Raw genomic sequence first — 53,707 nt, forward strand, 5'->3', positions numbered from 1 at the left:
GAGCTGCTTGTTCACCGCCAGGGTGGCCGGGTGCAGGCGCGTGCCGGCGCCGCCCGCCAGGATGATGCCCTTCATGCCGCGTCCCCTTCCCCTTCGGCCGACGCCAGGAGCCGGTCCGTCACTTCGTCCGCCGTTTCCGTCCAGGGCCGCGGCGCCCGTCCGAATGTGCGGGTGAAGGCCGTCGTGTCCAGTCGGGAGTTGGCCGGCCGCCGAACCGGGGTCGGCCAGTCCGCCGAGGCGATGGGGGTCAGGGCCGGCGACCTGCGTCCCGCCGCAGCCGCCCTCTCGAACACCCTTGAGGCCAGTCCGAACCAGGTGGTTTCGCCGGCGCCGGCGAAGTGGAAGACGCCCGACGGCGCCCCGTCTCCGGAAAGCCGGGCGCAGACCGCGCCCACCCCGGCCGCGATGTCCTGGGCGGAGGTTGGGCAGCCATGCTGGTCGGCGACCACCGACAGCGCGTCCCGGGCCTGGCCCAGGCGCAGCATGGTGCGCACGAAGTTCGCGCCCCAGGGGCTGAAGACCCAGGCGGTGCGCAGGATGACATGGCGCGGATTCAGGGCGGTGACGGCCAATTCGCCGGCGGCCTTGGAGGCGCCGTAGACACTGGTCGGTCCGACCGGGTCGTCCTCGCGGTAGGGCCGGTCAAGCCCGCCGTCGAAGACATAGTCCGTGGACAGGTGGACCAGGGGAATCCCCGCCTCGCCGCTGGCCCGGGCGAGGGCGGCGGGGCCCAGGGCGTTTGCGGCCCAGGCTTCGGCGGCATGGCTCTCGGCGGCGTCGACGGCGGTCCAGGCGCCCGCGTTGATGATGGCCGCCCAGGGCCGTGCACCCACCCACCGGCGCACGGAGGCGGGGTCGGCGAGATCAAGCTCGGCCCGGGGCGGGGCGACCACCTCGAAGCCTTCGGGCGGCGCCTCACGCAGGGCGCAGCCCACCTGGCCGGAGCCTCCGGTCAGGAGCAGGGCGGGAAGGCCGGAACCTGTCATGGCGCGCCGTCGGGCGGCCCGGCCTGGCGCGGCGGCCAGGCCGGAAGCCCGATCAGCCTTCGGCGCCGTCGTCGGAGGCGCTGGCGCTGGCGCGATCCGCAGCGGCCTGGGCGCGCTCGCCAGCGGTCATCTGGCGCTCGGCGATGCGGGCGGACTTGCCGCGGCGATCGCGCAGGTAATAGAGCTTGGCCCGGCGCACGACGCCGCGGCGCTTGACCTCGATGCTCTCGATATTGGGCGAATGGATCGGGAAGATCCGCTCGACGCCCTCGCCGAACGAAATCTTGCGGACCGTGAAGCTCTCGTTGATCCCGTGACCCTGGCGGGCGATGCAGACGCCCTCATAGGCCTGGACGCGCTCACGCTCCCCTTCCTTGATGCGCACGTTGACGCGGAGGGTGTCGCCGGGGCGGAAGGCCGGGATGGCGCGGGTCGCGGCCAGACGGTCGGCTTCTTCCTTTTCCAGTTCCTGGATCAGGTTCATGGGTCAGTCCTTTCGTACCGGGCTTTAATCGCCCTTTGCCTGTTGATTGGCGAGCCAGGCGGCCCAGAGGTCCGGACGCCGTTCCCGCGTAGCGCGTTCCCGCTCGGCCCGGCGCCAGTCCGCCACCAGTGCATGGTGGCCGCTGAGCAGGACCTGCGGAATCTCCAGACCCTCGAACGTCCGCGGTCGCGTGTACTGCGGATGCTCCAGGAGCCCGTCCTCGAAACTCTCTTCACTGAGGCTCTCCGCCTGGCCGAGGACGCCGGGCACGAGCCTTACGCAGGCCTCTATGGTCACAAGGGCCGCCGCCTCGCCGCCGGCGAGGACCGCGTCTCCGACCGAGACCTCTTCGAACCCCCGGGCGTCGAGCACCCGCTGGTCCACCCCCTCGAACCGACCCGCCAGGACGATCAGTCCCGGCCCATCGGCCCATTCCTTCACGCGCGCCTGGGTCAGGGGCCGGCCCCGAGCGCTCATGTAAAGAAGCGGCCGCTCCCGCCTTTCGACGCTGTCGAGCGCCGAGGCGATCACGTCCGCCCGCATTACCTGCCCCGGCCCGCCCCCTGCGGGGGTGTCGTCGAGGAAGCCGCGCTTATCCTTGGAAAACCCCCGGATGTCCAGCGTTTCCAGGGACCAGAGGCCGGCCTCCCGCCAGGCCGTCCCGATCAGGGAAACGCCCAGCGGGCCGGGAAAGGCCTCGGGGAACATGGTCAGGACGGTGACCTCGAAGGGCGCGGCGCGGGACATTCGGGGCTTGTGGACGAAGACCGGGGATTTTTCGAGTCCCCGCAGCGGCCCGCCTCGCCTTGCCCGACAGGCCTGCTGGCTCTATGCCCTGCCCTTTCGCATCTGCAGCATTGATCCCCAAGCCATGTCCCAGCCTGAAAACCTCGTCGACACCCTGGCGCTCGAACGCCTCGAGGTGAACCTGTTCCGCGGCGTCTCGCCGAACGAGGGGCCGGGGCGCATCTTCGGCGGACAGGTCATCGCCCAGTCCCTGCTGGCCGCCTACGGCACGGTCGAGGACCGGGTCTGCCATTCCCTGCACTGCTACTTCATCCGACCGGGCGACCCCTCCACGCCCATCATCTTCGAGGTGGACCGTTCCCGCGACGGGGGCAGCTTCACGACCCGGCGCGTCATCGCCGTGCAGAACGGCAAGCAGATCTTCAACCTCGCCGCCTCCTTCCAGGCGCCGGAGGAGGGCTTCGAGCACCAGGCCGCCATGCCCGCCGTGGCCGGACCCGACGACCTGCCCAGCGAGTCCGAGGCCCTGAAGGCGGCCCTGGAGAAGATGCCGGAGGAGGCGCGCAAGTGGGCGACCCGCCCCCGACCGATCGAGATGCGTCCGGTGGACGGCTCCAGCCTCTTCGACCGCGACCGTCCCGAGGCGCGGGATCCCAAGAGCGAGGTCTGGTTCCGCGCCCGGGCGCCGATCGGCGAGGATCCCGTCCTGCACCAGGTGCTCCTGTCCTACGCCTCGGACATGAACCTCTTGTCCACCGCCATGCGGCCGCACCGGGTCCACTGGCAGACCCGCAATTTCCAGTCCGCCAGCCTCGACCACGCCATGTGGTTCCACAAGCCGGTGAACTTCAACGACTGGCACCTCTACGCCCAGGACAGCCCCAGCGCCGCCGGCGGCCGGGGCTTCATCCGGGGCTCTATCTACTCTGCGGACGGCGTGCTGGTGGCGAGCGTGGCCCAGGAGGGCCTCCTTCGCCTGCGCAAGGACTGAAGCGCCTATTCGGTCTCGGCCGGAGGGACGGCGACAATCCGGCCTCCGGCGACGTCGACCTCGGGGACGGCCTCCCGGGTGAAGGGCAGCCAGAAGGAAGGGGCGCCCTCGGGCTTGATCTCCAGGAGGTCGCCCGCGCCGAAGTCCTGCACTCCGCGAACGGCCCCAAGGACCTGCCCGTCCGGCGTCTCGACGCGCATCCCGACCAGGTCGGCGAGGTAGAACTCGTCCTCCTCCTCAGCCGGCAGGGCGGAGCGGGGGACGTGAAGCTTGAGGCCCCTCAGGGCCTCGGCCTGCTCGCGGGTTTCGACACCTGAGGCCCGGGCGACCAGGCCGCCCTTGACGGGCCGGGCGCCGGACAGGGCCGGGGCCGGCGAGCCATCCGCTCGCTTCAGGTCGCGGAATCCGGCGAGTGTCATGGGGTCGGCGGTGAAGCTGGTCACGCGCACATCGCCCCGGACGCCGAAGGCGCCGGCGATGCGTCCCACCAGGATGAGCCGGTCCGACATCAAGCTGCCCAAGGAGGCGAAGGCCCGGCGCGAGGCGCCGGGCCGGAGGATCAGCCTTCCTTGGCGGCGTCTTCGGCCGGGGCCTCGGCGGCCGGAGCTTCCTCAGCCGGGGCCTCTTCAGCCGGAGCTTCGGCAGCCGGGGCCTCTTCAGCCGGGGCTTCCGCAGCCGGGGCTTCTTCCGCCGGAGCCTCAGGCTCGGGGGCGGGCGGCGCAGCCGCGGCGGCCTCGGCGGCGGCGGCGAGGTCAGCGGCCTTCTGGGCCTTCTCCTCGGCGCGTTCCTTGGCCTTGCGGCCCGGCTCGCCCTTCTGCGGGTTGGAGCCGGCCTTCCAGGCGACGAGGCCCTCGGCGGCCAGGAAGCGGGCGACACGGTCCGAGGGCTGGGCGCCCTTGGTCAGCCACTCGCGGATCCGCTCGACCTTCAGGGTCACGCGGGTCGGGTCGTCCTTCTTCAGGAGGGGGTTGTAGGCGCCCACCTTCTCGATGAAGCGGCCGTCTCGGGGCGAGTGGCTGTCGGCCACGACGATGGAATAGTAGGGGCGCTTCTTGGCGCCGCCGCGGGCGAGACGAATCCTGAGCATGGGGAGTCCTTGTCTTTCTAGGATTTCTTGAAGGGATTGAAGCCCGGCGGCAGTCCGCCGCCGAGGCCAGGAAGCTTCATGCCCCCGGGAAGACCTCCGGGGAGGCCTCCGGGGAGGCCGCCGCCAGGGAGCTTCTCGGCCAGCTTGGCCAGCTCTTCCAGCTGAGCGGCGTCAGCGGTTGGAACCTTGCCGCCGCCGAGGGCCTTGAGCCGGTCCATGCCGCCTCCGCCGCCGAGCATGCCGGCCATGCGGGCAAAGCCCTTGCCGCCGTCGCGGCTCATCATCTTGAAGGCGTCGGCCATCTGCCGGTGCTGCTTGAGCAGGCGGTTGATCTCGGCCACCTCCACCCCGGCGCCGGCGGCGATGCGCCGCTTGCGCGAGGCCTGGAGGATGTCCGGCTTGCGCCGCTCGGCCTTGGTCATGGACGAGATGATCGCCGCCTGGCGGTCCAGGGCCTTGTCCGAGATGTTGGCTTCGGCGATCTGCTTCTTGACCTTCTGGACCCCGGGCAGCAGGCCCATCAGGCCCTCCATGCCGCCCATCCGCTTCATCTGGGCCAGCTGGTCGGCCATCATGTCGAGGTCGAACTGGCCCTTGGCGAGGCGCCGGGCCATGGCCTCGGCCTTGGCCGTATCGAGGTCCTGGGCGGCCTTTTCCACCAGGGCGACGATGTCCCCCTGGCCCAGGATCCGTCCGGCCACCCGCGCGGCGTCGAAGACGTCCAGGCCGTCGATCTTCTCGGAGACGCCCAGGAACTTGATGGGCAGGCCAGTCACCGCCCGCATGGACAGGGCCGCGCCGCCGCGCCCGTCGCCGTCGGCCCGGGTCAGGACCAGGCCAGTCAGGGGCAGGCGCTCGTGGAAGGCCCGGGCCGTGCGCACGGCGTCCTGGCCGGTGAGGCTGTCGGCCACCAGCAGGGTCTCGTGTGGTTGGCCGATGGCGGCGATCTCGGCCGCCTCGGCCATCATGGCCTCGTCCAGGGTGGTGCGGCCGGCGGTGTCCAGGATGACCACGTCGAAGCCCTGCAGCCGGGCTGAAGACAGGGCCCTGCGGGCGATGTCGGGGGCCGACTGCCCGGCGACGATGGGCAGGCTGTCCACCCCGGCCTGGACCGCCAGGGTCGCCAGCTGCTCCATGGCGGCAGGGCGGCGGGTGTCGAGGGAGGCCAGCAGGACCTTCTTGCGCTCGCGCGACAGGCGCAGGGCCAGCTTGGCTGCGGTGGTCGTCTTGCCCGAACCCTGGAGGCCGGCCATCAGGATGACCGTGGGCGGGTTGAGGCTGAGGTTCAGGCCCTCGGCGCCTTCGCCGCCCAGCATCTCCACCAGGCCGTCGTAGGTGATCTTGACCACCTGGTCGGCGGGTCGGACCGAGCGGATGACCGCCTCGCCCGACGCCTGCTCGCGCGCCCTGGCGATGAAGTCGCGCACCACGGGCAGGGCGACATCGGCGTCCAGAAGGGCGGTGCGGACCTCCTTCAGCGCCTCGTCGATGTCCTTTTCGGACAGGACGCCGCGCCCGGAGAGCCGGTCGAAAACGGAAGAGAGACGGTCTGTCAGCGCGTCGAACATGTCGATCTTCGCAGGAGCGCTCCACGGGTCAAAACGGACCGGCCCAAACGCGATTGACCCCCGTGGACGATCACGTCGACGGGGGGCCTCTCCGCCCTCGTCCCGTCCGGAGGCGGGGGTCGTGGCGGTGGAGGGCGCAATCGCAGTGCGCCGGAGGAGGCGGCGAAATGCGCCCCGGGGCCCGGAAAGTCAAGCTTTTCGGGGTCCGGGGCGCACGCCGGGTCAGGTTGTCGGGAAGCCCTTGTCCCGCAGGTAGGCCTTCACGTCCGGGTCCCGGCCGCGGAAGTTGCGGTACTGTTGGGCCGGGTCGAGGGTGTTGCCGACGCTCATGACGCTGTCATGCAGCCGCTTGGCCACCGCCTTGTCGTAGGGGCCGCCCGCCTCGGTGAAGGCCTCGAAGGCGTCCAGGGCGATGACCTCGCTCCACAGGTAGCTGTAATAGCCGGCCGAGTAGCCGTCGCCGGCGAAGACGTGCTGGAACTGGGGGGTGCGGTGCCGCATCGGCAGCTCGCGGGGCATGCCCAGCCTGGCCAGCTCGTCCTTCTCGAAGGCGCGTGGGTCGATGTCGGCGCCGCCGGCCAGGTGCAGCTTCATGTCGATGAGGGCCGAGGACAGATACTCGGTGACGTCGAAGCCCTGGCGGAAGGTCGAGGCCTTCTCGATCCGGGCGGCCAGCGCGGCCGGCATGGGCTTGCCGGTCTTGTGGTGCAGGGCGAAGCGGTTGAGCACCTCCGGCGTCGGCAGCCAGTGCTCGTTCACCTGAGAGGGGAACTCCACATAGTCGCGCGAGACCGCCGTACCGGACAGGGTCGGGTAGGTCACCGCGGAGTTGAGGCCGTGCAGGGCGTGGCCAAACTCGTGGAACAGGGTCTCGGCGTCATCCCAGGAGATCAGGACCGGCTCGCCGGGGGCCCCCTTCACGAAGTTGGAGTTGTTGGAGACGATGGTGGTGACCCTGCCGCCGAAGTTCCTCTGGTCCCGGTAGGCGTTCATCCAGGCGCCGGAACGCTTGCCCGGACGGGCGTAGGGATCGAAGTACCAGAGGCCCACGTGCTGGCCCTCGCGGCCCTTGACCTCCCAGATGCGGATGTCGGGGTGGGCGACCGGCAGGCCCTTCACCTCCTCGAACCCGAAGCCGAAGAGCTGGCCGGCGGCCCAGAACATCCCCTCGCGCAGGTTGTCGAGCTGCAGGTAGCCCTTCACCTCGTTCATATCGAGGTCGTACTTCGCCGTCCGGACCTTCTCGGCATAGTAGCGGTAGTCCCAGGGCTCGATCTTCACGCCCAGCTTCTCGGTGTCGGCAAGGGCCTGCATCTCGGCCACTTCCTCGCGGACCCGGGCGGTGGCCGCCGGCCAGACCCGCATCATCAGCTCCATCGCCTTCTCGGGCGTACCCGCCATGGTGTCGGACAGGCGCCAGTGGGCGTGGGTGGCGTAGCCCAGCAGCTTCGCCCGCTCGGCCCGCAGCTTCAGGATCTGGCGGATCAGTCCGTTGTTGTCCTTGGCGTCGCCGTTGTCGCCCCGGCTGTAATAGGTGCGCCAGACCTTCTCGCGCAGGTCACGCCGCGCCGAATAGGTCAGGAAGGGGTCCATGGACGAGCGGGTGTTGAGGATGGCCCATTCGCCCTTGCGTCCCCGCGCTTCCGCCGCGCCGGCGGCGGCGGCGCGCACGTCGTCGGGCAGGCCGGTCAGCTCGGCCTCGGACTTCAGGTAGAGGACATAGTCGGTCTCGTCGGCCAGCAGGTTCTGGCTGAACCGGGTGTAGAGGCCCGCCAGCTCCTGGTTGATCGCCGCCACCCGGGTCTTCTGCGGCCCGGTCAGCCGGGCGCCGGCGCGGACGAAGCGGGTGTGGTGGACCCACATCAGCCGGTGCTGCTCGGGGGTCAGCCCGGCCTGGGCGCCCTTGGTGTAGACCGCGTCGATGCGACGGAAGAGGGCGGCGTTCTGGAGGATGGCGTCCTGGTGGGCCGCCAGCAGGGGCTCCACGGCTTCCTCGACCTTCTGGACATCCGACGAGGCCAGGGTGTTGGTCCAGATGAAGTAGTAGGTCAGGACCCGGGCCGTCATCTGGCCCGTCAGCTCCAGGGCCTCGATGGTGTTGGCGAAGGTCGGCGGCGCCCTGTTGCCCGCGATGGCGTCGATCTCCGCCCGCTCGGCCGCGAGGGCCTGTTCGATCGCGCCGCGGAAGTCCTGGACCCGCACCTTGTCGAAGGCCGGGACCCCGCCGTAGGGGCCGGTCCAGGGCTGGGTCAGCGGATTGGCCGCCGCCGCCAGTGCGTTCAGGGGCAGGGCCTGGGCGGCGGCGAGGGCGCCGGAGGCGGCGAGGAAGGTGCGGCGCTTCATGGGAACTCCGTCTGGCGAGGTGTCTGGCTGGCGAGCCGTTCCGCCTGAGATAGGCGCGTCCGGGCGCGGCGTCACCTGACAGGTCCGTCATGTGTCGAGGGGCTCTGGCGCGGCGCCCCCGGGCGGGCTAGTCGGAGGCATGGCGATCGGCGTCTTTGATTCCGGGATTGGCGGCCTCAGCGTGCACCGCAGGCTGGTGGAGCGGTTCCCCCGCGCCGACTTCGTCTACCTGGCCGACCAGGCCAACACCCCCTACGGGGGCCGTTCGGGCGAGGAGATCGTCGACCTGACCCGGGCCGGCTGCGAGCGCCTGTTCGCACAGGGCTGCGACCTGGTGATCCTGGCCTGCAACACCGCCTCGGCCATCGCCCTGCGCCGGCTGCAGCAGACCTGGCTGCCCGGGGTGCGGGCGGCGCGCGGGCGGCCGACCAATGTGCTGGGCATCATCGTCCCCACCATCGAGGCCGCCACCGGCCTGCCCTGGGAGCACGAGGCCGAGCGCCGGGGCGACAAGGTCGAGAAACTGGACGTCCTGGCGGTCTTCGCGACCCCGGCCACGGCCGCCTCCCGCGTGTACGAGATCGAGATCGACAAGCGCCGCCAGGACGTGGCGGTCTTTGTCGAGCCCTGCCCCGAGCTCGCTGGCCAGATCGAGTCCGGGGCGGCCCGGCCGTTGCTGGAGGCCAGTGTGGCGGCCCATGTCGAGGCCGTGACCCGGCGGATCGGGCGGGCGCCCGACCGGGCGATCCTGGGCTGCACCCACTACGAGATCATCTCCGACGTCTTCCGGGCGGCGCTGAAGCCCGGCACGCCCCTGGTCCACCAGCCGGACGCCACCGCTGCGGCCCTCGCCGCCTACCTGGAGCGGCGGCCGGAATACGCGGTCGGCGACGACGGGCGGCGGGTCTTCCTGACCACCGGCGCCCCCGGCCTCCAGCACGACCTGGCCGAGGCCTTCTGGGGCGCGCCCCTGAGGTTCGGTCCCGCCTGACCCGGCGCGATTGGCGCTACCCTTGGGCCGCCGGGCGCGGCAAGATGGGTCCCATGAAGCTGCTCCTGTCCCCCGCCTCGCCCTATGCCCGCAAGGTCTGGCTGGCCGCCGCCGAACTGGGCCTTGCCGACCGGATCGAGACGCTGAACGCCTCGGCCTCGCCGGTGGCTGACAACCCTGAGCTCTCGGCCCTGAATCCCCTGGGCAAGATCCCGGTCCTGGTGACCGACGATGGCCAGGCCCTCTACGACAGCCGGGTGATCGCCGACTATCTCGACAGCCTGACCCCGCGACGGCTCTGCCCGGCCGACGGCCCGGCGCGGTGGACCGTCCAGACCCTGCACGCCGCCGCCGACGGCCTCCTGGATGCGGCCCTCCTCGCCCGCTACGAGGAGGCGCTCCGACCCGAGCCCCTCCGCTGGGCCGACTGGCGCCAGGGGCAGGGCGAGAAGATCCGCCGGGTCCTTGACCTCCTCGAGGCCGCCGACCTCAAGGCCGGGGACGACGCCCGGATCTGCGACATCGCGGCGGCCTGCGCCCTCGGCTACCTGGACTTTCGTTTCGCCGCCGAGCCCTGGCGGGACAGCCGGCCGCGCCTGGCCGCCTTCTTCGAGGCCTTCACCCGGCGCCCGGCCTGGGCGCTGAGCGATCCGGCGCGCGCCGCGTGAGCGACCCCGCCTACCCGTCCGGGGCCCGCGAGACCTTCGCCGCCCGCTACCTGACCGCCGAGGGCAGGCTGGATCGCCGGGGATTCCTGGTCTCGGGCCTCATCCTCCTGGGCGTCGCCGTGCTCTACGATGCGGTGTCGGCCGGGCCCCTGCAGTGGATCACGGGCTGGCTGGCCTGGCCCCTCCTGGTCTGGATCGGGGCCTGCCTGCTGGCCCGCCGGCTGCACGACCGGGGCCGGAACGGCTGGATCGCGGCGGTCATCCTGGCGGCCCTGGTGGCGGTCTGGCCGCAGCCCTCGGGCTTCCTGGACTTCCCCTTCGTGCTGATCCTGGTCTGGGCGGGGGTGGAGCTGGGCGTCATGACCGGCGAGCCGGGGGTGAACCGCTATGGACCCCCGCCGCGCGGCTGAGCGGCGATTCAGCCGGGTGGATCGGCGGGTGCAAGGGCGCCAAACACCTCCCGGAAGGCCTGGCGCAGGGCCTCGTCGGCGTCGTCCATCGTGCAGGTCAGCCCCAGGTCGGCCAGGCTGGTCACCCCATGTTCGGTCTGGCCGCAGGGGACGATGCCGGAGAAGTGCGACAGGTCCGGCTCCACGTTCATCGAGATTCCGTGGAAGGAGACCCAGCGGCGGATCTTGACCCCGATGGCGGCGATCTTGTCCTCCCGCGCGGGAAGGCCGGGGCTTCGCCGCTCGACCCACACCCCTACCCGGCCCTCGCGGACGGCGCCCTCGACGGCCAGCCGGGACAGGGCGTCGATGATCCAGGCCTCGAGGGCGGCCACGAAGGCGCGGACGTCCTTCCGCCGGGCCGAGAGGTCCAACATGACGTAGGCCACCCTCTGGCCGGGCCCATGATAGGTGAACTGGCCGCCGCGGCCGGTCTTGAAGACGGGGAAGCGGTCCGGATCCAGAAGGTCGGCGGCCTTGGCCGACACGCCCGCCGTGTAGAGGGGCGGGTGCTCCAGGAGCCAGACCAGCTCGCCCGCCTCGCCCCGGGCGATGGCCTCGGCCCGGGCCTCCATGGCCGCCAGCGCCTCCGCATACCCGACCCGTCCCCGCGAGACGGCCCAGCCGCAGGGGGCGCCGTCCGCCCGCCCGAAGACGGGCGCGGCGGCGACAGGATTTAACGTCCGGTCAATCATGTTGGCGCCAGTCTGTGTCTGCTTGAGTCGCCGTGCAAGCCGGCTGCTGCGCCGGGGGTGCGGCCCTGTAACTTCGCCTTGCGTCTCTGAGGGGGTCCCGCCTTGGGCCAGATCAACGCCGTCAACGTCGACATCGCCGTGGTGCTGGGCCGTTCCAACCTGCCCATGGCCCAGCTGCTCCGGATGGGCCGCGGCGCGGTGATCCCGCTGGATGCAGGGGTCCATGACGAGGTGTGGATCCTGGCCAACAACCACCCGGTGGCCCGTGGGGAAATCCAGATCAACGACGACCGCATCGCCATCACCGTGACCCGGGCGGCGGACGTCTATGACTTCATGGCCGGCGGCAATTCCTGATCGGGCGGCTTCACAAAGCCTTCCGGCTTTGGTAGGCCCGCCGCTCACCACGAGCGGTCGTGGCGGAATTGGTAGACGCGCAGCGTTGAGGTCGCTGTGGGGCAACCCGTGGAAGTTCGAGTCTTCTCGACCGCACCAGTGAGCCAAAGGGTCCAGGGACAAGGTCCGATCAGTCACGCATAGAGCCAGGAGGGCAGGTCCGCATGAGCCGCGACGCCGAACACCCCCTGCGCGATGACGCGGCCCTGGTCCCGGCGCCTGCCGAGGACCTCGAGGACCTCGCCCTTGGCGATGACTACGCTCTAAATCCGGACTTCGTCGCCCTGGTGGTGGACGCCGCCGACCGTGGCGACGCCGAGCGCCTGCGCGAGCTTCTGGCCGCCCTGCATCCCGCCGACGTCGCCGACCTGATGGGCTTCCTCTCAGCCGCCGACCGGGAGGAGGTGATGGCCCACCTCGACCCCGAGGCCCTGGCCGAGATCCTGGCGGAGATCGAGCCCGAGATCCGCGAGGACCTGCTCGAGCGCATGCCCTCGGCCACCCTGGTCCGGGCCCTGGGCGAGATGGACTCCGACGACGCCGTCGACCTGGTCGAGGACCTCGAGGCCGACAAGCGGGCCCAGGTGCTGGCCGCCCTGCCGGACGTCGACCGCGCGGCCATCGAGACCTCCCTGGCCTACGAGGACGAGACGGCCGGCCGCCTCATGCAGCGAGAGGTGGCCTCCGCCCCCCAGTTCTGGACGGTCGGCCAGGCCCTGGACCACTTCCTCGCGTCGGGCGAGGAGATGCCCGAGCTGTTCTTCGACGTCTATGTCGTCGACCCCTCGCACCGCCCCCTGGGCGGGGTGCCCGTCAGCCGCCTGCTGCGCCACGACCGCGACACGCCCCTGGCGCGGATCATGGAGCCCCTCACCGAGATTCCGGTCGGCATGGACCAGGAAGAGGCGGCCTACATCTTCAACAAGTACCACCTGATCTCCGCCCCCGTGGTGGAGCCGGGCGGTCGCCTTGTGGGCCAGCTCACCGTCGACGACATCGTCGGGGTCATCCGCGAGGAGGGCGAGGAGGACATCCTGGCCCTGGCCGGCGTGTCAGACGTCGGCCGCGACGCCAGCCTTGCGGGCGCCGTCCGCTCGCGCCTGCCCTGGCTGGTCCTCAACCTGGGCACTGCGGCCCTGGCCTCCAGCGTGATCGGCGCCTTCCAGGGGGCCATCGCCCAGGTCATCACCCTTGCCATCCTCATGCCCATCGTCTCGTCCCTGGGAGGCAACGCCGGCACCCAGACCCTGGCCGTGGCGGTGCGGGCCCTGTCCAGCCGCGAGCTGAACGCCGCCAACTCCGCCCGGATCATCGGCCGCGAGGTCCTGACGGGGCTCCTGAACGGAACGGTCCTGGCCCTGCTGATGGCCGGCGCCGTCCTGGTCCTCTTCCAGGACACACGGCTCGCCCTGACCGTGGCGCTGGCCATCGTCGCCAACTTCCTGGTCGCCGCCCTGGCGGGCATCTCCGCCCCCATCATCCTGGATCGCCTGGGCCGCGACCCGGCGGTCTCCTCCTCGGTGCTGGTGACCTTCGCCACCGACTTCATGGGCTTTCTGGCCCTCCTGGGGATCGCCAGCCTGATCCTGCTGTAGGTTTCGCCCGCCTCGCCCCTCCGGCGGGTGCGTGGTATGGCCTCCGGCCATGAGCCAGCCGAACTTCGACTTCGCCCTCGGCGAGACCGCCGACGCCCTGAGGGCCTCGGTCGCCCGCTTCGCCGCCGAGCGCATCGCCCCGCGCGCCGCCGCCATTGACCGGGACAACGCCTTTCCCCGCGACCTCTGGCCGCAGATGGGCGCCCTGGGCCTCCTGGGGATCACGGTCGAGGCCGAGGACGGCGGGGCGGGCCTGGGCTATCTCGAGCACGTGGTGGCCATGGAGGAAATCTCCCGGGCCTCGGCCTCGGTAGGCCTGTCCTACGGCGCCCACTCCAACCTCTGCGTGAACCAGATCCGCCGCTGGGGAACCCCGGCCCAGAAGGCCCGCCATCTGCCCCGCCTGATCTCGGGCGAGCATGTCGGCGCCCTGGCCATGAGCGAGGCCGGTTCTGGCTCCGATGTCGTCTCCATGCGCCTGCGGGCCGAGAAACGCGGCGACCGCTACGTCCTCAACGGGACCAAGTTCTGGATCACCAACGGCCCCCACGCAGACGTCCTGGTGGTCTATGCCCGCACCGAGCCGGACGCCGGCCCCCGGGGCATCACCGCCTTCCTGGTGGAGCGCGGCATGGCCGGCTTCTCCACAAGCCCCAAGCTGGACAAGATGGGCATGCGCGGCTCCGACACGGCTGAACTGGTCTTCCAGGACTGCGAGGTGCCGGAAGAGAATGTCATGGGCCCCGTCAACGGCGGCGTCGGCGTCCTGATGAGCGGCCTGGACTACGAGCGGGCCGTTCTGGCGGCGGGACCCCTCGGCATCATGCAGGCCTGCCTGGACCTGGTCCTGCCCTATGTGCGGGAGCGGAAACAGTTCGGCCAGGCCATCGGCGCCTTCCAGCTCATGCAGGCCAAGGTGGCGGACATGTACGTGGCCCTGAACTCGGCCCGGGCCTATGTCTACGCCGTGGCGCGGGCCTGCGACGCGGGCCTGGCCACCCGCCACGACGCCGCCGGCGCCATCCTCCTGGCCTCGGAGAACGCCGTGAAGGTGGCGCTGGAGGCCATCCAGGCCCTGGGCGGCGCCGGCTACACCCGCGACTTCCCCGCCGAGCGCCTGATGCGCGACGCAAAGCTCTATGACATCGGCGCCGGCACCAACGAGATCCGCCGCTACCTGATCGGCCGCGAGCTGATCGGCGCCTAAGTCCCGCCGGAACGGATGAGGGGCCGCCCCGTCGCCGGAACGGCCCCTCCATTGTCGGACCGCCCTGCGGTCCCGCAACCCGTCGCCTAGGCGCGCGCCTCTCCGACGGAGGTCCAGGTCACGGTTTCCGCATGCGGATGAAGACAATGAGACACTGGATCACCTCCTTTCAATGGTTGGCCAAGGTGGCCAGCCTGCGCCTGCTTCGCCCGTCCTGACAAGTCGGGCCGCGTCACGTCAGGGGAATGCGGGGCGCGCCGGCGGGCGGTGGCGCAGGTCCTCCAGGGGGCCGGCGATCCGGTCCAGCGAGGCGAGGGCGGCCGTGTAGCCGGCGGCGACGGCGGGGTCGTAGGCGCTCCAGTCGCGGATCTCCACCCCGGCCAGCTCGGGCAGGATCAGGACGTCGGCCCCCTCCCGTGCGGCGGCCAGGTCGCGGCCCGAGGAGACGGTGGCGGCGCGGATCAGCAGGGAGACGATGGGCGGGCCCTTGCGCCACTGGCCCGACAGGACCCAGCGCAGGAGGGATCGCGGTCGGACGATGTCGGCGGCGGTGATGGACAGGCCCCGGCTGACGTCGACCCCGATGATGGGGCCGGACAGGCCGCCGCGCATGACGTCCACGGGCAGGTTCTTGAGGACGGCGCCGTCCACCAGCACGTTCTGGCCCTGGAGGGCGGGCGGCAGGAGGCCGGGGAGGGAGATGGAGGCCCGCAGGGCGGCGCGGACGCTTCCCCGCCGATGCACCTGGTGGGCGCCCGTGGTGAGGTTGGAGGAGACGCAGAAGAAGGGGCGCCAGAGGTCGGAGAACTGGACGTCGCCAAAGTGCTCCTCGAGCCGCCGGGCGACCTTCTCGCCCCGGGTCATGGCCAGCATGGGGAAGGCGATGTCATCGAGGGGGCTGGAGGCGACGAAGGCCCGCCGTATGCGCTGGTCCATCTCGTCCAGGTCCCAACCCAGGGCGAGGCCTGCAGCGATCACCGCCCCCATGGAGGCGCCCCCCACATGGTCGATGGGCACGCCGCGCTCGGACAGGGCGCGGATGACGCCGATATGGGCGTAGGCCCGGGCGCCGCCGCCGGAGAGGACCAGGCCCACGGCCCGCCCGGTCAGCCTGCGGACCAGGCGCGCCAGGTCGCCGGGATCGCCCTGCCGAAGGTGTGTCAGGCCCACCGCCCCGGTCGCCGTCATCCAGGCCTCGCCACCGCGCGGGCGGCGGATGCCCGCCGGCTGCACCAGCACAAGCTCTGCCCCCACGGCCAGGGCGGGCGGGGTGTGGGCCGCGGCGCCGGGCGGCGGCGGGAAGTCCCCCCGGCCCACCCGGAAGAGCCGGTCCACCTGGCGGGCGATCTTGCCGGCCCAGGCCGCCTCCCCGTGGCCGGCGACATAGAGGGCGTAGTCGACGGAGTGCTCAAGATTGGAGAACCAGGAGGTCTCGGCCTCCTGCGCCTCGGAGCCCGCGACGGCGGCCGTGAAGCCGGCGGCCCGGATGCCCTCGGCCAGGGACTCGACCAGGTCCCTCACGCCCTCGATGGGGCCCTGGGCGACGAAGCCGAAGACCGTGGGCTCCACCAGGGCGGCCGTGCGGCCGGCGTCCCGGGCCCGGCCCACCATCAGGCGGGCGAGGTCGGTCATGATGTCCGGGTCCGTCTCGCATGCGGCGAAGAAGACCTCGCGGTCCAGGGACAGGATCTCGGAGTCCCGCAGGGCGGTCAGGCGACCGGAATGAACGGCGCCCGTGATCAGGCTCATCTCTCCCGCGGGCTCGCCGGGGCGGACGACGCCCAGGAAGCGGGGCTCATCGCCCCCGTCGACCCGGAAGGCGCCCAGCCGCCCGGCCCTCAGCAGGTGAAGCTCATCGGCCGGCTCGCCGGGCCGGAACAGGTCCAGCCCTCCCGGCAGGCACCACCAGCGCGCCGACCCGGACTGGCGGGCGGTCTCGAAAAGCCGGGCGAGGGCGGTTTCGGTCGGGATTTGCACGCCCCATGATAACCCTGCTTGCAGGGCGGATGGAAACCCGCTCGGGGGCTGGGGTCCGCACGGACTAGCCGCCGGCCCGGCCCCCGGCTATGCCTTGTCCATGCCCGTCCTGAAGAGCGCCCTCGATCCGGCTTCGGCGGCCTTCCGCGCCAATGCGGAGGTCAACCGCGCCCTCGCCGCCCAGCTGGCCGGGCGCACGGCCCAGGCCGTCCTCGGCGGGCCCGAGGACAGCCGCCGCCGGCACGAGGCCCGGGGCAAGCTCCTGCCCCGGGACCGGGTGGAGGGCCTGCTGGACCCGGGCGCGCCCTTCCTCGAGATCGGCGCCCTTGCGGCCTTTGGCCTCTACGACGACGAGGCCCCGGCCTCGGGCCTGATCGCCGGCATCGGCCGGGTCAGCGGCCGGGAGGTGATGATCCTGGCCAACGACGCCACGGTGAAGGGCGGCGCCTACTTCCCCCTCACCGTGAAGAAGCACCTGCGGGCCCAGGAGATCGCCGAGCAGAACGCCCTGCCCTGCGTCTACCTGGTGGACTCCGGCGGGGCCAACCTGCCCCACCAGGCGGAGGTCTTCCCCGACCGCGACCACTTCGGCCGCATCTTCTTCAACCAGGCCCGGATGAGCGCCCGGGGGATCGCCCAGATCGCCTGCGTCATGGGCTCGTGCACGGCGGGGGGCGCCTATGTCCCGGCCATGTCCGATGAGACCGTGATCGTGCGGGGGACCGGGGCGGAGAGCCAGGGCACCATCTTCCTGGGCGGCCCGCCCCTGGTGAAGGCCGCCACGGGCGAGGTCATCTCGGCCACCGACCTCGGCGGGGCCGACGTCCACGGACGCCGCTCGGGCGTGGTGGACCACGTGGCCGAGGACGACCGGCACGCCCTGGCCATCGTCCGGCGGATCGTCGCCGGCCTCAACACACGCCGCCCGGAGGGACCGGTCCTGGCCGAGCCCCGCCCGCCCCTGTTCGATCCCGCCGAGCTCTACGGGGTCATCCCCCAGGACGTCCGGGCGCCCTACGACGTGCGCGAGGTCATCGCCCGGATCGTCGACGGCTCGGCCTTCGATGAGTTCAAGGCCCTCTACGGCCAGACCCTGGTCTGCGGCTTCGCCCGGATCTGGGGCTATCCGGTGGCCATCCTGGCCAACAACGGCATCCTGTTCTCGGAGAGCGCCCTCAAGGGGGCCCACTTCATCGAGCTGGCCTGCCAGAGGGGCATCCCCCTCCTTTTCCTGCAGAACATCTCCGGCTTCATGGTCGGCGGACGCTACGAGGCCGGCGGCATAGCCCGGGACGGCGCCAAGCTGGTCACCGCCGTGGCCTGCGCCGAGGTGCCCAAGCTGACCGTGCTGATCGGCGGCTCCTTCGGGGCCGGCAACTACGGCATGTGCGGCCGGGCCTATTCGCCGCGCTTCCTCTGGAGCTGGCCCAACGCCCGCATCTCGGTGATGGGCGGCGAGCAGGCCGCCAGCGTCCTGGCGACCATCCGCCGCGACGGGATCGAGGCTCGGGGCGGCCAGTGGCCCGCCGAGGAGGAAGAGGCCTTCAAGGCGCCCGTGCGCGAGCGCTACGAGGCCGAGGGCGATCCCTACTTCGCCACCGCCCGCCTGTGGGACGACGGGATCATCGACCCCGCCCAGACCCGCGATGTCCTGGGCCTGTCCCTGTCCGCCGCCCTGAACGCCCCGATCGCGCCAACGCGCTTCGGCGTCTTCCGAATGTGAACGATCCCCGAAACCGGAGCCCTGACATGTCCAACCCGATCGCCGATCCCCTGGTCGAGGGCGTCGACAGCGACGCCGCCTCGGACCTGGTGCGCCTGGACACCACCCAGGAAGGGGTGGCGGTGGTCACCCTCAACCGGCCGGACGCGCGCAACAGCTTCAACGCCGAACTGATCGGCGCCCTGCACGAGACCTTCGAGACCCTCCAGGCCGCCGAGGGCGTGCGGGTGGTGTTCCTGCGCGGCGCCGGCAAGGTCTTCTCCGCCGGGGCCGACCTGAACTGGATGCGCGACGCCGCGCACTGGACCGAAGCAGAGAACCGCGACGACGCCATGGGCCTGGCGCGCATGCTCAAGGCCCTCTGGGATATCCCGGCCCTGACCGTGGCCCTGGTGCAGGGCGGCGCCTGGGGCGGGGGCTGCGGCCTCGCCGCCGCCTGCGACATCGCCGTGGCCGAGCGGGGCGCGAAGTTCGGCTTCTCCGAGGCCCGGCTGGGCCTGATCGCCGCCACCATCAGCCCCTACATCGTGGCCGCCATTGGCCCGAGGGCCTCCCGCGGCCTGTTCGCCTCGGCCCGCACCTTCGACGCCGACGAGGCCCTGCGCATCGGGCTGGTGAGCGAACTGGTCGATGACGCCGCCGCCCTGGCGACCGCCGCCGACCGCATCGCCGGCGAGGCCATGGCCTGCGCCCCCGGCGCCATCGCGGCCTCCAAGGCCCTGGTCGACGCCGTCGCCCATCGCGAGATCGGCCCCGCCGTCATGGAGGACACCGCCCGCCGGATCGCCCAGGCCCGGGTCAGCGCCGAGGGCCGCGAGGGCGTCGCCGCCTTCCTTGCCCGCAGGTCGCCCTCCTGGGCAGGACAGGGCTGAACCTCTCCGTGTTCCGCTCCGTCCTTGTCGCCAACCGGGGCGAGATCGCCCGCCGGATCTTCCGAACCGCCCGCCGCCTGGGGGTGGAGACGATCGCGGTCGCCTCGGACGCCGACCTCGACGCCGCCCACGTGCGCGAGGCCGACCGGGCGGTGCGCATCGGCCCGGCGCCGGCGGCGGAGAGCTACCTGTCCATTCCCGACCTGGTGGCCGCGGCCCTGGAAAGCGGCGCAGAGGCGGTGCACCCGGGCTATGGCTTCCTGTCCGAGAACGCCGCCTTCGCCGAGGCGGTGCAGGCGGCGGGCCTCATCTGGATCGGGCCCTCGCCCGAGGCCATCCGCGCCATGGGCCTGAAGGATTCCGCCCGCGAGCGGATGATCGCCGCAGGCGTGCCGGTCACGCCGGGCTGGCAGGGCGATGACGGGCAGGAGGGCACACTGCTCGCCGCCGCCCGCGACCTGGGATGGCCGGTCCTGATCAAGGCGGCGGCCGGAGGCGGCGGGCGCGGCATCCGGCGGGTGGACGCCGCCGCTGACTTCGCAGCCGCCCTGGCGGCCTGCCGGCGGGAGGCCCTGGCCGCCTTTGGCGACGACCGGGTCCTGCTGGAGCAGTGCATCGAGGCGCCCCGGCATATCGAGGTCCAGGTCTTCGGCGACGCCCATGGCGGCCTTGTCCACCTGTTCGAGCGCGACTGCACCCTGCAGCGCCGCCGCCAGAAGGTGATCGAGGAGGCCCCCGCTCCCGGCATGACGCCCGAGGTCCGCGATGCGGTCTGCGCCGCCGCCCTCGCCGCCGCCCGGGCCGTGGACTATGTCGGGGCCGGCACGGTGGAGTTCATCGCCGACGCCCGCGAGGGCCTGCGGGCCGACCGCATCTGGTTCATGGAGATGAACACCCGGCTGCAGGTCGAGCATCCCGTCACCGAGGCCGTCACCGGGGTGGACCTGGTGGAGTGGCAGTTCCACGTCGCCGCCGGCGAGCCCCTGCCCCTGGCCCAGGACCAGATCACCCTGAAGGGCTGGGCGGTCGAGGCCCGGCTCTGCGCCGAGGTCCCCGAGCGGGGCTTCATCCCCTCCGTCGGCCCCCTGGAGCACCTGCGCCTGCCCGAGGGGGTGAGGGTGGATTCCGGCGTCGAGGCCGGCGACGAGGTGGGCCCGCACTATGATTCCCTGATCGCCAAGCTCATCGCCTGGGCGCCGACCCGGGAGGGCGCCACCGAGCACCTCGCCGAGGCCTGCGCCGGTGTCGAGACCTGGCCCCTGAAGACCAACGCCGCCTTCCTGGCCCGGTGCCTGGACGATCCCGACTTCCTGGCCGGGCGGATGGACACCGGCTTCATCGACGCCCGCCTCGACCGGCTGGCGGCCCCGGCCCGGCCGTCGGCCGGTCTCCTGCGCAATGCCGCCGCGGCCCTGGCCGCCCTGTCCGCCGGGGAGGCCAGCGCCCCCTCCCGCGCCCTTTCCGGCTTTCGCCTGAACGCCCCGCCGCGGGACCAGGTGCGGGTCTGGTGCGACGGCGTCGAAGTCGTGGCCGACCTGCAGGAGGGCGAGGATGAAGAGGCCGACCTGCTGGACCTGGGCGAGGCCCTGGTCCTGTTCGAGGGCGGCTCGGCCTTCTGCGTCTCGGCTGGTCCCCCCGCCCCTGAAGGCGGCGCGGCGACGACGGGCGACGGCGCGGTCAGCGCGCCCCTGCCGGGCCGGATCGTCGCGGTGGCCGTCGCCGAGGGCGACCGGGTGCGCCGGGGCGACGTCCTCCTGGTGGTCGAGGCCATGAAGATGGAGCACAGCCTGACGGCGCCCTTCGACGGGGTGGTCGACGGCCTGTCGGCGGCGGTCGGCGACCAGGTCCGTGAGGGCGAGCCCCTGGCGCGGGTGCGGAGCGAGGCGCCGTGACCCTGCACATGATCCGCCTCTGTGTCGGCTGCGACACCATCGAGGACCTCGTCGCCTGGCACGGGAACAGCCCGGACCCCTGGCCCCTGCACACCCGCATGGCGCCCAAGCGGGTGGAGGAGTTGCTCGACGGCGGGTCCCTCTACCGGATCTTCCGCGGCCTGGTCCTGTGCCGCCAGGTGATCCTGTCCATCTCGCGGGTCGAGGCGGGGTCGGAAAGCCATTGCCGGATCGACCTGGAGCCCCGGATCATCCGGGTCGCCCCGACGCCGCGGCGGGCCTTCCAGGGCTGGCGCTACCTGGATCCGGCCGACGCCCCGCCCGACCTGGCCGAGACCGGCGGCGGGGACCTGCCGGACGACCTGGCCCGTCGCCTGCGCGAGGCAGGGGCCTGGTAGGCCGGTTCAGACCGCCATGTTGTCGATGAGCCGGGCCCGTCCCAGGCGGGCGGCGGCGAGGATGCGTCCCGGCCGGCCGCCGGGCATGGGGCCGGGTCCCAGCCGAGACAGGTCGCCCGCGTCGCGCACCTCGACATAGTCCACGGGCCCGAAGCCCGCCGCCTGAATTCGGGCGACCGCTTCGGCCTCGACGCGTTCCACCGGTGCGCCCGAACGCAGGGCCAGGACCGCCTCGGCCAGGGCGGCGGCCAGCTCCGGCGCCCGCTGGCGCTCCTCCGCGGTCAGGTAGGCGTTGCGGGAGGACAGGGCCAGGCCGTCCGCCGCCCGGGCGGTGGGCGCGCCCAGGATCTCCACCCCGAGGTCGAGGTCGGCGGCCATGCGGCGGATGACCTGGAGCTGCTGATAGTCCTTCTCGCCAAAGACCGCGACGTCGGCGCGCGTCTGGTTCAGGAGCTTGGCCACCACGGTGGCGACCCCGGCGAAATGACCGGGCCGGGCCTGTCCGTCGAGGGGCTCGGACACCCCCGACACCGTCACCACAGTGGCGGCGCCGGGCGGATACATCTCTGCGGCGGCGGGGGCGAAGAGGAGATGGCAGCCCGCTCCGGCCAGCTTCCCGGCGTCGCCGGCCTCGTCACGGGGATAGGCGGCCAGGTCCTCGTTCGGACCGAACTGGGTCGGGTTCACGAAGATGGAGGCCGCCACGCGGTCGGTCCGGGACAGGGCGAGGCGGATCAGGGACAGGTGCCCCTCGTGCAGGGCGCCCATGGTTGGGACAAAGCCCACCGACAGTCCCTCGCGCCGCCAGCCGGCGACGGCGGAGCGGAGGTCGGCGACGGTGCGGACGACGGGAAGGGTGGTCATGGCGGGGGGCTTATGGCCCGGGGGCGGGTCCGGCGTCCATCCATCCACAGGCGATCCGCCCCTGTGCGTTGACGCCCCGGGGACCGGACGCCAAGGCTGGAGGCCAGCGGGAATCGGTCCGGTCCCTCCGGATGCGCCCGCCGGCGGAGTCTTCCGATGGCCGACATCATCGTCGTGGGCAACGAGAAGGGCGGGGCGGGCAAGTCCACCCTCGCCATCCACCTCATGACCGCGCTCCTGCATGGCGGCGCCCGGGTCGGAGCCCTGGACCTGGACGTGCGCCAGCAGTCCCTGGCCCATTTCATCGACAACCGCGCCGCCTGGCTGGCCGCCAATGGGGCGGAGGCCCCGATGCCCGAGAACGTCCGGCTGGACGCCGCCCTCGCCCGGGCGCCCGAGGCGGAGGCCCAGGCCCGGCTGGACGCGGCCCTCGAGGCCCTGTCCGGCTGCGACCTCATCGTGATCGACACTCCCGGCGCCGACACCGCCCTGAGCCGCGCCGCCCACGCCCGGGCGGACCAGATCGTCACCCCGATGAACGACAGCTTCGTGGACTTCGACACCCTGGGCGTGGTCGATCCCGTGACCCTGGAGCTCAAGCGGCCGAGCCTCTATTCCGAGACGGTGTGGAACAGCCGCAAGGACCGGGCCCAGGCGTCCGGGCGGTCCATCGACTGGGTGGTGCTGCGCAACCGCCTGGCTCCGGCTGACGCCCGCAACCGCCGCCGGGTGGACGAGCGGGTCCAGGCCCTGTCCCGCCGGGCCGGCTTCCGGGTCGGCCCCGGCCTTCGCGACCGGGTGATCTATCGGGAGCTCTTTCCCTTCGGCCTGACCATCGCCGACCTGTCGCCTTCGATCCGCCCCGTCTCCATGAGCCTCCAGCACGTTGCGGCCCGACAGGAACTGCGCGACCTGATGGGCTTCCTCGGCCTGTCCCCTGACGGGGCCCAGCTGGCCGCCCAGTAATGACCTGGCTTTTGATCGCCGCAGTCGCCCTGGGCCTCCTGGCCTGGGCCGGGCGGACCGGCGCCCGGACCGGGCGACGGGAGTGGCGGCTCATCGCCGGAGGGCTGGCCCTCGCCGCCCTCGTCGCCGGCGTCCTCAGCCTCCTGAGGGGGGGCTGGCCCCTGGGTCTCGCCCTTGTCGCCGGAGGGCTGGCCCTCGCCGGCGCTGCGAGGTCTCCGACGCCAAAGGCGGGGACCCGGCCCGATCCTCCGCAGTCCCAGCCCGAGGGCATGAGCCTGTCCGAGGCCCGGTCGGTCCTCGGCCTCGGCGCGGACGCCAGCCGGGAGGATGTCCTCGAGGCCCACGCCCGCCTGATCCGCCGCACCCACCCCGACGCCGGCGGCACGGACGGCCTCGCCGCCCACCTCAACGCCGCGAGGGACAGGCTGCTTGGGGGATAACCGGGGCGGCTGTTGGGGTCTCCGGAGGACATTCATGGGACAGGCCCGACTTTTCCGGTGTAGGGTCGTGCCTGTCGGGCTTGGACCCGGCCATCCGAAACCCGTGTGAGTCCAACGTGAAGCCTCCGGCAGACCCTCAACAGGAGCCCGTCTCCGCCCGGATCCGCGCCCGGATCCAGAAGGCGAAGAAGCGGTTCTTCGCCAATGACAACATCTCCGCCTACATCCGCGAGGGGGAGCTGGACGACCTCCTGTCAGAGGTGGAGGGCAAGTTCCGCGAGGTCCTCAAGAGCCTGGTGATCGACACCGAGGCGGACCACAACACCCAGGACACCGCCAAGCGCGTGGCCAAGATGTACGTGACCGAGGTCTTCCGCGGCCGCTATACCGACGCGCCGCCGGTCACGGAATTCCCCAACGCCTCGTCCCTGAACGAGCTGATGATCGTCGGCCCGATCACGGTGCGCAGCGCCTGCAGCCACCACTTCTGCCCGATCATGGGGCGCCTCTGGATCGGCCTGATGCCGAACGAACACTCCAACCTGATCGGCCTGTCCAAGTACTCGCGCCTGGCCGAGTGGGTCATGTCCCGGCCGCAGATCCAGGAAGAGGCCATCACCCAGTTGGCGGACCTCCTGATGGAAAAGGTCCGCCCGGACGGCCTGGCCGTCGTCATGGAGGCCGACCATTTCTGCATGCACTGGCGGGGCGTGAAGGACAGCGAGACCATGATGATCAACTCGGTCATGCGTGGCTCCTTCCTGAAGGATCACACCCTGCGGGCCGAATTCCTCTCCCTCATCAAGAACAGGACCTGATTCCCATGCTCGTGCGCTGCCTCTACGCCAGCCGCCCCGTCCAGCCCATGAACGGCGCGCTGCTCGACGGCATCCTCGAACAATGCCGCCGCAATAATCCCCGGCAGGGGATCACCGGCCTCCTATGCGTCGCCGATGACCTGTTCGTCCAACTGCTCGAGGGCGGCCGCGACGAGGTCTGCGAGATCTTCAACGCCATCGTCCGGGACGACCGGCACAAGCAGGTCCGCCTGCTCTCCTACGAGGAGATCACGGAGCGGCGCTTCGGCAACTGGACCATGGGCCACGTGGCCATTCCCCGGGTGAACCCCTCCCTGCTGCTCAAGTACTTCAAGCGCGTGGAGCTGGACCCCTTCGACGGGTCGGGGCAGGCCACCCTGTCCCTGCTGGGAGAACTGGTCGCCACGGCGGCCATCGTCACCCGCGGCGAGTAGGGATCAGGCCGAGGGCGGAAGCACCATGCAGGGCTGGCCGCGGGCCTTCAGGGCCTTGCAGGCGGCGCGGGCCGACGATTCCGAATAGCCGGTGAACCGGGTGCGCCAGGAGGCGCCGGACTTCTCCGCCCGACCACCGGCGCTGAAGTGGTCCGGCGCCAGCTTGCGCACCACTTCGGCCTGCTTTCGGGCGAGGTCCTGAGACCGGAAGGCGCCGACCTGGACCGACCACTTGCCGGCGGCGGCGCGACCGCCCTGGCGAAGTCCGGTGGAGGCGGGGTCGACGATCTCGAACTGGGAAAGGTTCCGGGGCGGCGGCGCGCTGGTCAGGACCACCCGGTCCGGCGCCACGATGTCGGCGCCCGACTCAGAGGGGCGGGCCTGGGCGTAGAGCGTCACCGGCGCGGGCTCGCTCTCGAAGCTGGCCTGGGCGAACTGGACGCGCTCGCCCCGGTCACGGCGGGAGGCCAGCTCAAAGCCCGTCAGAAGCAGGTTTTCGGCCTTGGCGTTGCGTCGGGCGTTGGAGGGGCCGCCCAGCACGACCGCGATCAGCCGCCGGTTCCCGCGCACGGCCGACACCGCAAGATTGTAGCCCGAGGCGCTGGTGAAGCCGGTCTTCAGCCCATCCGCTCCCGGCATCCGCCAGAGGAGGCCGTTGTGGTTGTTCATCTGCCGTCCCTGGAACGTAAAGGACTGCTGGCTGAACATGGCGTAGTGCTGGGGGAAGTCGCGAAGGACCGCCCGCGAAAGGATGGCGAGGTCGCGCGCCGTCGTCACCTGGCGGCTGTCCGGCAGGCCCGAAGCATTCACGAAATGGGTGTTGACCATGCCGAGTTCGCGGGCCCGGAGGGTCATCATGGCGGCGAACCGGCGTTCGCTGCCCTCGCCCAGCTTCTCGGCGAGGGCGACCGACACGTCATTGGCCGACTTGATGGCCAGGGCCTGCATGGCCTCGGAGACGCTGAGGCTGGCGCCGACGGGAAGACCCAGCTTGGTCGGGCTCTGGGCCGCCGCCTTCGGAGAGATCACCACCCGGTCATCGGGAGAGAGGCGTCCGGTCGAGAGGGCCTCGAAGGTCAGGTAGAGGGTCATGACCTTGGTGATCGAGGCCGGATACCGAAGGCTGTCACCCCGGCGCGAGAACAGGACCTCGCCTGTCTCGGCGTCCACGACCACGGCGGCGTAGCGCATTTCCTGGAAGGGTGGGAGCGGCGTGGTGGCCGCGATCGCCGGCGAGCCCAGGGCTCCCATGGCCACAGCCACGGCGACCGAGAGGCCAGCGATCCAGCGTGGAAACCGGGTGAGCGCGGAGGGACGTCGATCGGCTGTCGGCAAGTCGGGCGTCCCTGTCGTCTCCGGCGTCCGCCGGCGGGTTTCAGGTTGAGGGCGCATCTTACCCCTTGCCGCATTGCAGGAAAGTAAATTCCGCCCGGCGCACCTTCACGGACAGGTTATGTTGCGCCGCACAATCCCGTTGACTGCTGCGCTGCAGCATGAGATATCGCGTCGCAGCACAAGTCTTCCGGCGGCCTTCGTCGTCCGGACCCCACCGACAGGAACGCCCAGATGGCCGCCGCCAAGACCGCCGCCGACAAGATCGCCAACGCCGGCAATGAAGCCCTCCGTGACGCCATGGAGAAGAGCATGACGGGCCTCAATGACCTGACCGCCCATTCCCGCAAGAACGTGGAGGCCGTCATCGCCTCGGTGACCGCCACGGCCAAGGGCGCCGAGGCCCTGGGCGCCGAGGCCGTGGCTTTCTCCAAGGCCGCCGTCGAGCGCCAGACCGCCGCCGTCCAGTCCCTGAGCGGCGTGCGCAGCGTCCAGGACCTGATCGAGGTCCAGAGCGACCTGGCCAAGACCCACATGGAGGCCGCGGTCGCCCAGATGGGCAAGACCACCGAGCTCATGACGGCCATGTTCCGCGACGCCTACCAGCCCTTCAGCGCCCGCATGACCGCGGCGGTGGAGAGCCTCCAGTCGGGTCGCTGACCCTCGGGGGCCCAGGCCCCTCCGACCTTCAGGCGGCGCGGTTCCCGGTCGGGGGCCGCGCCGCTTTCGTTTGACTTGGCCCGCACGGCTGTGGAAGTCGGAACCCCATGCTCCCGACCCTCCGGCAACTGCAGTACCTCAAGCTCCTGGTCGAGCACGGCGGCTTCGGAAAGGCCGCCGAGGCGGCTCATGTCACCCAGCCGACCCTGTCCGCCGGCATCCAGGAGCTGGAGAAGATCCTGGGCGCGCCGGTGGTCGACCGGGCGCGTTCCGGCCTGATCCTGACCGATGTGGGCGAGGCGGCCCTGGCCAAGGCGCAGGTCATCCTCAATGAGGCCGATGAACTGGTCCAGGCCGCCCGCAGCGCTGGCCAGCCCCTCACGGGCCGGTTCCGCTTGGGCGTGATCCCGACCATCGCCCCCTTCCTCCTGCCCCGCGCCCTGCCGCTCCTGAGGTCCCGTTTCCCGGACCTGCGGCTCTATCTCCGCGAGGACCTGACCCAGAGGCTGATCGCCGCCCTGAAGTCGGGCCACCTGGACGCGGCCCTGATCGCCCTGCCCTTCGACATGACCGGCCTGGACAGCGCCCATGTGGCGCACGACGAGATCCTCGCCGCCCTGCCCGCGAGCCACCCCCTCGCGGGCCAGGCGCGCACCCGGCCCTCGGAGCTGGAAGACGGGGACCTGATCCTCCTGGAGGATGGCCATTGCCTGCGCGACCACGCCCTGGCCGCCTGTGGCCTTAGGCCGCCGCGCCAGAGCGATTCCGAGGCGACCTTCGCCGCGACCTCCCTGCCCACCCTCGTCCAGATGGTGGGGTCGGGACTCGGCGTGACCTTCCTGCCGTCCATGGCCGTGGCGGCTGGACTCACGGAGGGGACCTCCATCGAGGTCCGTCCCCTCCAGGCCGAGGATCCGACCCGCGAGATCGTGGTCGCCTGGCGGTCCGGATCGATCCGGGGCGTCGAGGGCCGGCTGCTCGCCGAGACCCTCCGAGAGGCCTGATCAGTCCATCAGCCGGCGGGCGAGGTAGACATAGTGCCGCGCCCAGCGCCGGGCGTTCAGCTCGGGATCGGAGTCATTGGAGTGACCCCCGAGGGTCTGCTCATGGTAGAGGTAGGGAACCCCCAACGCTTCCAGGCGCGCCGCGTACTTGCGGGCGTGGCCCGGATGGACCCGGTCATCCCGGGTGTTGGTGGTGATGTAGGCCTCGGGGTAGGCCACCCCAGGCTTCAGGTTCTGGTACCCCGAGTAGCGGGCGATGAAGGCGGCGTCCTCCGGCACGTCCGGGTTCCCGTACTCGCCGACCCAGGACGCCCCGGCGGACAGCTTGTGATAGCGAAGCATGTCCACCAAGGGGCTCTCCACCACCACTGCGTTCCAGAGATCCGGGTGCTGGGTCATCGACACCGTGGTCAGGACCCCTCCGTTTGAGCGGCCGTAGATGCCCAGCCGCCGGGGCGAGGTCAGCCCGCGGGCGGTCAGGTCCCGGGCCACGGCCGCAAAGTCGTCGAAGGCCAGCTGGCGCTTCTCGCGCATGACCGACTGGTGCCAGGCGGGGCCGAACTCGCCGCCACCGCGGATATTGGCGATGACGTAGGCGCCGCCCCGCGACAGCCAGAGCTTGCCCATCTCCGGCTGGTAGATGGGCGGCTTGGCGATCTCGAACCCGCCGTAGCCGTACATCAGGGTCGGGGTGGAGCCGTCCTTCCGGGCGCCCTTGGGCGAGACCACGAAGTAGGGGATGCGGGTCCCGTCACTCGACGTCGCCCAGTACTGGGCGACGCTGGCGCCTTCGGCCGCAAACCTCGGGGGAAGGGCGGCGATCCGGGCCGTCTGGCCAGTGGCGGCGTCCACCCGCCACAGGGACGGGGGATCGAGGAAGCCCTCGGCCGAGATCATCACGACATCGTCGGTCTCGCTGGCCGAGATGATCTGGAAGGTCGCGTCCCGCGGGAGGGCGAGGCGCTCGCCGGTCCAGCGACCGCGAGCCATGTCGAAGACCTCCACGGCGCCCTTGACCTCGTCGAGCAGGTTCACCACCACAAGGCCCGCCGTCACCTCGACCTCCTGGACCGCCTGCCGGGGGCCCGGCGCGAAGACCAGCTCTGGCTTGCCGGCTGGGTCGTCCCGGCGCAGGGCGACCACCGAACCGCGGCTGAAGCCCTTCCAGTCTTCCTTGATGATGAAGATCATCCGGCCCTGGGCGGAGCCCTGGTAGGTGGCGCGAAGCGGCAGGGGCAGGCGGATCAGCCGGCCGTCCCGCCAAAGGCTGAACTCGGAACGGAAGAAGTCGACCGCCCGGTTGATGACCAGGCCCTGGCTCCGGCCCGACTCGTCCCGCAGGACGGTGGCGGCGACCGACACGTCCGAGGCCTGGCCCCGGAAGACGTCGCGGGTTTCGCCCCGGCGGTTCAGGGTGCGCAGGACGAAGGGATAGCCTGATGCGGTCACCTCGCCGGGGGTCCATTCCCTGGCGGCGACCAGGGTGTCGCGATCCAGCCAGTCCACGGTTTGCTTGAAGGGGGGCAGGCGGAACCCGCCGTCGACGAAGGTCCGGCGGGTGACGTCGTACTCGCGCAGCTCCACCGCGTCGCCGCCGCCATCGGACAGGCGGACCAGGCACAGGGTCGCGGCCGGCGGGAGGCAGGTCGCGCCCTTGAAGATCCAGTTCCGGCCCTCGGCCCGGGACAGGGCGTCCAGGTCCAGGAGGGGGGTCCACTGCGGCTGTCCGGCGCGGTAGGCGTCTTCGCCGGTGGTGCGCCAGACGCCCTGTATGTGCTCGGCGTCCTGCCAGAGATTGTCCACCGCCCCGCCGCGCAGTCTCGGCCAGGCGATCCGGTCCGCCGCAGTGAAGATGGCGCGGGCCTCCTGCAGGAAGACGGGGTATCGCCGATCTCCCTCCAGGACCGCCGCCGTCCGCGCGTTCTGGCGCGCCACCCATTCCAGGGCACGGGGCGACTCGATGTCCTCAAGCCAGAGGAAGGGGTCCTCTGCGCGCGCCGCCGCAGGCGGACCGGCGAGGGCCAGGGTCAGGACAAAGAGGCGAAGGAAGGTGGTAAGTTGGCGCTTCATGGAGGTCTTTTTGCGCAAAGACCCGCCCCTGTCTCGCGAAAGTCGCCCGGAGGGGGTTGTGCGACTATATAGGGAGCCCATGGAGCGCCCCTTCCTCAAGATGAACGGCCTGGGCAACGACTTCATCGTCGTGGACGCCCGCCGCCGCGCCTTTGCCCCGGATCCGGAGACCATCCGGCGCCTGGCCTCGCGGTCGGAAGGGATCGGCTGCGACCAGTTCGTGGTCATTGGCGCCTCGGAGACGGCCGACGCCTCGATCCGCTTCTGGAACCCCGATGGCGGCGAGGCCGGCGCCTGCGGCAACGCGTCGCGCTGCGTGGCCTGGCGCCTGATGGAGGACGCCGGGACGGACGAGGTGCGCCTGGAGACCGCAGGCGGCGTGCTGGCGGCCTGGCGTCAAGGACCGATGCGGGTGGCCGTGGACATGGGCCGGCCACGCCTGTCCTGGCGGGCCGTCCCGCTCTCGGGGCCCCATGACACCCTGGCGGTTCCCGTGCCGGAGGCCGCACCCCTGGGGCCCGCGACCTGCCTGTCCATGGGCAACCCCCATGCGGTCTTCTTCGTCCCCTCCCTTTCGGACATCGACGTCGCAGGCCTGGGCGCCCGCATCGAGGCCAGCCCCCTCTTCCCGGAGCGGGTGAATGTGGGGTTCGCCGAAGTCCGCAGCCGGACCCACCTCCGGCTGAGGGTCTGGGAGCGTGCCGCGGGCCTGACCCGGGCGTGCGGCTCAGGCGCCTGTGCGGCCCTGGTGGCCGGCGTACGCAGGGGCCTGGCGGGCCCCGCCGGCCGGCTGGAGCTGGACGGGGGCGACCTGGAGATCGCCTGGGGGATCGACGGCCGCGTGCTGATGACCGGCGATGTCGAGATCGAGTTCGAGGGGCGGCTGCCATGAGCGGCTCGGACGTCCAGGTCGTCACCTTCGGCTGCCGACTCAACGCCTACGAGAGCGAGGTCATCCGCGCCCGCGCCGCTGAGGACGGCGTCACCGACGCCGTGGTCTTCAACACCTGCGCCGTGACGGGCGAGGCCGTGCGGCAGGCCCGTCAGGCGATCCGCAAGGCCCGCCGGGAGAACCCGGGCGCGCGGCTCATCGTCACCGGCTGCGCCGCCCAGATCGAGCCGGAAACCTTCGCCGCCATGCCCGAGGTCGACCTGGTCCTCGGCAATGCAGACAAGGCCCGTCCCGGCGCCCTCTCGCCCCTGGCCGAGGGGCCCCGGGTGCGGGTCAACGACATCATGAGCGTGCGCGAGACCGCCGGTCACCTGATCGCCGGGGTGCGCGACCGGGCCCGGGCCTATGTCGAGGTGCAGAACGGCTGCGACCATCGCTGCACCTTCTGCGTCATTCCCTTCGGTCGCGGAAACTCCCGGTCGGTTCCCGCCGGCGAGGTGGTGGAGCAGGTCCGTCGCCTGGTCGCAGAGGGCTGCAAGGAGATCGTGCTGACCGGCGTCGACGTCACCAGCTGGGGGGCGGACCTGCCGGGCGCGCCTTCCCTGGGCCAGCTGGCGGGGCGGATCCTGCGCCTGGTCCCCGACCTTCCCCGCCTGCGCCTGTCCTCCATCGACGCCGCCGAGATCGATCCCGACCTCATGGCCCTTCTGGCGGACGAGCCCCGCCTGATGCCGCACCTGCACCTGTCCCTGCAGGCCGGCGACGACATGATCCTCAAGCGGATGAAGCGCCGGCACAGCCGGGCGGATGCGCTGAAGCTCGTGTCCGATGTGCGCGCCGTGCGCCCCGATGTCGCCTTCGGCGCCGACCTGATCGCCGGCTTCCCCACCGAGACTGAGGACATGTTCGCAAACACCCTCGACCTGGTGGAGGCGGCGGACCTGGCCTTCCTGCATGTCTTTCCCTACAGCCCCCGCCCGGGCACGCCTGCGGCGCGGATGCCGCCCGTCCCGAAGGCGGAGGTCCGCGAGCGCGCCGCCCGGCTGCGGGCTGCGGGCGAGGCGGCCCTGTCCCGTCACCTGGCCGCCCAGGCCGGCCGCGAGGTCCGGGGCCTGGTCGAGCGTCCCGGCCTGGCCCGGGCCGAGGACTTCTCCGAGATCGCCTTCACAGGCGCCGCCCCTGTGGGCGAGATCGCGACCTTCCGGATCGCCGGCCAGGACGGACGGCGGTTGCTGGCCGCCCCGACCCCTAGGATCATGGCCGGCCAGCCGCTAGAAGTCCGGCATGACTGAACCCAAGACAGGCTGGTTCCAGCGCCTCACAGGCGGCCTTGCCCGGACCTCCCGGGCCCTGACCGAGCAGGTGGCCTCGACCTTCACCAAGCAGCCCCTCGACCAGGCCCGGATCGACGCCCTGGAGGAGATGCTGATCGAGGCTGACCTGGGCCCCAGGTCCGCGGCGCGGATCACCGAGGCCTTCGCCGCCACCCGGTTCGGGAAGGCGGTGGACGAGGCCGAGGTGCTCGAGGCCCTGTCCGAGGCCATCGCCGACGAACTCGCCGGGCATGAGGGCCGGTTCGATCCCCTGTCCGGCCCGCGTCCCTATGTGGTCCTGTTCATCGGGGTCAATGGCTCGGGCAAGACCACCACCCTGGGCAAGATCGCCGCTGACCTGAAGGGGCGCGGCGCCCGGGTGCTCGTGGTGGCCGGCGACACCTTCCGGGCCGCCGCTGTCGAGCAGCTGAAGGTCTGGGCCGAGCGGGCCGGCGCCGACTTCATGAGCCGTCCGACGGGCTCCGACGCCGCAGGGCTGGCCTTCGACGCCCTCGAGAAGGCCCGGGCCGAAGCCTACGACGTGGTGCTGATCGACACCGCCGGCCGGCTGCAGAACAAGCAGGGGCTCATGGACGAGCTCCTCAAGGTCATCCGGGTGATCAAGAAGGTTGATCCCGACGCTCCGCATGAGACCCTGCTGGTGCTGGACGCCACCGTGGGCCGCAACGCCCTCGCCCAGGAGAACATCTTCGGCAACCAGATCGGGGTCAGCGGCATCGTCATGACCAAGCTGGACGGCACCGCCCGGGGCGGGGTCCTGGTGCCGGTGGCCCAGGCCTCGGACTCGCCCATCAAGCTGATTGGCGTCGGCGAGGGGATCGACGACCTCCAACCCTTCGACGCCCGGGCCTTCGCCCGATCCGTCGTCGGTCTCGGGGAGAACTGAGACATGGCCTACGGCAGAGGCGGCGCCCGCCGCTGGATCTCCAGCCTGGTGGACTTCGGATGGCCCCTGGGCCTCATCATCGGCTACCTGGTCACCCGCGACATGGTCCTGGCCAGCTGGGGTCTGGTGGCCGGCGCAGCCATCGCCCTGGTGGTCGGCTACGTGCTGGAGCGGCGGATCGCCCCCATGCCCCTGGCGGCGGGGGTTCTGGCCCTGGTCTTCGGCCTGCTGACCCTGATCTTCAAGGACCCCCGCTTTGTCTACGTCAAGCCGACAGTGACCTCCCTGGCCTTCGGGCTCCTGCTGCTGGGAGGGCTGGCCATACGCCGGAACCCTCTGAAGATGTTGCTGGGCTCCAGCCTGCCCATGCCCGACGAGGGCTGGCGCAAGCTCACCCTTCGCTATGGGCTCTTCTTCCTGGTCATGGCCGCCGTGAACGAGTTCATCTGGCGCACCCAGTCCGAAGGAGTCTGGCTGGCCTTCCGGTTCCCCGGTTCCAGCCTCATCCACATCGCCTTCGGCCTCGCCCAGGCGCCCCTGATCCTGCGCTACGCGCGGACGGACGAGACTCCGCCGCCCCCCGTGGAATAGCCTGACCTGGACGCCGGAGCTCGCCCATGTCCGAAACCGCGCCGACCGAGGCCGCCCTCAGCCACCTTCTCCACCGCGCCGTACAGGCGGCGGCGGACCTCCATGCGGGCCTCGTGGGTCCGGAGGGCCTCACGCCCCGCCAGTTCGCGGTCCTCTCCGCCATAGCCTTTGCCGAGGGTTCCACCCAGACCCAGCTGGTCCGGGCCACGGGAGTGGACCGGTCCACACTGGCCGAGCTGGTGACCCGCCTCATCGCCCGGGGCCTGGTGTCCCGTGAAAGGTCGTCTGCGGACGCCCGGGCCAACCAGGTCTCGCTGACTGAGTCCGGGCGCACTCTCCTGGAGGCCTCCCGCCCCCTTGCGGCCGAGGCGGACCTGGCTCTCCTGTCCCGCCTTCCCGAGGACCGGCGCGCCCGCTTCCTCAAGGACCTGAGGCGCCTGGTCGCCGCGCCGGAAGACGCCGGAGCGGACAAGCCCCGGAAGAAGAAAAAGAAGAAGAAAAAGGCCGAGAGGGCGACGGCCTAGAGGCCTGTGACCTCGTGCGTCTAGACCCGGATGTCGACCAGGGATCCCGGTCTCGGCGGCCGCATGGACCGGTTGGGGTCAGTCTCCGCGGCGGATCGCGGGGCGACGACGGCGGGGGGCTGGGAGGCCTGGGCGGAGGCCGCAGCCGCCCCGGTCCGGGTCCCGGCCTCTGCACCCCTCAGGTTCCGGGCGAAGTCCGGAAGGCGCGGCGCGTCGGCGGCCCGGTTGGGCTGGGCGGGCGGAACCGGGGGCGGGCCGGAGCGCAGGGCGGTGACCATCGGGGCCTCAAAACAGGGTTAACGAAACCTGACCCTGTCGGCGCCCGGGTTCAGGAAAGGTTAACGGCCGACCCTGGCGGCGAGCCGGGCGGCGTCGGCCTCGGTGAGGGGGGCGGAGATCTTGTCGAGGATCCGTCCCGATCCGTCGACCAGGTAGGTTTCCGGCACGCCGGAGACGCCCAACTCGATTCCGGCCCGGCCCTCCCGGTCCACCAGGACCCGGGCATAGGGATCCCCGGTGCGGGCCAGGAAGGCCCGGGTCTTCTCCGGGGCGTCCTTGTAGGCCACACCGACAATGGGGACCCCGCGGGCCTCGAGGGCGACCAGGAGGGGCGCCTCGATCTCGCAGGGCGCGCACCAGGAGGCGAAGACATTGACCAGGTAGGGGCCTTCGCCCGGGGCCGCCAGGGTGTCCGGAAGCCCGTCCGCCAGGGTGGGCAGGGTCACTTCGGGGACGGGCTTGCCCACCAGGGCCCGGGGCAGGAAGCGGGGATCATTTCGCAGGCCGAACAGGGCGAAGAGAAGACCCAGCGCCACCAGCACTGCGACGGGGGCGAGGGCGATCAGGCGCTTCAAGACGGGTCCTCCCCGGCGCCGTCGCCCTCCCGGGCGCGGGATTCAAGCGACTCCGCCCGCCGGCGCCAGCGTCGGGCGAAGGCCAGGCTCGACACCGTCAGCCAGGCTAGGGCCGCTGCGCTCACGCCATAGGACGTCCAGATGTAGAAGCCGTAGGGGCCGGGATCGAGATCCAGCATGGTCACCTCGCCAGCCGGGCTTCGGCCGCCGCCGCGCGCCGCCGCCACACCTCGCCGCGGATCCTGACCAGCCAGAGGGCGCCGAAGGCGGACATGTAGGACAGGCTCATGAGGAGGAGGGGCAGGAGGAAGACCGGCGCAGCCCGCGATCCGCCCGCCGCGAACACCGTCCGGCCCTGGTGAAGGGTGTTCCACCACTCCACCGACCAGTGCACCACAGGCACGTTGATCAGGCCGACCAGGGCGAGGATGGCCGCGGCTCTGGCGCCCTTGGCCTCGTCGTCGATGGCGGCCCTCAGGGCCATGTAGGCCAGGTAGAAGAGGAAGAGGACGAAGACGCTGGTCAGTCGGGCGTCCCAGACCCACCAGGCGCCCCACATGGGCTTGCCCCAGAGCGACCCCGTCGCCAGGGCCAGGGCGGTGAAGACCGCGCCGAGGGGCGCGGCGGCCCGGGCGGCGGCGTCGGCCAGGGCCTGCCGGAAGACCAGGGACAGGAAGCTCGCCCCGCCCAGGCAGACATAGACGAAGAGCCCCAGCCAGGCGGCCGGGACGTGGATGAACATGATCCTGACGGTGTCGCCCTGCTGGTAGTCCTCCGGCGCGGTGAAACCCAGCCAGAGGCCAGCTGCGGCCAGGGCCAGGGCCAGGGCGCCGAACAGGGGTGCGGCCCAGGCCGAGAAGGCCATGAAGCGGTGCGGATTGTAGAGGAAGGCGAGGGCCTGCGTCATGCCTCGCCCCTTAGCCCCGGTCCGCGCCGGCGGCAACGAAAAGCCGCCGGCGCGGGGCTCGCCGGACTTACTTCGGGCCGTCGTGATCCATACCCGGGCCGCCGGGGCCGGGGCCCATCATCCGGCGCTCGATCCGGATTTCCCGGCGCTCGCCGCCGGGAGGCGGCAGGGCGTCGAAGGCCTTCTTCTGCGACGGCGTCAGCTGGGCGTAGAAGGTCCGCGTGGCCGCGGCGCGGCGGTCGAATTCCGCCAGGCGCTCCACCAGGCGGGCGCGCTGCCGATCAAGGCGATCGGGGGTGGTCAGGGCCTTGGCGCGCGCTTCCGGAGACGGCGGCTCGGGCGGCTTCTGGGAGGCGAGGAAGGCCTTCAGTGCGGGCTCCTGGGCGGGCGTCAGCTGCAGGACGTCGCGAAGGCGTTGGGCCCTCGCCTCGGGGTCCGGTCGCTTGATCTCCATCATGCGCATGCCGCCGGGGGGCGGACCGCCAGGCGGCGGAGACTGGGCGAAGGCGCCCGTGGCGGCCGAGAGGGCCAGGACGGCTGCAAGGCCGGCGGCGCCGAAGGTGGAACGGATCATGTCTGTGCTCCTTGGATGCACCCCTTGCCCTTTCAACGCCGCCGGAAGTCGATTCCGTCGCGCGGGTCAGGAAAGGGCGTTACGGCAGGCCGCCGCCATGGCCAGGGGGCCAAGGGCGACGGCGGCGGCGGCATAGGCGCCGAGCAGGGCGAAGCCGGCCCGCCAGGGGAGCCCCGTCGTGAAGGCGTCCAGGGCGCCGCCCCCGAAAATCACGGGCGGGACGAACAGGGGCAGGACGATGACCGCCGTCAGGAGGCCGCCACGCCGCGCGCCCAGGCTGAGGGCCGCCCCGATTCCGCCGGTGAAGGCGAAGGCCAGCCCGCCGGCGAGGGCGCAGGCGAAGAGCAAGGGGGCAAGAGCGGGCGAGGCGCCCAGGGCGATGGCCGCCACCGGCGCCAGAAGGGCCAGGGGCGCCCCCGTCGCCAGCCAGTGTCCCAGGCATTTCAGGGCGCAGGTGAACTCGAGGGGCAGGCCCGAATGGACCATCAGGTCCAGGGCGCCGTCCTCGAAGTCCCGCTCGAACAGCCGCTCCAGGCCCAGGAGGGCCGACAGGGCCAGGACCGTCCAGGCGGCCCCCGGGGCGATCTGGGCCAGGCGTTCAGGTTCTGGCCCCGAGGCCAGGGGCAGGAGCAGGGTGGCGCCGGCGAAGAAGCCGCCGGTGACCATGAGGCCGCCGCCCCGCCCCCAGGCGATGGCCATTTCCCTGCGGAGCAGCCTGAGGGCGGCGCTCACGGGCGGATCTCCAGGGCCAGGCCGGCGACTGGCAGGGGGTCGTGCACCGCCGCCAGGATCAGGCCTCCGCCCTCCAGGTGCGCGGCCATGATCTGCAGGGCCTCGGCGCGCCAGCGGGCGTCCAGCGGGCTCAGGGGTTCGTCCAGCAGCCAGAGCGGGCGGGGCGCCGACAGGAGCCGGGCCAGGGCCAGTCTCCGCCTCTGCCCGGCCGAAAGGCGACGGACCTCCAGGTCCACCAGCCGGCCGAGTTCCAGCCGCTCGACGGCCGCCTCCACGGCCGCCTGGGTTCCGCCCAGCCATCCGGTCCAGAAGTCGAGTTCCTCTCCGGTCGTGCGCGAGGACTTGAGCCCATCCAGGTGCCCGAGGAGATGAAGGCCGGCGGCCCGCGCCGCCGCGGGGTCCGCATCGCCGAAACCAATGCGACCGGAATCGATGGCGCCAAGACCCGCCACGGCCCTCAGCAGGCTGGTCTTGCCCGAGCCGTTCGCGCCGGTCAGGGCGCAGGCCTGGCCGGCCTCCAGGCGCAGGTGCAGCCCGGAGAACAGGCGCCGTCCGCCCCGGGAGAGGGACAGGTCCTCGATCTGCAGGCCCAGGTTCACCATTTCCTCCCGGGCGGCGCATGGACGCGGCCCCGCCGAAGGTCTATGACGCCGGCGGCTGCACTCGCCCCGGAGGGCGTTCGCGGCGCCGGGGCGAACGCTGTGTGTCCGCCCACCCGGGCGCGCGATCTCCGGTTCGATTGGTGTGCGGTCCGGAACAGAGGAAGGATCCCTGACATGGCGTCTATCGACAGCCTCAAGACCCGCCGCGAACTCACGGTGGGAGACAAGACCTACGTCTACTACAGCCTTCCGGCCGCCGAGGAAGCCGGTCTTGCCGGCGTAGCCCGACTCCCGGCCTCGATGAAGGTGCTGCTGGAGAACCTCCTGCGCAATGAGGACGGCGACACTGTCGGCGCCGACGACCTCAAGGCGCTGGCCGCCTGGCTCGACAACAAGGGCGCGGTCGAGCACGAGATCAGCTTCCGTCCCGCCCGGGTGCTGATGCAGGACTTCACCGGCGTGCCCGCGGTGGTCGATCTGGCCGCCATGCGCGACGCCATGACCAAGCTCGGCGCCGATCCCGAAAAGATCAACCCGCTGAACCCCGTCGACCTGGTCATCGACCACTCAGTGATGGTCGACCATTTCGGCAACGCCAAGGCCTTCGGCGAGAACGTCGAGCGCGAGTACGAGCGCAACATCGAGCGCTACCGCTTCCTGCGCTGGGGCTCGTCGGCCTTCAATAACTTCCGCGTCGTGCCTCCCGGCACCGGCATCTGCCATCAGGTGAACCTGGAGTACCTGGCCCAGACCGTCTGGACCGGCGATGAGGACGGCGCCGCACTGGCCTATCCCGACACGGTCGTCGGCACCGACTCCCACACCACCATGATCAACGGCCTGGCCGTCCTGGGCTGGGGTGTCGGCGGTATCGAGGCCGAGGCCGCCATGCTGGGCCAGCCCATCCCCATGCTGATCCCCGAGGTCATCGGCTTCCGCCTGACCGGCGACATGCCCGAGGGCGCCACGGCGACCGACCTGGTGCTGACCGTCACCCAGATGCTCCGCAAGAAGGGCGTGGTCGGCAAGTTCGTCGAGTTCTTCGGCCCGGGCCTCGCCGGCCTGACCCTCGAGGACCAGGCGACCATCGCCAACATGGCCCCGGAATACGGCGCCACCTGCGGCTTCTTCCCGGTCACCAAGGCCACCGTCGACTACCTGCGCGCCACCGGCCGCGACCCGGCCCGGGTCGACCTGGTCGAGGCCTACGCCAAGGCCCAGGGCCTGTGGTCCGAGCCCGGCGACGCCGAGCCGGTCTTCACCGACACCCTCGAGCTGGACCTGGGCTCTGTGCTGCCCTCCCTCGCGGGCCCGAAGCGTCCGCAGGACCGCGTGCTCCTCAGCGACGCCGCCTCGGAATTCCGCTCCGCCCTGTCCAAGGAATTCGGCCGTGAGCCCGGCGCCCCGCGCGCCGCGGTGAAGGGTGAATCCTACGACCTGGGCGACGGCGACGTGGTGATCGCCGCGATCACCTCCTGCACCAACACCTCCAACCCAAGCGTCCTGATCGCCGCCGGCCTGTTGGCCAAGAAGGCTGTCGAGAAGGGCCTGAAGGTGAAGCCCTGGGTGAAGACCTCCCTCGCCCCCGGAAGCCAGGTGGTCACCGACTACCTGAAGTCCGCCAGCCTGACCAAGAGCCTGGACGCCCTGGGCTTCAACCTGGTCGGCTATGGCTGCACCACCTGCATCGGCAACTCCGGCCCCCTGCCCGAAGCCATCTCCGAGACCATCCAGGCCACGGACCTGGTGGCCTGCTCGGTCCTGTCGGGGAACCGCAACTTCGAGGGCCGGGTCAATCCGGACACCCGCGCCAACTACCTGGCCTCGCCGCCCCTGGTGGTGGCCTACGCCCTGGCCGGCAACATGCTGATCGACCTGGCCAACGACCCGATCGGCGAAGGCAAGGACGGCAAGCCCGTCTACCTCAAGGACATCTGGCCGACCTCGGCCGAGGTCGCCGAGCTGCAGCGCAAGCACGTCACCCAGAAGATGTTCGCCTCGCGCTATTCCGACGTCTTCAAGGGCGACAAGAACTGGCAGGGCATCAAGGTGGCCGGCGGCCAGACCTACGCCTGGGACGTAGGCTCCACCTACGTCCAGAACCCGCCCTACTTCCAGGACATGAAGATGGAGCCCGAGCCGGTCACGGACGTGATCGAGGCCCGGATCCTGGGCGTGTTCGGCGACTCCATCACCACCGACCACATCTCGCCGGCCGGCTCGATCAAGGCCAGCTCCCCCGCAGGCGTCTACCTGCGTGAACGCCAGGTGCCGACCACCGAGTTCAACTCCTACGGCGCCCGTCGCGGGAACCATGAAGTGATGATGCGGGGCACCTTCGCCAACATCCGCATCCGCAACCGGATCACCCCCGAGATCGAGGGCGGCGTGACCCGTCACTTCCCCTCGGGCGACACCATGGCGATCTACGACGCGGCCATGCGCTACCAGGCCGAAGGCCGGCCAATGGTGATCTTCGCCGGCAAGGAGTACGGCACGGGCTCGTCCCGCGACTGGGCCGCCAAGGGCACCAAGCTGCTGGGCGTCCGGGCGGTCATCGCCGAGAGCTTCGAGCGCATCCACCGCTCCAACCTGGTGGGCATGGGCGTCCTGCCCCTGCAGTTCATCCAGGACGGCTGGCAGAAGCTCAACCTGACCGGCGAGGAGATCGTCTCGATCCGCGGCCTCTCCGACCTGTCGCCCCGCCGCCAGCTGACCGTGGAGCTCTACCGCGCCGGCGACGGCCGGATCGCGCGCTTCCCGGTGCGGTGCCGGATCGATACGCCGACCGAGCTGGAATACTTCCGCAATGGCGGCGTGCTGAACTACGTGCTTCGGAACCTGGCGCGCGACGCCCAGGGCTGATCCGGGTCGCCGCGCCCTTCCTTGCGGGGGGCGCGGCGGACCGGTTTCACGCCATCTTGATCAGGCGCGCCGGACAACTGGGATTATGTGCGGGCCAATGCGTGGAGCCCTGATCGCCTGTCTCCTGTTCCTGGCGCCCCTCGCCGCCCAGGCGGCGACGCGTGCGCCCGTGATCGTGGAGCTCTACACGGCCCAGGGCTGCGCTCCCTGCAATGACTCCGGAAAGGTGATGGAGGGCCTGGCGGGCCGCCGGGACGTGCTCCCCCTGACCTTCAGCGTCGATTACTGGGACTATCTCGGCTGGACCGACACCCTGGCGCGGCCAGAGTTCGTCACCCGCCAGAAAACCTATGTCTCGCGCTTCGAACTTGAGGATCCCTACACGCCCCAGGTGGTGGTGGGCGGCCGCGGACAGGCCGGGGCCCTTGAGGCCGAGCGCCTGGACGCCCTGGTCGCCCGCGCCGCACAGGCGCCGGCCGGTCCCAGGGTCAGCCTGACCGCCACCCGGGCGAGCGTGGCCCAGGGGACGTCGCCCAAGGGCGGGGCCGAAGTCTGGATGGTGCGGTACGATCCCCGTCCGAGGAGCGTCCAGGTCCGGCGCGGCGACAATCGCGGAGAGACCGTCGTGGCGGTGAACGCCGTGCGTGAGCTGAGGCGCCTGGGCTCCTGGCGGGGACGGGGGCTGACCTGGACCCTTCCGGAAGCGACCGAACCCGGGCTCGTCACTGTCGTGATTGTCCAGGCCCCGCGGGGCGGAAGGATCCTGTCGGCCGCAAGCCGTCGGCCCTCGACCTGAAGGGCTGGGAACCTGGATTGGGGGTAGGGCGTCGGCTGGCCTGGCGGCCCGCCCCCGGGCGGGGGGCTGGGGGGGCTGTTCAGTTACCCGGAAGCGGGTCCGGCCAGCCGACGAAGCCAATTTCTTCCCTCTATCGGGCGGGGTCGCGTCCGAAATAAGGTCTTTTCGCGGCGCGTGGGGGCGCCTGCAGGGCGATTGCCCCAGGGCCCGGGCGGGGGCTAACCTGCCCGCATGGCGGCGGAACCCTTCCCCACGGGCGGCCCTCCGGGGCGCGTCTTCTTCGAGCGCGGGGAGTTCCTCCGCATTCTCAACCTCTATGGCCGCATGGTCGCCGCGGGGGAATGGAAGGACTACGCCATCGACCCCCTGCCGGACGCCTGCGTCTTCTCGGTCTTCCGCCGGGCGTCCGAGGCGCCCGCCTACCGGATCGAAAAGCGCCCCGCCCTGGCCCGCCGGCAGGGCGCCTGGGCGGTGATCGGCGAGGGCGGCATGGTCCTCAAGCGCGGCCACGACCTGGCCCAGGTGCTGACCGTCTTCGATTCCCGCCGCTTCCGCGTGGTCGACTGAGGCCCCCCAAGGCCGGGCGCACGAAAAAGCCCCGGCGGTCGCCCGCCGGGGCCCTGTTCGTCGAGGTTCCGGAATTCCCCGCCGTCCCGGGGGACCGCTAGCGGCGGTCGCCGAGAAGGCTGAGCAGGAACTGGAAGAGGTTGATGAAGTTCAGGTACAGGCTCAGCGCACCGTAGTTGGTGGCCACGGCCGTGGAGGCCTCGTCGCCGCCCAGGTCGTAGTACATCAGCTTCAGGCGCTGGGTGTCCCAGGCGATCAGGCCGGCGAAGATGAACACGCCCAGGATGCTGATGACGAAGCTCATCATCGGCAGCTTGAGGAAGATGTTCACCAGCGAGGCGAGCACCAGGCCGACCAGGCCGATGATCAGGAAGCTGCCCATGCCTGACAGGTCGCGCTTGGTGGCGTAGCCGAACAGGGACAGGCAGGCGAAGGCCGCCGCCGTGATCAGGAAGGTCTGGGCCAGGGCCTGCCCGGTGTAGACCAGGGTCAGGACGCCCAGCGAGGCGCCCATGAGCACCACGATGCTCCAGTAGGCGATGCCCGCGCCGCGGGGCGTCTGGCCGCCCTTCGCGAAGCTCGAGAAGAGGATGATGGCCAGGGGGGCGAAGCTGACGATCCAGCCCAGGGGCGTCATGCCGGCCATGCGGCCGTCAGCCGAGACCATGAACATCAGGTCGCGGACCGGGGGGAACATGCCGGTCAGCCAAGCCATGGCGCCCGAGACCACAAGGCCCAGGGCCACCTTGTTGTAGACGCCCAGCATGAAGCTGCGCAGGCCGGTGTCGACGGCCATGTCGGCGCGGTCCACCAGAACGGGATGGGCCGAGCGGTTGTTGAAGTCGTTCATCGAACGAAGATCCTTTCCGTTCGCCCGCATCGGGCGTGGAAGAAATATCGGTGCACCCTGCGTCTTGTGCAAGCGGCGCCGTGGGCTAGGCTCATTGCCATGATCCGTCTCTTCGCCGCCCTGGACCTGCCCGATGAGGCCGCCGAGGCGCTCGCGCCCTTCCAGCGCGGTCTTTCGGGGGGCGAATGGCGCCCGCGGGAGGCCCTTCACGTCACCCTGAAATTCGCGGGCGACCTGCGCGAGGACATGGCCGACGACCTCGCCGCCGAGCTGGTCCGGGTTGGCGGCGCGCCCCTGGACGTGGAACTCGCAGGGGCGGGAGCCTTCGGCGAGGGCCGCGACATCCATGCGGTCTGGGCCCGGGTGACCCCGTCGGAGCCCCTGTCGCGTCTGGCCCGGGCCTGCGAGGTCGCCGGGCGCCGTGCGGGCCTTGCGGCCGACGCCCGCGCCTATACGCCCCATGTCACCCTGGCCTACCTCAAGCGGCCCGCGCCCGAGGCCGTGGCCCGCTGGCTGGCCTTTGCCGAGGCCCTGAAGGTCCCGGCCTTCCGCCTTCACCAGTTCGGGCTCTATTCAAGCTGGCGCGGCCCGGACGGATCACGCTATCGGCTCGAACGCAGCTATCCGCTCGACCGACGGGCGGGGCCCGCCTGACGCACCGTCCGAGGAGCCGCCCGTGCCTGACTGGATCTCCGCCATCATCCTGGGCGTGGTCGAGGGCCTGACCGAGTTCATCCCGGTCTCGTCCACCGGGCACCTCCTGCTGACCAAGACCGCCCTGGGCCTGCCTCCGGGCTTCTGGGACACCTTCATCGTCCTTATCCAGCTGGGGGCCATCCTCGGCGTCGTGGCCCTTTACTTCCGCAAGCTGTGGGACGTCGTCCTGGGCCTTCCCACCTCGCAGAGGGCGCGCCATTTCGCCCTGTCGGTCTTTGTCGCCTTCCTTCCCGGCGCCCTCGCCGGCGCCTTTCTGCATGACGTCATCAAGGGCGTGCTCTTCGAGAGCCCGCGGCTGATCTGCTGGTCGCTGATCATCGGCGGCGTCGTCCTCCTGGTGATCGATCGCCGCGCCCCGGCGCCGCGTGAGACCGACGCCATGGCCCTGAGCCTGAAGACCTCGCTCCTTGTCGGTCTTTTCCAGACCCTCGCCCTGATTCCCGGCGTCTCCCGTTCGGGCGGCACCATCGTCGGGGCCATGCTGATGGGGGTGGAGAAGCGCGCCGCGGCGGAATTCTCCTTCTTCCTCGCCATGCCGACCATGGCCGGCGCCTTCGTCCTGGACTTCTGGTCAAGCCGCGGCGAACTGCACGGCGACCGGATCGGGCTCCTGGCCCTGGGCTTCGTCGTCAGCTTCGTCGTCGGCTACGCCGTGGTGAAGTTCATGCTCGACTTTGTCGGCCGCCGGGGCTTCGCGCCCTTTGGGTGGTGGCGGATCCTGGTCGGTGTCGCGGGCCTGGCCCTGTTGGGTCTGCGCTGAACGCCCGGGTCAGGCGCCCGGGTCAGGCGCCCGGGTTAGGCAACCGCGTCGCCGGCGGCGGTCCGGGCGAACTGGCCGCCCTTTCGGAACCGGTAGAGATAGGTCGGCAGCACCGCCTCGACGGTCTCGGGCGTGATCCCCAGCTCGGCCAGGCCCGGCGCCTGGCCCGAGACCACGTTGTCGGTCTTGAGCAGTTCGACCTGGTCGGCGGTCAGGGGCGGCGCCACGGGCGTCAGGGCGAAGGGTGCGCAAAGGGTTCCCACCAGGCCCGCCAGGGGGAAGGGCAGGGGGGCGTAGAGCCGGCGTCGGCCGGTTTCCTTCAGGATCAGGTCCAGGATCTCCCGGAAGGTGAAGACCCCCGGCCCGCCGAGTTCGAAGGTCTGTCCCGAATGCTGCGGGTCCAGGGCGACGCTGGCCGCCGCCCTCGCCACGTCGCCGACATAGACCGGCTGGAAGCGGGTGTGTCCGCCGCCGATCAGGGGCAGGAAGGGGCTGATGACGGCCATCTCGCCGAACTTGTTGAAGAAGTCGTCGCCGGGCCCGAACACGATGGAGGGCCTCAGGATCACCGCCGAGGGCAGGACCTCGCGTACGGCGGCCTCACCCTCGGCCTTGGAGCGGGCGTAGCGGGCGGTCGAGGCCGGGTCGGCGCCGAGGGCCGACATCTGGACGAAGCGGGCGCCTGCGGCGGCGGCGGCCTGGGCCAGGGTCCGGGCGGCGTCGACGTGCACGGCCTTGAAGGTCTGGCGGCCGGTCTCGTAGAGCAGGCCGACCAGGTTGATCACCGCGTCCGCGCCCTCCACCGCCCTGGCGACCGAGGCGGCGTCCCGGACATTGGCCTGGACCACCTCAACCTGCCCGACATCGCCCATCAGCCGCATCTCGTGGGCCAGGTGCGGCTGGCGCACCGCCACCCGGACCCGGGCGCCCCGACGGGCCAGGGCCCGGACGATCTGGGTTCCGATGAAACCGGAACCGCCGAACACTGTGACGAGGTCTGGCATGACTTCTTGGCTCCGAGGGGCGAGACAGGACCGTGGGGATAGACGATGCCTCGCCGCCCTGCAATCGGCGGCGGCCCTTCGGTGCGTATGGCCGTTGACCCGACCCGGACTTGGCCCTAAGGAAGCGCCCTCGCACGGTCCGACGGATCGGGCCCAGGTGGCGGAATTGGTAGACGCGCTGGCTTCAGGTGCCAGTGGCTTAACGGCCGTGAAGGTTCGAGTCCTTTCCTGGGCACCACCGTCCCCCTTTCGGGGGGCGAAGCACAATCAACCGGCGGAGACGGCGGACCGTGGCGAACTATCTTCATGAAGGTGATCTTCCCGACGGCCTCTTCGCGGGCGTCGCTTCCGTCGCCGTGGATTCGGAGACCATGGGCCTGCGGCTGGGCCGGGATCCCCTGTGCGTGGTCCAGCTCTCGGCCGGGGATGGCGACGCCCATCTGGTCCGCCTCTCCCGCCCGGATTACGACGCGCCGAACCTCAAGGCCCTGCTCGTCGACCCGGCGGTGACCAAGATCCTGCACTTCGGGCGGTTCGACATCGCCATGTTCCGGCTGCACCTGGGCGTGGTGACCGGGCCGGTCTACTGCACCAAGATCGCCTCCAAGCTGGCGCGGACCTACACCGACAAGCACGGCCTCAAGGACGTCTCCCGCGAACTCCTCGGCGTCGACATGTCCAAGGTCCAGCAGAGCTCGGACTGGGGCGCGCCGGTCCTGTCCCCCGAACAGATCGCCTACGCCGCCTCGGACGTCCTGCACCTGCACCGGCTGCGCGAGCGACTGGACGACATGCTCCGCCGCGAGGGCCGGGACGCGTTGGCGCAGGCCTGCTTCCAGTTCCTGCCGCACCGGGCCCTGCTGGACCTGGCCGGGTGGGAGGAGACGGACATCTTCGCCCATGCCTGACGCCGGTCCGGAGCAGGGGCGATGACGGACGGCGTCGCCCTTCCCGCGGCCCGCCGCGCCCGCGAGGCGGCGTCCTGGCGTCGGCGCTCCCGCCGCGTGCGCCAGCTCCGCCTCCTGCTGCCGGCCCTGGTCGGCGTCATACTCCTTGTTCTGGCCGGCTACCTGTCCCTGGCCCTCGTCGCGGCGCCGCGGACCCGGCCGGTGGAGACCGGAACCCCCATCCAGCTGGTGAACCCGCGGTTCGTCGGCCAGGACCGCAAGGGCCGGGCCTTCACCCTGACGGCGAAGACGGCGACCCGCGATCCCAAGGACTATGACCGGGTCTTCCTGGACCAGCCGGTCCTTATCCTGAAGCGGGATCCGGGCGAGCCCATCCGGGTCTCCGCCCTGAAGGGCGACTACAACGAATCCGACCATCTCCTGAAGCTGAACGGAGACGTGCGCCTGAATGGCGGCGACATCAGCTTCCTTACCGGCGCCTCGACCTTTGACACGGCCCTGGGCGAACTAGTCGGCGACGGCGCCATCGAGGGCGTGGGCTCGCTTGGAGAAATCAACGCGAAGTCCTATGGCGTATATGACAGGGGCGACCGGCTCGTGTTCGGCGGCGGGGTCAGCACCCGCCTCGAGCCGAGCTCGGGGCCCTGAGCGCAGGGACGAGCAAGGATGAGACATCTGAAGAAGGTCGGCCGGTTCCACGAGCTTGGCGCGGCGGCGGCTGCGGTTCTGGTGCTGGCCGCGGCGACCTCCGTCCAGGCCCAGTTGGCCCGCAATTCCAAGGCGCCCGTCGACATCACCGCCGACCAGCTGGAACTGGTCAACAGCCAGTGCTCGGCCATCTACCGCGGCGGCGCCGAGGCCCTGCAGGAAACCAGCCGGCTGCGCGCCGACCAGCTGAAGATCATCTACGCCCCCGCCCCCGCCGGCGGCGGCAAGAACGGCTGCAGCAGCGATCTCCTGCGGATGGAGGCGACCGGATCGGTCTTCTACGTCACCCCCGACCAGAGGGTGCGCGGCGACCAGGCGGTCTATGACGCCAAGGCCCAGACCCTGACCGTCACGGGCTCTGTGGCGGCGTCCCGCGGCCAGGACGTGATGAAGGGTGAGCGGCTGGTGGTGAACACCGTCTCGGGCGACGCGCGCATGGAAGGCGGGGGGGAGCGCAGCGGGCGCCGGGTCCGCACCGTCATCTATCCGGGCGCCAAGCCCGCAACCCCGAAATAGGCCCGTCCATGTCCGCGGCGCCTGAACAGGACGGCCTGGTCGTCGACCGGATCGGCAAGACCTATCGCGGCCGGGCCGTGGTCAAGGGCGTGTGCCTGCGCCTCGGCCGGGGCGAGGTGAAGGGCCTCCTGGGCCCCAACGGCGCCGGCAAGACGACCTGCTTCTACATGATCACCGGCCTGGTCTCGGCGGACGAGGGGCGGATCTGGCTCGATGGCGAGGATGTCACCGCCCAGCCCATGTACCAGCGCGCCCGGATGGGACTGGGCTACCTGCCCCAGGAACCCTCCATCTTCCGCGGCATGACCGTCGAGGAGAACGTCATTTCGGTGGTCGAGTTGCGCGAACCCGACGCGCGCAAGGCCCGCGAGACGGTCTCCGGCCTGCTGGCCGAACTGAGGATCGACCACCTGCGCAAGTCCCCGGCGGTCTCCCTGTCGGGCGGCGAGCGCCGGCGCGTGGAAATCGCCCGCGCCCTGGCGTCCGAGCCCGCCTACATGCTGCTGGACGAGCCCTTTGCGGGCATCGACCCCCTGGCCATCGCCGACATCCGCGAGGTCATCGGCTATCTCAAGGCCCGCGGCATCGGGATCATGATCACCGACCACAATGTCCGGGAGACGCTGGACATCATCGACCGGGCGGCCATCATCCACGCAGGCGAACTGCTGCTCGAAGGCACGCCGGCCGAGATCGTCGATAATCCCGAGGTCCGACGCGTCTATCTCGGGGAAGAGTTCGCCTGACGCCCCTCTGGCGCCGGCGAGGGGGAAAGCATGGTCGCCACGCCGAGGAACGCCGTCGTCATCCTGCTCGACAGCCTGAACCGGCACATGCTGGGGGCCTATGGCGGGACCGAGTTCGCGACCCCGAACCTCGACGCCTTCGCCCGGACGGCCGTGCGGTTTGACAACCACCACACGGGCTCCCTGCCGTGCATGCCCGCCCGCCACGACATCCTGTGCGGGGCCCTCGACTTCCTCTGGCGCCCCTGGGGGTCGGTGGAGATCTGGGAAGACGCCATCACCTACGAGCTGCACAAGGCCGGGGTCGTCTCGCAACTGGTCTCGGACCACCCGCACCTCTTCGAGACGGGCGGCGAGAACTACCATGTCGACTTCACGGCCTGGGCCTACGAGCGCGGCCACGAGGGCGACCCCTGGAAGACCCGGCCCGATCCCTCCTGGGCCGGCGCCCCCATTTTCGGCCGCGACCACATGCCCTACCACGACAGCCGGGGCTGGTTCCGCGACGAGTCCGACTTCCCCGGGCCCCGGACCATGTCCGCCGCCGCCCGCTGGATCGAGGAGAACGCCGGCTGGCACGACCGGTTCTTCCTCTTCATCGACGAGTTCGACCCGCACGAGCCCTTCGACACCCCCGAGCCCTGGGCTTCGATGTATGACCCGGACTATGAGGGCCCGCCGATGATCTGGCCGCCCTACATGCAGGGGGCGGTGGAGAAGGGGGTCCTGAGCGAGGCCGCGGCGCGGCGGCTGAGGGCCAGCTACGGCGCCAAGCTGTCCATGATCGACCACTGGCTGGGTCGGGTTTTCAAGGCGATCGAGGACAAGGGCCTGGCCGACGACACCCTGGTCATGGTCTGCACCGACCACGGCCACTACCTGGGCGAGAAGGACATCTGGGGAAAGCCGGGCGTGCCGGTCTACAACACCCTGGGGCACATCCCCCTGATGATCCGCCACCCAGGGATCGCGCCGGGCGCCTGCGACGCCCTGACGACCAGCGTGGACCTGTTCGCCACACTGGCCGACCTGTTCGGGGTCACGGTCCGCCAGCGCACCCATGGCCGCTCCCTCCTGCCCCTGCTGCGCGGAGAGTGCGAGGGCGTCCGCGACCACCTCCTCACCGGCGTCTGGGGCCGGGAGGTCCACCTGGTGACCCGCGAATGGAAATACGCCCGGGCTCCGGCGGGGGCGAACGCGCCCCTGTCCATGATGTCCAACCGCTGGTCGACCATGCCGACCCATTTGATCGACCGGCATGTCGCCCTGCCGCACCCGGACCACCGCGCCTTCCTCGACCGCATGCCCGGCTCGGACATTCCGGTGATCCACCAGCCCTTCGCCGCCGGGGATCCCCTGCCGTTCTGGGCTCGCACCCGCGCTTCGGGAAACTATCTCTTCGACCGCGCCTCCGATCCGCAGGAGGTCAACAACCTGGCCGGGGGGGCCGATGAAGCCGGGGCGGCGCGCCGCCTGGCCGAGGCTCTCCGGGCGATCGAGGCCCCGGCCTCGCAATTCGAACGACTCGGACTGGACTGAGACCGGAGAAAGACATGGCCGCCAAGCCCCGCGCCCTCAAAACCCTTGCCGCCCTGACGGCTGTCCTGGGGGCCCTTGTCCTCTCGGCCTGCGCCCGGGACATCCCCTACGAGACGCTCAAGGCCAAGTACGCCAACCCGGCCTCGAAGTTCGTCACCCTGCCGAACGGGGTCAGCGTCCACTACCGCGACCAGGGCCGGCCAGACGGCCCGCCGGTGGTGCTGGTCCATGGCTTCGCCGCCAACCTCGACACCTGGGAGCCCTGGGTCACCCGGCTCGGCGACACCTATCGGGTGGTGACCCTCGACCTTCCCGCCCATGGCCTCACCGTCACCCCGCCGGGCTACGAGATGTCCACCGGGGGCCAGGTCGAGGTCATCGACGAACTGACGCGGAAGCTGGACCTGCCCGCCTTCGTCCTGGCCGGCAACTCCATGGGCGGCGGGGCGTCCTGGAACTTCGCCCTGGCCCATCCGGACCGGCTGCGCGGCCTGGTCCTCGTGGCCTCGGTGGGGCCGCGGCCCCAGGCGGACGCCGCCGCCCCGCCGCGGGAGGGCCCGCCGGCGATCTTCCAGGTGATGGCCAATCCCGTCGGCCGTGCCGCCCTGCGGAGCCTCAACCCGCGTCCCCTGGCCGAGCCCGGCCTGAAGAAGGCCTATGTCGACGAGAGCCTGGTCACGCCGGCCCTGGTGGACCGGTATGTTGACCTCGCTCTTGCGCCTGGGCGCCGCGAGATGATCCTGGCCGGTCGCCGCGGCCCGCCCTCAGCCTCGCCCGATGCGGTGAAGGGGGTTTCGGTCCCCACCCTGGTGATGCACGGCGAGAAGGACACGGTCGTCCCGGTGGGCGTCGGCAAGCGCCTGGGCGAACTGATCCCGGGCGCCCAACTGATCCTCTATCCCGAGGCGGGCCACGTTCCGATGGAACAGATTCCGGATCGGTCCGCTGCGGATGTCAGGGCCTTCATCGAGTCGCTTCCCGCGACGAAGTCGCCGGAAAAATGAGACTCCGTTAACCAAACGGGCGCCATCCCTTCGTAACCTGCAAGCAAGAAGCAGGCCAAGGAGGCGGAGTTGGCGCTCGGTGCGCGTCTTGAGGTTCGTCAGGGACAGGGGCTGGTCATCACGCCCCAGCTGCAGCAGGCGATCAAGCTTCTGCAGCTGTCCAGCGTCGAGCTCGAGGTCTTCGTCGAGGGCGAGCTGGAGCGCAATCCCCTCCTGGTCCGCGAGGATCCGGAGCCCGAGGGCGACGTCGCCGTCCCGGACTCCCGGTCGGACGACGTCCTGGCGGCCGACTGCATTCCCGACTCCGGCGCCGAGCCCGACCTCGACATCAGCCGGGAGGCGGAGGCCTCCCCCGGTGAAAGGGCGACGGGTGACCTCGCTTCCGGAGAGGACGCCGGCGGCGCCGTCGACTGGAGCCGGGCGGGATCCGGGGGGCAGGGCTTCGAATCCGACGAGGATTTCTCCCAGCGCCTGGCCGAGGTGAAGACCCTCAGGGAACACCTGCTCGACCAGCTGGGCGTCTCCGGCCTCTCCGGCGCCGCCCATGCGGCGGCCGTCGTCCTCGTCGATTCGGTCGACGAGGGCGGATACCTGAGGTGCGACATGGCCGAGACGGCGGCCCGCCTCGGCTGTGATGAACCCTTCCTCGAGGAGGTGCTCGGGGTCCTCCAGGGGTTCGAGCCCACCGGGATCTTCGCCCGCGATGTTCGGGAGTGCCTTGCCCTCCAGCTCCGCGAGATGGACCGCTGCGACCCGGCCATGGAGGCCCTGCTCGACAACCTGGACCTCCTGGCCCGCCGTGATCTTGCCGCCCTGAAGCGCGCCTGCCAGGTCGATGACGAGGATCTCCGCGAGATGATCGCCGAGATCCGCGCCCTTACCCCCCGGCCAGGGGCGGCCTTCGGGGGTGAGCCTGCCGCGCCCGTGACGCCGGACGTAGTGGTCCGGGAAGGCCCCGGCGGGATGTGGAACGTGGAGCTGAACAGCGACACCCTGCCCAGGCTCCTGGTGGACCGCCGCTACTTCGCCCGGGTGTCGGCGGGCGCCCGGACCGACGCCGAGAAGGTTTTTGTCTCGGAGTGCTATTCCCAGGCCAACTGGCTGTTGCGCTGCCTCGACCAGAGGGCCCGGACGATCCTGAAGGTGGCGTCCGAGATCGTCCGCCAGCAGGACGGCTTCCTCGCCTTCGGGGTCACGCACCTGAGACCCTTGAACCTGCGCACAATCGCCGAAGCCATCGGCATGCATGAGTCCACGGTCAGCCGGGTGACGTCGAACAAGTACATCGCCACCACGCGCGGGGTCTTCGAGCTGAAGTTCTTCTTCACCGCCGCCATTCCCTCGACCGGCGGCGGCGAGGCCCACTCCGCCGAGAGCGTCCGGCACCGGATCCGCCAGCTCATCGAGACCGAGCACCCCGGGGCGGATATCCATTCAGATGACCGGATCGTGGAGATCCTGAGGGGCTCAGGCGTCGACATCGCCCGTCGCACCGTCGCCAAGTACCGGGAGTCCATGCGGATTCCCTCGTCCACGGAACGTCGTCGACTGATGGCCGCTGCGGGTTGAACCGGAGTTGACTCGCCGCGCGCATGGGCGCGTGCTGGCGGCATGAAAGTCCAGGTCACCGGCAAGCATGTCGACGTCGGGTCGGCCCTGCGAGAGCGGGTCATCGACGAAATCAACCAGTCCATCGGCAGGGTCTTCGAGCGCGGCGGCTCGGCGGACGTCGTCGTCAGCCGCGAGGGCCACGCCTTCCGGGTGGACTGCTCCCTCCTCCTGGCCACGGGACAGCCCCTCGCGAGCCACGCCCTCGCCGCCGACGCCCATACGGCCTTCAGCGCGGCCCTTCACAAGATCGAGAGCCGGGTCCGTCGCTACAAGCACAGGCTCAAGAGCCATGCTCAGGCCGCCGCCGCCCGCAAGGCGGAAACGGCGGCCTATTTCGTCCTGAAGTCCCCTGACGAGGCCTCGGATGAGGCCTGGGACGCGCCTTTGGAGGCCCAGGACGCAGCTGGACCGCCCAGCGCCCTGGTCATCGCCGAGACCGAGACCCCGGTCCGGAGCCTGACGGTTTCCCAGGCGGTCCTGGAACTGGACTTGACGGACTCACAGACAATCGTGTTCAGGAACGCCGCACATGGCGGATTGTCCGTCGTGTATCGCCGGCCGGACGGAAACATCGGCTGGATCGATCCCGAGCGTACCTCGGCCTCCCTTACGGGAGGGACGGGCGGCGCGACGGGCTGAAAGTCGTCCCTCGCCTTTCCGGCGGGGCGCCGGCCGCACCGTCAGTGAGCATGGGTTTTGCAGGACCGTCTTTCCATCGCCGACCTGATCGGGCCCAGCGCCGTGGCCGTCGGATTTGGCGCCCGCACCGCCCGTCAGGTGATGAACCTCATCGCCGACAAGGCCGCCCAGAACTTCGGCCTGGACCCGGCCGTGGTCCTGGCCGGACTCCTGGAGCGCGAGCAGGCGGGTTCAACCGGACTCGGCCGGGGCGTCGCTGCGCCGCACGCCCGGGTGACGGGGCTGGAGGGCAGCCGGGTGGTCGTGGTCCGGCTGGAGCAGCCGATCCCCTTCGGGGCCATTGACGGCCAGCCTGTGGACCTCTTCTTCGCCCTGCTTTCGCCCATCGAGTCCGGGGTCGAGCACCTGCGCGCCCTGGCGCGGATTTCCAGGCTGCTGCGGCGGGAAGACCTGCGCGACCAACTTCGGCGCGCGTCCGACGCGGACGCCGTCAGGTTCCTCCTCGCCCAGGGCGAGGCGGCCGCGGCCTGAGCCGCACCCTTCAGTGCACCGAGACGGGCGCCAGTTCGTGCGCCATGGCCGCCGCGATCGCGGCGTCACGATCCCCGAGGACGGCGAGGCGTTCGCCATCTGCGCGATGGACCGCATAGAGCACCTGGTCGGGCTGCAGCTCGATGCCCTCGATGCGGCCGGTGGGCGTGCTGGCCAGGATCTCCGCCGCAAGGACGGGCCGGACGTAGACGACATCGGGGGCTCCGAGGGCGGCGAAGGCCTCGGGGGTCAGGACCTGCGCGGTCCGGGACTTGGCGTCGGGTGTCATGGCTTTGTCTCCTCTGGCCGCCATCAGCCGGCCGATTGGATGGGAATGCGCCGGACCAGGCGCTCGGGTTCCGGACGGCTCAGGTCCACGTGCAGGAGCCCGTG

General features: G+C 71.1%; 60 protein-coding genes and 2 tRNA genes (2 of these 62 cut by a window edge). 38 read left to right on the forward strand and 24 right to left on the reverse strand.

The genetic code is table 11. The features are described from left to right. The 4 genes in view from rfbA to trmD are tightly spaced (at most 52 nt apart) and all read right to left on the reverse strand, a layout consistent with a single transcriptional unit that may run on beyond the window. Window positions 1–75 carry the 5' end (the start) of a glucose-1-phosphate thymidylyltransferase RfbA gene (rfbA, locus tag HYN04_RS00250; protein WP_110448894.1) on the reverse strand. It extends 792 nt beyond the left edge of the window, so only the first 75 of its 867 coding nucleotides appear in the window; it begins with the start codon at window positions 73–75; the stop codon falls past the left edge of the window. Continuing rightward, the gene (gene rfbD, locus HYN04_RS00255; RefSeq protein WP_110448895.1) at window positions 72–986 is read right to left on the reverse strand and encodes a dTDP-4-dehydrorhamnose reductase; all 915 of its coding nucleotides are present in this window, start codon (window positions 984–986) and stop codon (window positions 72–74) included. The genes rfbA and rfbD overlap by 4 nt, the downstream gene beginning before the upstream one ends. A gap of 52 nt (window positions 987–1,038) precedes the next feature. Beyond that, window positions 1,039–1,470, reverse strand: coding sequence for a 50S ribosomal protein L19 (gene rplS / locus HYN04_RS00260; protein ID WP_110448896.1), 432 nt, complete (start codon window positions 1,468–1,470; stop codon window positions 1,039–1,041). A gap of 24 nt (window positions 1,471–1,494) precedes the next feature. Beyond that, complete coding sequence (gene trmD / locus HYN04_RS00265) at window positions 1,495–2,217, reverse strand: tRNA (guanosine(37)-N1)-methyltransferase TrmD (protein ID WP_110448897.1); 723 nt, start codon at window positions 2,215–2,217, stop codon at window positions 1,495–1,497. Window positions 2,218–2,341: 124 nt separating this feature from the next. On the opposite strand from trmD, the gene tesB reads away from it, so the two are divergent. Continuing rightward, complete coding sequence (gene tesB, locus HYN04_RS00270) at window positions 2,342–3,208, forward strand: acyl-CoA thioesterase II (protein ID WP_110451224.1); 867 nt, start codon at window positions 2,342–2,344, stop codon at window positions 3,206–3,208. A 5-nt stretch (window positions 3,209–3,213) separates the two neighbouring features. Here tesB and rimM read toward each other — a convergent pair whose 3' ends face one another. The 4 genes from rimM to HYN04_RS00290 all read right to left on the reverse strand — a co-directional run bounded on the left by rimM (window position 3,214) and on the right by HYN04_RS00290 (window position 8,206). Beyond that, window positions 3,214–3,717, reverse strand: a complete 504-nt coding sequence (gene rimM, locus HYN04_RS00275; RefSeq protein ID WP_110448898.1) for a ribosome maturation factor RimM — start codon at window positions 3,715–3,717, stop codon at window positions 3,214–3,216. 50 nt (window positions 3,718–3,767) lie between these two features. Next, window positions 3,768–4,295: a 30S ribosomal protein S16 gene (rpsP, locus tag HYN04_RS00280; RefSeq protein ID WP_110448899.1), complete on the reverse strand. Its 528-nt coding sequence runs from the start codon at window positions 4,293–4,295 to the stop codon at window positions 3,768–3,770. A gap of 17 nt (window positions 4,296–4,312) precedes the next feature. Continuing rightward, on the reverse strand, window positions 4,313–5,863 hold the full coding sequence (gene ffh, locus HYN04_RS00285; protein WP_110448900.1) for a signal recognition particle protein: 1,551 nt from the start codon (window positions 5,861–5,863) through the stop codon (window positions 4,313–4,315). A 222-nt stretch (window positions 5,864–6,085) separates the two neighbouring features. Then, the gene (locus tag HYN04_RS00290; protein WP_110448901.1) at window positions 6,086–8,206 is read right to left on the reverse strand and encodes a M3 family metallopeptidase; all 2,121 of its coding nucleotides are present in this window, start codon (window positions 8,204–8,206) and stop codon (window positions 6,086–6,088) included. Window positions 8,207–8,345: 139 nt separating this feature from the next. Between HYN04_RS00290 and HYN04_RS00295 the strand changes: the two genes are divergently transcribed. Genes HYN04_RS00295 through HYN04_RS00305 form a run of 3 tightly spaced genes read left to right on the forward strand, consistent with a single transcriptional unit; the run spans window position 8,346 to window position 10,275 of the window. After that, the gene (locus HYN04_RS00295) at window positions 8,346–9,197 is read left to right on the forward strand and encodes a glutamate racemase (protein ID WP_110448902.1); all 852 of its coding nucleotides are present in this window, start codon (window positions 8,346–8,348) and stop codon (window positions 9,195–9,197) included. Window positions 9,198–9,250: 53 nt separating this feature from the next. Then, window positions 9,251–9,865, forward strand: a complete 615-nt coding sequence (locus HYN04_RS00300; RefSeq protein WP_110448903.1) for a glutathione S-transferase N-terminal domain-containing protein — start codon at window positions 9,251–9,253, stop codon at window positions 9,863–9,865. Beyond that, the gene (locus HYN04_RS00305; RefSeq protein WP_110448904.1) at window positions 9,862–10,275 is read left to right on the forward strand and encodes a DUF805 domain-containing protein; all 414 of its coding nucleotides are present in this window, start codon (window positions 9,862–9,864) and stop codon (window positions 10,273–10,275) included. The genes HYN04_RS00300 and HYN04_RS00305 overlap by 4 nt, the downstream gene beginning before the upstream one ends. Window positions 10,276–10,283: 8 nt before the next feature. Here HYN04_RS00305 and lipB read toward each other — a convergent pair whose 3' ends face one another. Then, window positions 10,284–11,009: a lipoyl(octanoyl) transferase LipB gene (gene lipB, locus HYN04_RS00310; protein ID WP_110448905.1), complete on the reverse strand. Its 726-nt coding sequence runs from the start codon at window positions 11,007–11,009 to the stop codon at window positions 10,284–10,286. Between the two features lie 102 nt (window positions 11,010–11,111). On the opposite strand from lipB, the gene HYN04_RS00315 reads away from it, so the two are divergent. The 4 genes from HYN04_RS00315 (at window position 11,112) to HYN04_RS00330 (ending at window position 14,207) form a co-directional block, all read left to right on the forward strand. After that, on the forward strand, window positions 11,112–11,366 hold the full coding sequence (locus tag HYN04_RS00315) for a FliM/FliN family flagellar motor switch protein (RefSeq protein WP_110448906.1): 255 nt from the start codon (window positions 11,112–11,114) through the stop codon (window positions 11,364–11,366). A gap of 53 nt (window positions 11,367–11,419) precedes the next feature. Continuing rightward, window positions 11,420–11,504: transfer RNA gene (locus HYN04_RS00320), tRNA-Leu, on the forward strand. A 65-nt stretch (window positions 11,505–11,569) separates the two neighbouring features. Continuing rightward, the gene (mgtE, locus tag HYN04_RS00325; protein ID WP_110448907.1) at window positions 11,570–13,000 is read left to right on the forward strand and encodes a magnesium transporter; all 1,431 of its coding nucleotides are present in this window, start codon (window positions 11,570–11,572) and stop codon (window positions 12,998–13,000) included. Window positions 13,001–13,049: 49 nt separating this feature from the next. Further along, on the forward strand, window positions 13,050–14,207 hold the full coding sequence (locus tag HYN04_RS00330; protein WP_110448908.1) for an isovaleryl-CoA dehydrogenase: 1,158 nt from the start codon (window positions 13,050–13,052) through the stop codon (window positions 14,205–14,207). 237 nt (window positions 14,208–14,444) lie between these two features. On the opposite strand, the gene HYN04_RS00335 is transcribed toward HYN04_RS00330, so the two are convergent. Then, entirely contained in the window at window positions 14,445–16,184 is a 1,740-nt protein-coding gene (locus tag HYN04_RS00335) for a patatin-like phospholipase family protein (protein WP_110448909.1), read from the reverse strand. Between the two features lie 100 nt (window positions 16,185–16,284). Between HYN04_RS00335 and HYN04_RS00340 the strand changes: the two genes are divergently transcribed. Genes HYN04_RS00340 through HYN04_RS00355 form a run of 4 tightly spaced genes read left to right on the forward strand, consistent with a single transcriptional unit; the run spans window position 16,285 to window position 21,069 of the window. Then, window positions 16,285–17,907, forward strand: a complete 1,623-nt coding sequence (locus tag HYN04_RS00340; protein ID WP_110448910.1) for a carboxyl transferase domain-containing protein — start codon at window positions 16,285–16,287, stop codon at window positions 17,905–17,907. 26 nt (window positions 17,908–17,933) lie between these two features. Further along, window positions 17,934–18,779: an enoyl-CoA hydratase-related protein gene (locus HYN04_RS00345; RefSeq protein ID WP_110448911.1), complete on the forward strand. Its 846-nt coding sequence runs from the start codon at window positions 17,934–17,936 to the stop codon at window positions 18,777–18,779. Between the two features lie 8 nt (window positions 18,780–18,787). Then, window positions 18,788–20,671, forward strand: a complete 1,884-nt coding sequence (locus HYN04_RS00350) for an acetyl/propionyl/methylcrotonyl-CoA carboxylase subunit alpha (protein WP_110448912.1) — start codon at window positions 18,788–18,790, stop codon at window positions 20,669–20,671. Then, window positions 20,668–21,069 (forward strand): DUF1489 family protein, encoded by a 402-nt coding sequence (locus HYN04_RS00355; protein WP_110448913.1) that lies wholly within the window; start codon window positions 20,668–20,670, stop codon window positions 21,067–21,069. Before HYN04_RS00350 ends, HYN04_RS00355 begins: the two co-directional genes overlap by 4 nt. Before the next feature lie 6 nt (window positions 21,070–21,075). Here HYN04_RS00355 and panC read toward each other — a convergent pair whose 3' ends face one another. Next, a complete protein-coding gene (gene panC, locus HYN04_RS00360; RefSeq protein WP_110448914.1) occupies window positions 21,076–21,933 on the reverse strand; it encodes a pantoate--beta-alanine ligase in 858 nt (285 codons plus the stop codon). 156 nt (window positions 21,934–22,089) lie between these two features. Between panC and HYN04_RS00365 the strand changes: the two genes are divergently transcribed. From HYN04_RS00365 to HYN04_RS00380, 4 genes are all read left to right on the forward strand, one after another. Beyond that, window positions 22,090–22,899, forward strand: coding sequence for a division plane positioning ATPase MipZ (locus HYN04_RS00365; protein ID WP_110448915.1), 810 nt, complete (start codon window positions 22,090–22,092; stop codon window positions 22,897–22,899). After that, a complete protein-coding gene (locus HYN04_RS00370; protein WP_110448916.1) occupies window positions 22,899–23,339 on the forward strand; it encodes a J domain-containing protein in 441 nt (146 codons plus the stop codon). Before HYN04_RS00365 ends, HYN04_RS00370 begins: the two co-directional genes overlap by 1 nt. Window positions 23,340–23,455: 116 nt before the next feature. Then, on the forward strand, window positions 23,456–24,157 hold the full coding sequence (gene folE / locus HYN04_RS00375) for a GTP cyclohydrolase I (RefSeq protein WP_199285972.1): 702 nt from the start codon (window positions 23,456–23,458) through the stop codon (window positions 24,155–24,157). A 5-nt stretch (window positions 24,158–24,162) separates the two neighbouring features. Further along, window positions 24,163–24,591, forward strand: coding sequence for a BLUF domain-containing protein (locus tag HYN04_RS00380; protein WP_110448918.1), 429 nt, complete (start codon window positions 24,163–24,165; stop codon window positions 24,589–24,591). A gap of 3 nt (window positions 24,592–24,594) precedes the next feature. Here the strand turns inward: HYN04_RS00380 and HYN04_RS00385 are convergent, their stop codons facing one another. After that, on the reverse strand, window positions 24,595–25,926 hold the full coding sequence (locus HYN04_RS00385) for a D-alanyl-D-alanine carboxypeptidase (RefSeq protein ID WP_241962643.1): 1,332 nt from the start codon (window positions 25,924–25,926) through the stop codon (window positions 24,595–24,597). A 231-nt stretch (window positions 25,927–26,157) separates the two neighbouring features. On the opposite strand from HYN04_RS00385, the gene HYN04_RS00390 reads away from it, so the two are divergent. Both HYN04_RS00390 and HYN04_RS00395 read left to right on the forward strand, forming a co-directional pair. Next, window positions 26,158–26,583, forward strand: coding sequence for a phasin family protein (locus tag HYN04_RS00390; protein ID WP_110448920.1), 426 nt, complete (start codon window positions 26,158–26,160; stop codon window positions 26,581–26,583). 107 nt (window positions 26,584–26,690) lie between these two features. Further along, window positions 26,691–27,587 (forward strand): hydrogen peroxide-inducible genes activator, encoded by an 897-nt coding sequence (locus HYN04_RS00395; RefSeq protein ID WP_110448921.1) that lies wholly within the window; start codon window positions 26,691–26,693, stop codon window positions 27,585–27,587. Here HYN04_RS00395 and HYN04_RS00400 read toward each other — a convergent pair whose 3' ends face one another. Beyond that, entirely contained in the window at window positions 27,588–29,657 is a 2,070-nt protein-coding gene (locus HYN04_RS00400; RefSeq protein WP_110448922.1) for a prolyl oligopeptidase family serine peptidase, read from the reverse strand. Between the two features lie 79 nt (window positions 29,658–29,736). Here HYN04_RS00400 and dapF point away from each other — a divergent pair, with 79 nt between their 5' ends. The 5 genes from dapF to HYN04_RS00425 are packed head-to-tail and all read left to right on the forward strand — an operon-like array spanning window position 29,737 to window position 33,884. Further along, on the forward strand, window positions 29,737–30,549 hold the full coding sequence (gene dapF, locus HYN04_RS00405; protein ID WP_110448923.1) for a diaminopimelate epimerase: 813 nt from the start codon (window positions 29,737–29,739) through the stop codon (window positions 30,547–30,549). Further along, the gene (gene mtaB / locus HYN04_RS00410) at window positions 30,546–31,841 is read left to right on the forward strand and encodes a tRNA (N(6)-L-threonylcarbamoyladenosine(37)-C(2))-methylthiotransferase MtaB (protein WP_110448924.1); all 1,296 of its coding nucleotides are present in this window, start codon (window positions 30,546–30,548) and stop codon (window positions 31,839–31,841) included. Before dapF ends, mtaB begins: the two co-directional genes overlap by 4 nt. Next, window positions 31,834–32,769, forward strand: a complete 936-nt coding sequence (ftsY, locus tag HYN04_RS00415) for a signal recognition particle-docking protein FtsY (protein ID WP_110448925.1) — start codon at window positions 31,834–31,836, stop codon at window positions 32,767–32,769. The genes mtaB and ftsY overlap by 8 nt, the downstream gene beginning before the upstream one ends. 3 nt (window positions 32,770–32,772) lie before the next feature. Next, complete coding sequence (locus HYN04_RS00420) at window positions 32,773–33,360, forward strand: inner membrane-spanning protein YciB (protein ID WP_110448926.1); 588 nt, start codon at window positions 32,773–32,775, stop codon at window positions 33,358–33,360. A 26-nt stretch (window positions 33,361–33,386) separates the two neighbouring features. Then, a complete protein-coding gene (locus HYN04_RS00425; RefSeq protein WP_110448927.1) occupies window positions 33,387–33,884 on the forward strand; it encodes a MarR family winged helix-turn-helix transcriptional regulator in 498 nt (165 codons plus the stop codon). A 20-nt stretch (window positions 33,885–33,904) separates the two neighbouring features. On the opposite strand, the gene HYN04_RS13360 is transcribed toward HYN04_RS00425, so the two are convergent. The 7 genes from HYN04_RS13360 to ccmA form a co-directional block, all read right to left on the reverse strand. Beyond that, window positions 33,905–34,162, reverse strand: a complete 258-nt coding sequence (locus tag HYN04_RS13360; protein ID WP_162599494.1) for a hypothetical protein — start codon at window positions 34,160–34,162, stop codon at window positions 33,905–33,907. Window positions 34,163–34,222: 60 nt separating this feature from the next. Beyond that, on the reverse strand, window positions 34,223–34,738 hold the full coding sequence (locus HYN04_RS00430; protein ID WP_110448928.1) for a DsbE family thiol:disulfide interchange protein: 516 nt from the start codon (window positions 34,736–34,738) through the stop codon (window positions 34,223–34,225). Then, window positions 34,735–34,917 (reverse strand): heme exporter protein CcmD, encoded by a 183-nt coding sequence (gene ccmD / locus HYN04_RS00435; protein ID WP_110451225.1) that lies wholly within the window; start codon window positions 34,915–34,917, stop codon window positions 34,735–34,737. Before ccmD ends, HYN04_RS00430 begins: the two co-directional genes overlap by 4 nt. 2 nt (window positions 34,918–34,919) lie before the next feature. Beyond that, window positions 34,920–35,645 carry a heme ABC transporter permease CcmC gene (ccmC, locus tag HYN04_RS00440; RefSeq protein ID WP_110448929.1) on the reverse strand — a complete coding sequence of 242 codons (726 nt, stop codon included), beginning with the start codon at window positions 35,643–35,645 and terminating at the stop codon, window positions 34,920–34,922. Between the two features lie 67 nt (window positions 35,646–35,712). Next, entirely contained in the window at window positions 35,713–36,219 is a 507-nt protein-coding gene (locus HYN04_RS00445; RefSeq protein ID WP_110448930.1) for a Spy/CpxP family protein refolding chaperone, read from the reverse strand. Window positions 36,220–36,285: 66 nt separating this feature from the next. Next, window positions 36,286–36,918 (reverse strand): heme exporter protein CcmB, encoded by a 633-nt coding sequence (ccmB, locus tag HYN04_RS00450; protein ID WP_241962732.1) that lies wholly within the window; start codon window positions 36,916–36,918, stop codon window positions 36,286–36,288. A 29-nt stretch (window positions 36,919–36,947) separates the two neighbouring features. Further along, window positions 36,948–37,553, reverse strand: coding sequence for a heme ABC exporter ATP-binding protein CcmA (gene ccmA / locus HYN04_RS00455; RefSeq protein WP_110448932.1), 606 nt, complete (start codon window positions 37,551–37,553; stop codon window positions 36,948–36,950). Between the two features lie 174 nt (window positions 37,554–37,727). Here ccmA and acnA point away from each other — a divergent pair, with 174 nt between their 5' ends. The 3 genes from acnA to HYN04_RS00470 all read left to right on the forward strand — a co-directional run bounded on the left by acnA (window position 37,728) and on the right by HYN04_RS00470 (window position 41,781). Further along, window positions 37,728–40,418: an aconitate hydratase AcnA gene (gene acnA, locus HYN04_RS00460; protein ID WP_110448933.1), complete on the forward strand. Its 2,691-nt coding sequence runs from the start codon at window positions 37,728–37,730 to the stop codon at window positions 40,416–40,418. Window positions 40,419–40,515: 97 nt separating this feature from the next. Next, on the forward strand, window positions 40,516–41,214 hold the full coding sequence (locus tag HYN04_RS00465) for a DUF1223 domain-containing protein (protein WP_110448934.1): 699 nt from the start codon (window positions 40,516–40,518) through the stop codon (window positions 41,212–41,214). Window positions 41,215–41,445: 231 nt separating this feature from the next. Continuing rightward, window positions 41,446–41,781, forward strand: coding sequence for a DUF2794 domain-containing protein (locus HYN04_RS00470; protein ID WP_110448935.1), 336 nt, complete (start codon window positions 41,446–41,448; stop codon window positions 41,779–41,781). 97 nt (window positions 41,782–41,878) lie between these two features. Here the strand turns inward: HYN04_RS00470 and HYN04_RS00475 are convergent, their stop codons facing one another. Then, entirely contained in the window at window positions 41,879–42,631 is a 753-nt protein-coding gene (locus tag HYN04_RS00475) for a Bax inhibitor-1/YccA family protein (protein WP_110448936.1), read from the reverse strand. A gap of 99 nt (window positions 42,632–42,730) precedes the next feature. Here HYN04_RS00475 and thpR point away from each other — a divergent pair, with 99 nt between their 5' ends. Then, window positions 42,731–43,285 carry an RNA 2',3'-cyclic phosphodiesterase gene (gene thpR / locus HYN04_RS00480; protein ID WP_110448937.1) on the forward strand — a complete coding sequence of 185 codons (555 nt, stop codon included), beginning with the start codon at window positions 42,731–42,733 and terminating at the stop codon, window positions 43,283–43,285. A 22-nt stretch (window positions 43,286–43,307) separates the two neighbouring features. Next, entirely contained in the window at window positions 43,308–44,108 is an 801-nt protein-coding gene (locus HYN04_RS00485) for an undecaprenyl-diphosphate phosphatase (protein WP_110448938.1), read from the forward strand. Between the two features lie 35 nt (window positions 44,109–44,143). Here HYN04_RS00485 and HYN04_RS00490 read toward each other — a convergent pair whose 3' ends face one another. Then, window positions 44,144–45,112: a complex I NDUFA9 subunit family protein gene (locus tag HYN04_RS00490; RefSeq protein WP_110448939.1), complete on the reverse strand. Its 969-nt coding sequence runs from the start codon at window positions 45,110–45,112 to the stop codon at window positions 44,144–44,146. Between the two features lie 151 nt (window positions 45,113–45,263). Between HYN04_RS00490 and HYN04_RS00495 the strand changes: the two genes are divergently transcribed. The 10 genes from HYN04_RS00495 to HYN04_RS00540 all read left to right on the forward strand — a co-directional run bounded on the left by HYN04_RS00495 (window position 45,264) and on the right by HYN04_RS00540 (window position 53,314). After that, window positions 45,264–45,350 (forward strand) — tRNA-Leu (locus tag HYN04_RS00495). 52 nt (window positions 45,351–45,402) lie between these two features. Beyond that, window positions 45,403–46,020: a ribonuclease D gene (locus HYN04_RS00500; RefSeq protein ID WP_110448940.1), complete on the forward strand. Its 618-nt coding sequence runs from the start codon at window positions 45,403–45,405 to the stop codon at window positions 46,018–46,020. A gap of 21 nt (window positions 46,021–46,041) precedes the next feature. Further along, window positions 46,042–46,668, forward strand: a complete 627-nt coding sequence (lptC, locus tag HYN04_RS00505; RefSeq protein ID WP_110448941.1) for an LPS export ABC transporter periplasmic protein LptC — start codon at window positions 46,042–46,044, stop codon at window positions 46,666–46,668. Window positions 46,669–46,686: 18 nt separating this feature from the next. After that, entirely contained in the window at window positions 46,687–47,244 is a 558-nt protein-coding gene (locus HYN04_RS00510; RefSeq protein ID WP_110448942.1) for an LptA/OstA family protein, read from the forward strand. A gap of 8 nt (window positions 47,245–47,252) precedes the next feature. Next, on the forward strand, window positions 47,253–47,990 hold the full coding sequence (lptB, locus tag HYN04_RS00515) for an LPS export ABC transporter ATP-binding protein (protein ID WP_110448943.1): 738 nt from the start codon (window positions 47,253–47,255) through the stop codon (window positions 47,988–47,990). Window positions 47,991–48,020: 30 nt separating this feature from the next. Then, window positions 48,021–49,529: a sulfatase gene (locus HYN04_RS00520; protein ID WP_110448944.1), complete on the forward strand. Its 1,509-nt coding sequence runs from the start codon at window positions 48,021–48,023 to the stop codon at window positions 49,527–49,529. Window positions 49,530–49,543: 14 nt separating this feature from the next. Continuing rightward, the gene (locus HYN04_RS00525) at window positions 49,544–50,533 is read left to right on the forward strand and encodes an alpha/beta fold hydrolase (RefSeq protein WP_110448945.1); all 990 of its coding nucleotides are present in this window, start codon (window positions 49,544–49,546) and stop codon (window positions 50,531–50,533) included. 69 nt (window positions 50,534–50,602) lie between these two features. Then, window positions 50,603–52,102: an RNA polymerase factor sigma-54 gene (gene rpoN, locus HYN04_RS00530; RefSeq protein WP_110448946.1), complete on the forward strand. Its 1,500-nt coding sequence runs from the start codon at window positions 50,603–50,605 to the stop codon at window positions 52,100–52,102. A gap of 42 nt (window positions 52,103–52,144) precedes the next feature. After that, window positions 52,145–52,783, forward strand: a complete 639-nt coding sequence (gene hpf, locus HYN04_RS00535) for a ribosome hibernation-promoting factor, HPF/YfiA family (protein WP_110448947.1) — start codon at window positions 52,145–52,147, stop codon at window positions 52,781–52,783. 57 nt (window positions 52,784–52,840) lie between these two features. Next, complete coding sequence (locus HYN04_RS00540) at window positions 52,841–53,314, forward strand: PTS sugar transporter subunit IIA (protein WP_241962644.1); 474 nt, start codon at window positions 52,841–52,843, stop codon at window positions 53,312–53,314. Window positions 53,315–53,324: 10 nt separating this feature from the next. On the opposite strand, the gene HYN04_RS00545 is transcribed toward HYN04_RS00540, so the two are convergent. Both HYN04_RS00545 and HYN04_RS00550 read right to left on the reverse strand, forming a co-directional pair. Then, the gene (locus HYN04_RS00545; protein ID WP_110448948.1) at window positions 53,325–53,603 is read right to left on the reverse strand and encodes a DUF1150 family protein; all 279 of its coding nucleotides are present in this window, start codon (window positions 53,601–53,603) and stop codon (window positions 53,325–53,327) included. A gap of 23 nt (window positions 53,604–53,626) precedes the next feature. Further along, window positions 53,627–53,707, reverse strand: partial view of an Hsp20 family protein gene (locus HYN04_RS00550; protein WP_110451227.1) — the 3' portion only. 336 nt of this gene lie beyond the right edge of the window; the window shows 81 of its 417 coding nt (coding positions 337–417); the start codon falls outside the window, past its right edge — the gene reads right to left on this strand; it ends in the stop codon at window positions 53,627–53,629.

The sequence above is a fragment of the Phenylobacterium parvum genome (assembly GCF_003150835.1).
Lineage (GTDB): Bacteria > Pseudomonadota > Alphaproteobacteria > Caulobacterales > Caulobacteraceae > Phenylobacterium > Phenylobacterium parvum.

Coding starts and splice junctions, on each gene's coding strand:
- mgtE (WP_110448907.1), top strand. CDS start 11,570: ATGAGCCGCGACGCCGAACACCCCCTGCGCGATGACGCGGCCCTGGTC.
- HYN04_RS00380 (WP_110448918.1), top strand. CDS start 24,163: ATGCTCGTGCGCTGCCTCTACGCCAGCCGCCCCGTCCAGCCCATGAAC.
- ffh (WP_110448900.1), bottom strand. CDS start 5,863: ATGTTCGACGCGCTGACAGACCGTCTCTCTTCCGTTTTCGACCGGCTC.
- ccmC (WP_110448929.1), bottom strand. CDS start 35,645: ATGACGCAGGCCCTCGCCTTCCTCTACAATCCGCACCGCTTCATGGCC.
- HYN04_RS00425 (WP_110448927.1), top strand. CDS start 33,387: ATGTCCGAAACCGCGCCGACCGAGGCCGCCCTCAGCCACCTTCTCCAC.
- HYN04_RS00370 (WP_110448916.1), top strand. CDS start 22,899: ATGACCTGGCTTTTGATCGCCGCAGTCGCCCTGGGCCTCCTGGCCTGG.
- HYN04_RS00400 (WP_110448922.1), bottom strand. CDS start 29,657: ATGAAGCGCCAACTTACCACCTTCCTTCGCCTCTTTGTCCTGACCCTG.
- lptB (WP_110448943.1), top strand. CDS start 47,253: ATGTCCGCGGCGCCTGAACAGGACGGCCTGGTCGTCGACCGGATCGGC.
- HYN04_RS00345 (WP_110448911.1), top strand. CDS start 17,934: ATGTCCAACCCGATCGCCGATCCCCTGGTCGAGGGCGTCGACAGCGAC.
- rplS (WP_110448896.1), bottom strand. CDS start 1,470: ATGAACCTGATCCAGGAACTGGAAAAGGAAGAAGCCGACCGTCTGGCC.
- trmD (WP_110448897.1), bottom strand. CDS start 2,217: ATGTCCCGCGCCGCGCCCTTCGAGGTCACCGTCCTGACCATGTTCCCC.
- ccmD (WP_110451225.1), bottom strand. CDS start 34,917: ATGCTGGATCTCGATCCCGGCCCCTACGGCTTCTACATCTGGACGTCC.
- lptC (WP_110448941.1), top strand. CDS start 46,042: ATGACGGACGGCGTCGCCCTTCCCGCGGCCCGCCGCGCCCGCGAGGCG.
- HYN04_RS00290 (WP_110448901.1), bottom strand. CDS start 8,206: ATGAAGCGCCGCACCTTCCTCGCCGCCTCCGGCGCCCTCGCCGCCGCC.
- hpf (WP_110448947.1), top strand. CDS start 52,145: ATGAAAGTCCAGGTCACCGGCAAGCATGTCGACGTCGGGTCGGCCCTG.
- HYN04_RS00390 (WP_110448920.1), top strand. CDS start 26,158: ATGGCCGCCGCCAAGACCGCCGCCGACAAGATCGCCAACGCCGGCAAT.
- HYN04_RS00490 (WP_110448939.1), bottom strand. CDS start 45,112: ATGCCAGACCTCGTCACAGTGTTCGGCGGTTCCGGTTTCATCGGAACC.
- rpsP (WP_110448899.1), bottom strand. CDS start 4,295: ATGCTCAGGATTCGTCTCGCCCGCGGCGGCGCCAAGAAGCGCCCCTAC.
- HYN04_RS00520 (WP_110448944.1), top strand. CDS start 48,021: ATGGTCGCCACGCCGAGGAACGCCGTCGTCATCCTGCTCGACAGCCTG.
- panC (WP_110448914.1), bottom strand. CDS start 21,933: ATGACCACCCTTCCCGTCGTCCGCACCGTCGCCGACCTCCGCTCCGCC.
- HYN04_RS00295 (WP_110448902.1), top strand. CDS start 8,346: ATGGCGATCGGCGTCTTTGATTCCGGGATTGGCGGCCTCAGCGTGCAC.
- rfbD (WP_110448895.1), bottom strand. CDS start 986: ATGACAGGTTCCGGCCTTCCCGCCCTGCTCCTGACCGGAGGCTCCGGC.
- ccmB (WP_241962732.1), bottom strand. CDS start 36,918: ATGGCCATCGCCTGGGGGCGGGGCGGCGGCCTCATGGTCACCGGCGGC.
- HYN04_RS13360 (WP_162599494.1), bottom strand. CDS start 34,162: ATGGTCACCGCCCTGCGCTCCGGCCCGCCCCCGGTTCCGCCCGCCCAG.
- HYN04_RS00475 (WP_110448936.1), bottom strand. CDS start 42,631: ATGAACGACTTCAACAACCGCTCGGCCCATCCCGTTCTGGTGGACCGC.
- HYN04_RS00365 (WP_110448915.1), top strand. CDS start 22,090: ATGGCCGACATCATCGTCGTGGGCAACGAGAAGGGCGGGGCGGGCAAG.
- ccmA (WP_110448932.1), bottom strand. CDS start 37,553: ATGGTGAACCTGGGCCTGCAGATCGAGGACCTGTCCCTCTCCCGGGGC.
- mtaB (WP_110448924.1), top strand. CDS start 30,546: ATGAGCGGCTCGGACGTCCAGGTCGTCACCTTCGGCTGCCGACTCAAC.
- thpR (WP_110448937.1), top strand. CDS start 42,731: ATGATCCGTCTCTTCGCCGCCCTGGACCTGCCCGATGAGGCCGCCGAG.
- acnA (WP_110448933.1), top strand. CDS start 37,728: ATGGCGTCTATCGACAGCCTCAAGACCCGCCGCGAACTCACGGTGGGA.
- HYN04_RS00470 (WP_110448935.1), top strand. CDS start 41,446: ATGGCGGCGGAACCCTTCCCCACGGGCGGCCCTCCGGGGCGCGTCTTC.
- dapF (WP_110448923.1), top strand. CDS start 29,737: ATGGAGCGCCCCTTCCTCAAGATGAACGGCCTGGGCAACGACTTCATC.
- HYN04_RS00445 (WP_110448930.1), bottom strand. CDS start 36,219: ATGATCCGTTCCACCTTCGGCGCCGCCGGCCTTGCAGCCGTCCTGGCC.
- HYN04_RS00300 (WP_110448903.1), top strand. CDS start 9,251: ATGAAGCTGCTCCTGTCCCCCGCCTCGCCCTATGCCCGCAAGGTCTGG.
- tesB (WP_110451224.1), top strand. CDS start 2,342: ATGTCCCAGCCTGAAAACCTCGTCGACACCCTGGCGCTCGAACGCCTC.
- lipB (WP_110448905.1), bottom strand. CDS start 11,009: ATGATTGACCGGACGTTAAATCCTGTCGCCGCCGCGCCCGTCTTCGGG.
- HYN04_RS00545 (WP_110448948.1), bottom strand. CDS start 53,603: ATGACACCCGACGCCAAGTCCCGGACCGCGCAGGTCCTGACCCCCGAG.
- HYN04_RS00395 (WP_110448921.1), top strand. CDS start 26,691: ATGCTCCCGACCCTCCGGCAACTGCAGTACCTCAAGCTCCTGGTCGAG.
- HYN04_RS00510 (WP_110448942.1), top strand. CDS start 46,687: ATGAGACATCTGAAGAAGGTCGGCCGGTTCCACGAGCTTGGCGCGGCG.
- HYN04_RS00340 (WP_110448910.1), top strand. CDS start 16,285: ATGCCCGTCCTGAAGAGCGCCCTCGATCCGGCTTCGGCGGCCTTCCGC.
- ftsY (WP_110448925.1), top strand. CDS start 31,834: ATGACTGAACCCAAGACAGGCTGGTTCCAGCGCCTCACAGGCGGCCTT.
- HYN04_RS00420 (WP_110448926.1), top strand. CDS start 32,773: ATGGCCTACGGCAGAGGCGGCGCCCGCCGCTGGATCTCCAGCCTGGTG.
- HYN04_RS00330 (WP_110448908.1), top strand. CDS start 13,050: ATGAGCCAGCCGAACTTCGACTTCGCCCTCGGCGAGACCGCCGACGCC.
- HYN04_RS00525 (WP_110448945.1), top strand. CDS start 49,544: ATGGCCGCCAAGCCCCGCGCCCTCAAAACCCTTGCCGCCCTGACGGCT.
- HYN04_RS00465 (WP_110448934.1), top strand. CDS start 40,516: ATGCGTGGAGCCCTGATCGCCTGTCTCCTGTTCCTGGCGCCCCTCGCC.
- rimM (WP_110448898.1), bottom strand. CDS start 3,717: ATGTCGGACCGGCTCATCCTGGTGGGACGCATCGCCGGCGCCTTCGGC.